This window comes from Micromonospora sp. S-DT3-3-22, assembly GCF_015354745.1.
GTDB classification, from domain to species: Bacteria; Actinomycetota; Actinomycetes; order Mycobacteriales; family Micromonosporaceae; genus Micromonospora; species Micromonospora wenchangensis.
The window spans coordinates 1-57,671 of the sequence record NZ_JACGMO010000008.1 but is presented as its reverse complement, the minus strand read 5'-3'; the positions used below and the strand labels follow the sequence as shown (position 1 = coordinate 57,671).

46 protein-coding genes and 2 pseudogenes are annotated in these 57,671 nt (G+C 72.9%); 26 read left to right on the top strand and 22 right to left on the bottom strand.

Annotated features, from left to right (window positions below; translation table 11 throughout):
• Positions 1-68: 68 nt before the first annotated feature.
• Positions 69-182 (bottom strand): annotated as a pseudogene (locus H1A17_RS03815) (cellulose binding domain-containing protein); the annotation flags it as partial.
• A 51-nt stretch (positions 183-233) separates the two neighbouring features.
• Between H1A17_RS03815 and H1A17_RS03810 the strand changes: the two are divergent.
• The gene (locus tag H1A17_RS03810) at positions 234-1,448 is read left to right on the top strand and encodes a cellulose binding domain-containing protein (RefSeq protein ID WP_194821069.1); all 1,215 of its coding nucleotides are present in this window, start codon (positions 234-236) and stop codon (positions 1,446-1,448) included.
• 22 nt (positions 1,449-1,470) lie between these two features.
• Here H1A17_RS03810 and H1A17_RS03805 read toward each other — a convergent pair whose 3' ends face one another.
• The 3 genes from H1A17_RS03805 to H1A17_RS03795 form a co-directional block, all read right to left on the bottom strand.
• Positions 1,471-3,828, bottom strand: coding sequence for a low temperature requirement protein A (locus H1A17_RS03805; RefSeq protein ID WP_194821068.1), 2,358 nt, complete (start codon positions 3,826-3,828; stop codon positions 1,471-1,473).
• A 262-nt stretch (positions 3,829-4,090) separates the two neighbouring features.
• Positions 4,091-5,512, bottom strand: coding sequence for a ricin-type beta-trefoil lectin domain protein (locus H1A17_RS03800; protein ID WP_194821067.1), 1,422 nt, complete (start codon positions 5,510-5,512; stop codon positions 4,091-4,093).
• A gap of 273 nt (positions 5,513-5,785) precedes the next feature.
• A complete protein-coding gene (locus H1A17_RS03795; RefSeq protein ID WP_145922247.1) occupies positions 5,786-6,844 on the bottom strand; it encodes a polysaccharide deacetylase family protein in 1,059 nt (352 codons plus the stop codon).
• A 260-nt stretch (positions 6,845-7,104) separates the two neighbouring features.
• On the opposite strand from H1A17_RS03795, the gene H1A17_RS03790 reads away from it, so the two are divergent.
• Positions 7,105-7,800, top strand: a complete 696-nt coding sequence (locus H1A17_RS03790; RefSeq protein ID WP_194821066.1) for a histidine phosphatase family protein — start codon at positions 7,105-7,107, stop codon at positions 7,798-7,800.
• A gap of 5 nt (positions 7,801-7,805) precedes the next feature.
• Here the strand turns inward: H1A17_RS03790 and H1A17_RS03785 are convergent, their stop codons facing one another.
• The 4 genes from H1A17_RS03785 to H1A17_RS03770 form a co-directional block, all read right to left on the bottom strand.
• Positions 7,806-9,959 (bottom strand): peptidase domain-containing ABC transporter, encoded by a 2,154-nt coding sequence (locus H1A17_RS03785; RefSeq protein WP_168222589.1) that lies wholly within the window; start codon positions 9,957-9,959, stop codon positions 7,806-7,808.
• On the bottom strand, positions 9,956-10,948 hold the full coding sequence (locus H1A17_RS03780; RefSeq protein ID WP_194821065.1) for a TIGR04500 family putative peptide maturation system protein: 993 nt from the start codon (positions 10,946-10,948) through the stop codon (positions 9,956-9,958). Before H1A17_RS03780 ends, H1A17_RS03785 begins: the two co-directional genes overlap by 4 nt.
• Positions 10,945-11,955, bottom strand: coding sequence for a RimK family alpha-L-glutamate ligase (locus tag H1A17_RS03775; RefSeq protein WP_145922243.1), 1,011 nt, complete (start codon positions 11,953-11,955; stop codon positions 10,945-10,947). The genes H1A17_RS03780 and H1A17_RS03775 overlap by 4 nt, the downstream gene beginning before the upstream one ends.
• Positions 11,956-12,023: 68 nt before the next feature.
• Positions 12,024-12,194, bottom strand: coding sequence for a putative ATP-grasp target RiPP (locus H1A17_RS03770; protein ID WP_168222588.1), 171 nt, complete (start codon positions 12,192-12,194; stop codon positions 12,024-12,026).
• 133 nt (positions 12,195-12,327) lie between these two features.
• Between H1A17_RS03770 and H1A17_RS35465 the strand changes: the two genes are divergently transcribed.
• The 5 genes from H1A17_RS35465 (at position 12,328) to H1A17_RS03745 (ending at position 18,713) form a co-directional block, all read left to right on the top strand.
• Complete coding sequence (locus H1A17_RS35465; protein ID WP_194821064.1) at positions 12,328-13,722, top strand: helix-turn-helix transcriptional regulator; 1,395 nt, start codon at positions 12,328-12,330, stop codon at positions 13,720-13,722.
• A 341-nt stretch (positions 13,723-14,063) separates the two neighbouring features.
• Positions 14,064-15,545, top strand: coding sequence for an endo-1,4-beta-xylanase (locus H1A17_RS03760; protein WP_194821063.1), 1,482 nt, complete (start codon positions 14,064-14,066; stop codon positions 15,543-15,545).
• A 147-nt stretch (positions 15,546-15,692) separates the two neighbouring features.
• Positions 15,693-17,234 (top strand): cellulose binding domain-containing protein, encoded by a 1,542-nt coding sequence (locus H1A17_RS03755; RefSeq protein ID WP_145922240.1) that lies wholly within the window; start codon positions 15,693-15,695, stop codon positions 17,232-17,234.
• A gap of 370 nt (positions 17,235-17,604) precedes the next feature.
• On the top strand, positions 17,605-18,378 hold the full coding sequence (locus H1A17_RS03750) for a hypothetical protein (RefSeq protein WP_145922239.1): 774 nt from the start codon (positions 17,605-17,607) through the stop codon (positions 18,376-18,378).
• A gap of 188 nt (positions 18,379-18,566) precedes the next feature.
• Complete coding sequence (locus tag H1A17_RS03745; RefSeq protein ID WP_168222586.1) at positions 18,567-18,713, top strand: hypothetical protein; 147 nt, start codon at positions 18,567-18,569, stop codon at positions 18,711-18,713.
• Here H1A17_RS03745 and H1A17_RS03740 read toward each other — a convergent pair.
• On the bottom strand, positions 18,703-19,281 hold the full coding sequence (locus tag H1A17_RS03740) for a helix-turn-helix transcriptional regulator (protein WP_145922238.1): 579 nt from the start codon (positions 19,279-19,281) through the stop codon (positions 18,703-18,705). The genes H1A17_RS03745 and H1A17_RS03740 overlap by 11 nt on opposite strands.
• Positions 19,282-19,328: 47 nt before the next feature.
• On the opposite strand from H1A17_RS03740, the gene H1A17_RS03735 reads away from it, so the two are divergent.
• Positions 19,329-20,114 (top strand): trans-aconitate 2-methyltransferase, encoded by a 786-nt coding sequence (locus H1A17_RS03735; RefSeq protein WP_145922237.1) that lies wholly within the window; start codon positions 19,329-19,331, stop codon positions 20,112-20,114.
• Positions 20,115-20,209: 95 nt separating this feature from the next.
• Here the strand turns inward: H1A17_RS03735 and H1A17_RS03730 are convergent, their stop codons facing one another.
• Positions 20,210-20,524, bottom strand: a complete 315-nt coding sequence (locus H1A17_RS03730; RefSeq protein ID WP_145922236.1) for a hypothetical protein — start codon at positions 20,522-20,524, stop codon at positions 20,210-20,212.
• Positions 20,525-21,146: 622 nt separating this feature from the next.
• Here H1A17_RS03730 and H1A17_RS03725 point away from each other — a divergent pair.
• The 6 genes from H1A17_RS03725 to trpS all read left to right on the top strand — a co-directional run bounded on the left by H1A17_RS03725 (position 21,147) and on the right by trpS (position 28,272).
• A complete protein-coding gene (locus H1A17_RS03725; protein WP_145922235.1) occupies positions 21,147-23,015 on the top strand; it encodes a RiPP maturation radical SAM C-methyltransferase in 1,869 nt (622 codons plus the stop codon).
• Positions 23,012-24,382, top strand: a complete 1,371-nt coding sequence (locus H1A17_RS03720; RefSeq protein ID WP_194821062.1) for a DUF5825 family protein — start codon at positions 23,012-23,014, stop codon at positions 24,380-24,382. The genes H1A17_RS03725 and H1A17_RS03720 overlap by 4 nt, the downstream gene beginning before the upstream one ends.
• A 48-nt stretch (positions 24,383-24,430) precedes the next feature.
• Positions 24,431-24,778: a MoaD/ThiS family protein gene (locus H1A17_RS03715; RefSeq protein ID WP_194821061.1), complete on the top strand. Its 348-nt coding sequence runs from the start codon at positions 24,431-24,433 to the stop codon at positions 24,776-24,778.
• The gene (locus tag H1A17_RS03710) at positions 24,775-25,989 is read left to right on the top strand and encodes a cytochrome P450 (protein WP_145922232.1); all 1,215 of its coding nucleotides are present in this window, start codon (positions 24,775-24,777) and stop codon (positions 25,987-25,989) included. Before H1A17_RS03715 ends, H1A17_RS03710 begins: the two co-directional genes overlap by 4 nt.
• Entirely contained in the window at positions 25,986-26,999 is a 1,014-nt protein-coding gene (locus H1A17_RS03705; protein ID WP_145922231.1) for a 2-dehydropantoate 2-reductase, read from the top strand. Before H1A17_RS03710 ends, H1A17_RS03705 begins: the two co-directional genes overlap by 4 nt.
• 157 nt (positions 27,000-27,156) lie before the next feature.
• Positions 27,157-28,272, top strand: a complete 1,116-nt coding sequence (gene trpS / locus H1A17_RS03700; protein ID WP_145922230.1) for a tryptophan--tRNA ligase — start codon at positions 27,157-27,159, stop codon at positions 28,270-28,272.
• A gap of 96 nt (positions 28,273-28,368) precedes the next feature.
• Here trpS and H1A17_RS03695 read toward each other — a convergent pair whose 3' ends face one another.
• Positions 28,369-29,220 (bottom strand): SAM-dependent methyltransferase, encoded by an 852-nt coding sequence (locus H1A17_RS03695; protein WP_228542883.1) that lies wholly within the window; start codon positions 29,218-29,220, stop codon positions 28,369-28,371.
• Between the two features lie 533 nt (positions 29,221-29,753).
• Between H1A17_RS03695 and H1A17_RS03690 the strand changes: the two genes are divergently transcribed.
• The 5 genes from H1A17_RS03690 (at position 29,754) to H1A17_RS03670 (ending at position 36,261) form a co-directional block, all read left to right on the top strand.
• Entirely contained in the window at positions 29,754-30,818 is a 1,065-nt protein-coding gene (locus tag H1A17_RS03690) for an SMP-30/gluconolactonase/LRE family protein (protein ID WP_194821060.1), read from the top strand.
• Positions 30,819-30,849: 31 nt separating this feature from the next.
• Positions 30,850-32,565, top strand: a complete 1,716-nt coding sequence (locus tag H1A17_RS03685; protein WP_145922228.1) for a PQQ-dependent sugar dehydrogenase — start codon at positions 30,850-30,852, stop codon at positions 32,563-32,565.
• Between the two features lie 279 nt (positions 32,566-32,844).
• Complete coding sequence (locus tag H1A17_RS03680) at positions 32,845-33,957, top strand: ricin-type beta-trefoil lectin domain protein (RefSeq protein WP_194821059.1); 1,113 nt, start codon at positions 32,845-32,847, stop codon at positions 33,955-33,957.
• A 139-nt stretch (positions 33,958-34,096) separates the two neighbouring features.
• Positions 34,097-35,356, top strand: a complete 1,260-nt coding sequence (locus tag H1A17_RS03675) for a cellulose binding domain-containing protein (RefSeq protein WP_309236691.1) — start codon at positions 34,097-34,099, stop codon at positions 35,354-35,356.
• A gap of 179 nt (positions 35,357-35,535) precedes the next feature.
• A complete protein-coding gene (locus H1A17_RS03670) occupies positions 35,536-36,261 on the top strand; it encodes a response regulator transcription factor (protein ID WP_145923092.1) in 726 nt (241 codons plus the stop codon).
• On the opposite strand, the gene H1A17_RS03665 is transcribed toward H1A17_RS03670, so the two are convergent.
• From H1A17_RS03665 to H1A17_RS03650, 4 genes are all read right to left on the bottom strand, one after another.
• A complete protein-coding gene (locus H1A17_RS03665; protein WP_145922226.1) occupies positions 36,180-37,055 on the bottom strand; it encodes a polyphosphate polymerase domain-containing protein in 876 nt (291 codons plus the stop codon). The two genes, H1A17_RS03670 and H1A17_RS03665, sit on opposite strands and share 82 nt — an antisense overlap.
• Positions 37,052-37,645: a DUF4956 domain-containing protein gene (locus tag H1A17_RS03660; RefSeq protein WP_145922225.1), complete on the bottom strand. Its 594-nt coding sequence runs from the start codon at positions 37,643-37,645 to the stop codon at positions 37,052-37,054. Before H1A17_RS03660 ends, H1A17_RS03665 begins: the two co-directional genes overlap by 4 nt.
• A 160-nt stretch (positions 37,646-37,805) precedes the next feature.
• Positions 37,806-39,200 (bottom strand): carbohydrate-binding domain-containing protein, encoded by a 1,395-nt coding sequence (locus tag H1A17_RS03655; RefSeq protein WP_194821058.1) that lies wholly within the window; start codon positions 39,198-39,200, stop codon positions 37,806-37,808.
• Between the two features lie 276 nt (positions 39,201-39,476).
• Positions 39,477-40,457 (bottom strand): NAD(P)-dependent alcohol dehydrogenase, encoded by a 981-nt coding sequence (locus H1A17_RS03650; protein ID WP_194821057.1) that lies wholly within the window; start codon positions 40,455-40,457, stop codon positions 39,477-39,479.
• A gap of 113 nt (positions 40,458-40,570) precedes the next feature.
• Here H1A17_RS03650 and H1A17_RS03645 point away from each other — a divergent pair, with 113 nt between their 5' ends.
• Together H1A17_RS03645 and rph are read left to right on the top strand one after the other, a co-directional pair.
• On the top strand, positions 40,571-41,278 hold the full coding sequence (locus tag H1A17_RS03645) for a TetR/AcrR family transcriptional regulator (RefSeq protein WP_145922222.1): 708 nt from the start codon (positions 40,571-40,573) through the stop codon (positions 41,276-41,278).
• A 375-nt stretch (positions 41,279-41,653) separates the two neighbouring features.
• Positions 41,654-44,269: a rifamycin-inactivating phosphotransferase gene (gene rph / locus H1A17_RS03640; RefSeq protein WP_194821056.1), complete on the top strand. Its 2,616-nt coding sequence runs from the start codon at positions 41,654-41,656 to the stop codon at positions 44,267-44,269.
• A gap of 57 nt (positions 44,270-44,326) precedes the next feature.
• Here rph and H1A17_RS03635 read toward each other — a convergent pair whose 3' ends face one another.
• From H1A17_RS03635 to H1A17_RS03620, 4 genes are all read right to left on the bottom strand, one after another.
• Positions 44,327-44,557 carry a ferredoxin gene (locus H1A17_RS03635; protein ID WP_145922220.1) on the bottom strand — a complete coding sequence of 77 codons (231 nt, stop codon included), beginning with the start codon at positions 44,555-44,557 and terminating at the stop codon, positions 44,327-44,329.
• Positions 44,554-45,780 carry a cytochrome P450 gene (locus tag H1A17_RS03630; protein WP_145922219.1) on the bottom strand — a complete coding sequence of 409 codons (1,227 nt, stop codon included), beginning with the start codon at positions 45,778-45,780 and terminating at the stop codon, positions 44,554-44,556. Before H1A17_RS03630 ends, H1A17_RS03635 begins: the two co-directional genes overlap by 4 nt.
• Positions 45,781-45,955: 175 nt before the next feature.
• Positions 45,956-46,822: a hypothetical protein gene (locus H1A17_RS03625; RefSeq protein ID WP_145922218.1), complete on the bottom strand. Its 867-nt coding sequence runs from the start codon at positions 46,820-46,822 to the stop codon at positions 45,956-45,958.
• A 108-nt stretch (positions 46,823-46,930) separates the two neighbouring features.
• Positions 46,931-49,438 (bottom strand): S8/S53 family peptidase, encoded by a 2,508-nt coding sequence (locus tag H1A17_RS03620; protein ID WP_194821055.1) that lies wholly within the window; start codon positions 49,436-49,438, stop codon positions 46,931-46,933.
• A 129-nt stretch (positions 49,439-49,567) separates the two neighbouring features.
• Here H1A17_RS03620 and H1A17_RS03615 point away from each other — a divergent pair, with 129 nt between their 5' ends.
• Positions 49,568-51,364, top strand: coding sequence for a sigma-70 family RNA polymerase sigma factor (locus H1A17_RS03615; RefSeq protein WP_194821054.1), 1,797 nt, complete (start codon positions 49,568-49,570; stop codon positions 51,362-51,364).
• Here the strand turns inward: H1A17_RS03615 and H1A17_RS03610 are convergent.
• The gene (locus H1A17_RS03610; RefSeq protein WP_145922215.1) at positions 51,361-51,948 is read right to left on the bottom strand and encodes a TetR/AcrR family transcriptional regulator; all 588 of its coding nucleotides are present in this window, start codon (positions 51,946-51,948) and stop codon (positions 51,361-51,363) included. The genes H1A17_RS03615 and H1A17_RS03610 overlap by 4 nt on opposite strands.
• Before the next feature lie 105 nt (positions 51,949-52,053).
• Here H1A17_RS03610 and H1A17_RS03605 point away from each other — a divergent pair, with 105 nt between their 5' ends.
• Genes H1A17_RS03605 through H1A17_RS03595 form a run of 3 tightly spaced genes read left to right on the top strand, consistent with a single transcriptional unit; the run spans position 52,054 to position 53,896 of the window.
• Positions 52,054-52,983, top strand: coding sequence for an SDR family NAD(P)-dependent oxidoreductase (locus H1A17_RS03605; RefSeq protein WP_145922214.1), 930 nt, complete (start codon positions 52,054-52,056; stop codon positions 52,981-52,983).
• A 50-nt stretch (positions 52,984-53,033) separates the two neighbouring features.
• On the top strand, positions 53,034-53,396 hold the full coding sequence (locus tag H1A17_RS03600; protein WP_145922213.1) for a metalloregulator ArsR/SmtB family transcription factor: 363 nt from the start codon (positions 53,034-53,036) through the stop codon (positions 53,394-53,396).
• Positions 53,393-53,896: an SRPBCC family protein gene (locus H1A17_RS03595; RefSeq protein ID WP_194821052.1), complete on the top strand. Its 504-nt coding sequence runs from the start codon at positions 53,393-53,395 to the stop codon at positions 53,894-53,896. The genes H1A17_RS03600 and H1A17_RS03595 overlap by 4 nt, the downstream gene beginning before the upstream one ends.
• A 49-nt stretch (positions 53,897-53,945) precedes the next feature.
• Here H1A17_RS03595 and argS read toward each other — a convergent pair.
• Positions 53,946-55,657 (bottom strand): annotated as a pseudogene (gene argS / locus H1A17_RS03590) (arginine--tRNA ligase).
• A 439-nt stretch (positions 55,658-56,096) separates the two neighbouring features.
• On the bottom strand, positions 56,097-56,531 hold the full coding sequence (locus tag H1A17_RS03585) for a PRC-barrel domain-containing protein (protein WP_145923091.1): 435 nt from the start codon (positions 56,529-56,531) through the stop codon (positions 56,097-56,099).
• A 227-nt stretch (positions 56,532-56,758) separates the two neighbouring features.
• On the opposite strand from H1A17_RS03585, the gene H1A17_RS03580 reads away from it, so the two are divergent.
• Positions 56,759-57,097 carry an SCO4848 family membrane protein gene (locus tag H1A17_RS03580; RefSeq protein WP_309236690.1) on the top strand — a complete coding sequence of 113 codons (339 nt, stop codon included), beginning with the start codon at positions 56,759-56,761 and terminating at the stop codon, positions 57,095-57,097.
• The last annotated feature ends 574 nt before the right edge of the window (positions 57,098-57,671 follow it).

Below are 57,671 nucleotides of genomic sequence, written 5' to 3'. Positions count from 1 at the left end.
TCCGGGCGCAGGCGTCCGGGAGCGTCGCGGGCGGGCCACCCCGGGCCCGCCCGCGACCGGTACGGCGGCTACCTGGTGCAGGTGACGCCGTTGAGGGTGAACGCCGTCGGTGCGGCGGCGTTGCCGGTGTGGTTGGCCTGGAAGCCGATGCTGACCGAGGCGCCGGGGGCGATGGTCGCACCGGATGATGCAAGTCGTTGACAAGCATCGATGTATTGCCGCACGGTGGAGGCATGTCAGGGGTCCGTTCGTCCGCGCTGCGCCGCCGGGTGCGGCCCGGCCTGCTCGCCGCCGTCGTCTCGTCGATCGCCGTGCTCGGCACGGGATCGATCGCCGTGCCGGCCGCCCTCGCCGGCACCACGACGCCCCCCGGACCGGCCGCCGGTGGACACCCCGCGGTCGCGCCCGCGCCGGTCGGTGCCGCGGTGCCCCTGACGGGAGCGGCGGCGACCGCGCCGCCCACCACCCCGCCGGGCACCCCGAACACCTCGCCCTTCCCGCCGGGCGTGCCCACGAACGTCGTCGCCAGCCAGGTCCGGACGGGTTCGGTCACCCTCACCTGGACGGCCGCGACCCCCGGCTGCTGCGCCATCGCCGGCTACGACATCACGTACTACAGCCCCTTCGACGACGTCGTCATGTCGGCCAGCGTCGGCAACGTCACCACCACCACGATCACCAGCTACATCAGCGCGGGCCGGCAGTACCTGTTCCGGATCTCCGCCCGGGACGTCGTCGGGCACCGCTCCCTGTCGTCGGAGCCGGTGACCGTGGTCACCCCGGTCACCGACACCGGGCCGGACACCACCCCGCCGAGCGCGCCGCAGAACCTGACCCTCGGCGACGTGACCGACTCGACCGCCACGCTCTCCTGGTCGCCGTCGACCGACGACGTCGGGGTACGCGGCTACAACGTCTACCGCTTCGACGGCTGGTACACCTCGGTCCTGGTCGCCACCGTGCCGACGACGACGTACACGGTCGCGCTCCCGCCGCCGCCGTCGCCGCCGCTGCGCTACCAGTTCTACGTGCGTGCCCGGGACGCGGCCGGCAACGTCTCGATCGCCTCCAACACGGTCACCGCGCCGACGACGACCACCCCGCCGACGACACCCATGCCGCCGCCGCCCACCTGTCGGGTGACCTACCAGAACCAGTCCGAGTGGCAGGGCGGGTTCGTCACCGTCGTGACGGTCCAGAACACCGCCACCGCGCCGGTGGACGGCTGGACGCTCACCTTCAGCTTCCGGGGAGACCAGCGGATCACCTCCGGGTGGAACGCGACGACCAGCCAGAGCGGGGCCACGGTGACGGCCCGCAACGTCGACTGGAACCGCGTCGTCGCGGCGAACGGCTCGGTGAGCTTCGGCATCCAGGGCAGCTGGAACGCCAGCAACGCGCCGCCGACCAGCTTCGCGCTCAACGGCGGCCCCTGCACCGTCGGCTGAGCCGCGTACCGGCGGACCCGGGTCAGGTCCGGGCGGGCCGCCGGGTCCGTGGGTCGCCCTCCTGCACCGTCTCGACGACCGCGAAGACGACGCCGACGACGGTCAGCAGCACCAGTGAGACGACGGACGGCAGCGCGACGGTCAACGGCGCCAGCACGGTGACCATGCCCGCGCCGATGAGCCGGTGGCGGCTGACGGTCCGGAAGATCCGCAGCCAGAACATCTGGTTGCCGAGCAGGTACAACGCCACCCCGAGGAACAGCGTGTAGTGGCCCAGCAGGGCGCCGTGCCGGTCCTGGGACGCGGCCAGGGTCTGGTGCAGGCCGTAGGCGACCAGGACGATCCCGGCCACCATCGGCAGGTGCAGATAGGTGTACGCGTCCCGCGCGGCGCGGACCCGACGGTCCCCCTCGTAGGCCCCGAGTGCGATCCGGGCCGCGTCGATGCCGGTGAAGTAGCTCCACCAGATCGTGCCGAGGGCCACCACGGACGCGACGACGACGATCAGCGTGGGAGCGGAGATCGGTTCGTCGTCGATGGAGACGCCGACGGAGAGGACCGCCTCGCCGAAGGCGATCAGGATGACCAGGGCGTGCCGGTCGGCCCAGTGCCGGACCAGCCTGATCCGCCACAGCCGCCCGCCGGCCCAGTAACCGGCGACGTACTGCACGAGCAGGGCGGCCACCCAGAGCAGCGTCATGGCGGGGTGCCGGGTCACCGACTCGGGGGCGACCAGCTCGACTGCGGCGATCGTCAGCAGGATGACGATGGTGGCCGCCGTGGCGACGAACCGGGTTCTGGTGCCCCGCAGGTCGGCGTTCTCCCGGACGAGCTGCCGGAAGATCAACGCCTGCATGAGCTGGATGGCGATGTAACACCCGATGACCAGCAGCGGGCCGGGCAGGCTGTCCGGCAGGGGGACGAAGGCCTGCGGGATCGCCAGCCCGATCAGCAGCACCGCCGTCATGATGCCCGCCGTGCTCAGCCGTACCACCGTGCTGTCGTGCCGGACCGCGTTGGCCAGCCAGGTGTACGACGTCCAGGCCCACCAGAGCAGCGCCAGCAGGATCATGCCCTGGGCCAGGCCGAGCAGGGTCGGGAAACGGTTCATCACGGCGGTGACCTCGATGAAGGCGTACACGAACACGAGGTCGACGAAGAGTTCCCGGGGGTCGACCGTCCCGACCTGGATCTTCTCCGACTCGACCGACTCGTGGAGTTGCCGGTGCCGCTGCCGGAAGGCGGTGTTGTCCAGCACCACCATCGCGCAGGTGGCGACGACCAGCACCACCAGCGCCTGCACCTCGGAGATCCGACCGGCCACCGTCAGCAGCACCGTCAGCAGCGCCACCCCCGTCAGCGGACCCCGACCCAGCAGCCGGACCGCCCGCCACTCCACGGCGACGAGCGCCCCCAGGTAGAGCAGCACGCCGCCGTACAGGACGGCGATGCCGCCCGACGGCCACGGATGGGTGCTCCTCGGGGTGGCGTGCGTGTTGAGGTGCTTGAGCCCCAGCGCGAAGAAGATCAACCCGCCGATCATGGGCAGGTGCAGCCCGCTGTAGACGTCGCGCCCGACCCGGGCGCGGTTCCTGCCGGCGCTGGCCTTCAGGGCCCGTTCGATGATCACCTTGGCCAGGTCGAAGTAGCTCCACCACAGCGCGAAGACCACGGTGATGCCCAGCACGGCCCCGACGGCCAACTGGGAGGTCACCGGGCGGTCCACCCCGAGCCCTTCGCTGGCGCCGATCGAGATGATCGTCTCGCCGAGCGCGATGAGCACGATCAGGGCGTGCCGTTCGGCCAGGTGCCACGGCGAGACGACCCGCCAGCCACCCCTGCTGGCCACCACGAGGATGAGAGAGTCGATCAGGAGGGCGCTCGCGAACAGCACCACCTGCACCAGTGCGGCGTCGACGGTCGTCGGCAGCAGGGGCGGCACCAGGGCGGAGGCGAGCAGCACCAGCCCGCCGGCGACGAAGATCAACCAGGCGGCGACCGCCGACCGCCGTCCGCCCTCCCCCCGGTGGCGGACGAACGTGAGGACGACCATGGTGGTCGCCCGGATCGACAGATATCCACAGATCAGCACCAGCGGGCCGGGTAGACCGCCCTGCCGGTCGGTGAACGCCTCGGGTATCGCGACCCCGATCACCAGCAGGGCGGCGGAGATGCCGAGCATGATCGGGGGCATGACCCCCCGGTCGAGGTGCACCACGTTGCCGAGCCAGACGCACGGCGTCCAGCAGTGCCAGATGAGCAGGATCACGAGCGCGCCCTGGACCAGCCCGAGGGGGCTGAAGTGCTCGCCCATCAGCGTGGTGACGGCCAGGAACGCGAACACGAAGAGCAGATCGACGAAGAGCTCGACCCAGCTCACATCGCCGATGGCCCCGGGGTCACGGGCCACCAGACGCCGACCCCCGGCTGTCGGGTGTGGCGCGGGATCATCCCTCCGCACCCGATAAGCCTCGCAAACCGGACACGGATTGTCCCGCCAACCCCGATTAGCAGAGTGAACGACCGAATCTGAGCAGAAATCACCAACGGGGCGGACGCCAACCGGGGCGTGCCGGTGCCTCCCCCCGTACGGGAGGCACCGGCACGGTAAACGGTCACCCCGGTCGGGGCCGGCCGGACCGTCAGGTCAGCGGCGTCAGCGTGAACCGCTGGTTGGTCTGACCGTGACAGTCGTAGAGCTGGACCTGCGCCCCGTTGGCCGTGCTCCAGACGTCCAGGCACCGCCCGGACTGCACGCTGCTGATGGTGCCGTTGGCGTTGACGTTCCACTGCTGGTTGGTCTGGCTGTGGCAGCCGTAGATCTGGACCGCCGCACCGTTACCGGAGCCGGCCGCGTCCAGGCACATGTCGCCGTACACCCGGAGTTGCTTGCCGGAGGTGTACGTCCACGACTGGTTGGCCTGCCGGTTGCAGTCCCAGAGCTGCACCCGGGTGCCGTTGGCGCGGGAGGCGTTGGGCACGTCGAGGCACCGGTTGGACTGCGCGCCGACGATCAGGCTGGCGGTGCCGGGCGGGTTGCCGGTGGGCGAGCTGGTCGGCGTCTGGGACGGGGTCGGGGGTGGGGTGTCCGACGGGGTCGGCGGCGGGGTGGTCGGCGTCGACGGCAGCAGCGGGCAGGTGCTGCGGTAGCTGACCACGCCGTTGTTGTCCGCCAGCGGGCAGAGGAACTGGCTGTACCGGGCGTCGTTGTCGACGAACATCTTGAGGAACGGCAGCATGGTCCGGATCAGCACCGGGTTCGACCGGCCGACCATGAACCCGTGGTCGGCCCCCGCGACCTCCAGGTAGGCGCTCTCCGTCGTGGCCGGGAGGCTGTTGTAGAGGCCGGTGGCGTAGGACGGGGTGACCACCGTGTCGGCCTGCCCGGCGAAGACCATCGTGGGCACCCGGTCGTTGGCCAGGTTCGACGACGGCGAGTACGGCGCGATGCCGACCGCCGCCTTCAACGACGAACGTCGCAGGGCCGCGCTCAGCGCCCCACCGCCGCCCATGGAGTGACCGGAGACCGCCAGCCGGTTGGGGTCGATCCGGTCCCGTACCGGGCTCTGCTGCACCAGGTAGTCGAGCGCGGCGAGCAGTTGGGTGCCCCGGGCCGTGTCGAAGTCGTTGCGGCTGTTGGTCTCGATGCCGATCACGACGAAGCCGTGGGAGGCCAGCCACGGGCCCATCCAGGCCAGCTCGGCGGAGAACAGCGCGTTGTAGCCCGGCGAGATCGCGACCGCGCCGAAGGTGCCCTGGCTGGTGTCGGTCGGGTAGTAGATCCGGCCGCCGTTGAAGCCGTACCCGGTCGGGACGGCGACCGAGGTGTTGGCGAACGGGCCGTTCACGGACGCGACGCTGCTCCGGGTCGGGTCAGGACCCCGCTGGTACGGGTTGTCGGCGGCCGACGCCGTCCCGGTCGCCACCGTCATGGTGAACAGCCCGACGAGGGCGGCGGCGATCCCGGCCGCGGCGAGCGTGACCAGCCTTCCCCGCCGGCGGGGGGAGACCCGGGCGGGGCGGGGCTGCTCCGGGGGCGGGGAGTGCGGTGCGTGTCCTCGCACTGTCGGTACCTCCTGGTGGTGGGTGGTGGGTGACCCGTAGCATGCTGTTAACGTTCACGTTCATCGATGGATTTCAGGTTGGCAGGTAATCCCGGGGTTTTCAACCGGTAGTTTCGAGCAGGTGACCCGATAGTTTCGGAGCCCGCCTTGACGGGCGCGGCGACGCGGCGGCCCTCCCCGCACGCCACGGAGGCGTCCGGGGAGGGCCGGTGGTCGGGACGGGTCGAGGGGCTGTGCGGCCCCGGGGTCGATGGCTCGACAGCCGCCCGTCGGTCAGCCCGTGGTGCAGGAGCGGATCTGGGGGCGGGCGCTGCTGTTGCCGTTCATCATCGTGGTGAAGCCGAAGGTGTTGCCGCTGCCGTTGGACCGCATCGTCATCACGTAGCCGGAACTGTCCCAGCTGGGGGTGCCGTTCCAGGTGGTGTTGACCCGCTGCGGCGCGGTCAGCGCCACCACCACCGTCCAGTTGCCGCCGCCCTGGACCGTCACGGAGGTGTTGTACCGGTCGCCCCACACGTTGGGGTACGTCGCCGTCGCGGTACACCCGCCACCGGCCGGCGGAGTGGTCGGCGTGCCGGTGGGCGGGGTGGTCGGGGTGCCGGTCGGCGGGGTGCCGTCCGGGGCCACCGCCCGGCCGGTGCTCGGCGAGATCATGCCCGGGCAGAGGCCACGGCTGTTCAGGTTGGCCACGATCTGCGGGATCGCGTCGCGGGTGTTCTGGATGCCGTCGTGCATCAGGATCACCTGGCCGTCCTGGAGACGGCCGGCGTTGGAGACGATCTGGCTGACGCTCGCGCCGTTCCAGTCCTGGGAGTCGACGTCCCAGATCACCTGGCGCAGGCCGAGCGACGAGGCGACCGACTGGAGGGTCGAGTTGGTCTCCCCATAGGGCGGGCGGAACAACTGCGGCCGTACGCCGGTCGCCGACTGGATCGCCGAGTTGGTCTGGGAGAGGTCCGACTGCATCTGGCTCTGGCTCATCGAGGTCATGTGCGCGTGGTTCCAGCTGTGGTTGCCGATCCACATGCCGGCGTCGACCTGGGCCCGCGCGGCGGACTGGTTGCCCTGCACGTTCTGCCCGACGTTGAACATGGTCGCCCGGACGTTGTTGGCACGCAGCACGGACAGCAGCGCGCCGGTGCTGCCGGTCGGGCCGTCGTCGAAGGTGAGACCGACGTAGCCGTTGCAGGCGGCGGCGCTGGACGGGGTGGCGGAGACCGCGACGCCGACGGCGCCCAGCGCCACGGTGGTGGCGAGCACCGCCAACCGGACGGTCAGGCGGGAGGCTCGGGAGCGGGACGGGCGGCCGGGGCTGCCGGTGCTGGAGATCATGCGCAGGTCCTCCTGGGGGCGGTGATACCTGGGGGCGCGGGGTTCTATCGAGATGCGTTGATGTCGCTGTGAATCGGAGTATTGCAGCGGCATTTCGAACGCGTCAACGACTTTCGGAAACTTTCGGAAACACGTGCGTCCGGGGCATCGGAGCTGGCGGCCCGCCGTGTGCCGCCGTCGCTACGGACCCGCCCCGCCGCCGCGCGTCGCTCCGCGCCGGCCGCTGCCGGACAGTGGGCACCCTGGACGACAGTGGAGCCATGGACACCGTCGCGGAGCTGACCATCGTCCGGCACGGGCAGAGCGTCGCCAACGTCGCGTTCGCCGAGGCCCACGCGCGGGGCGTCGCCACGCGCGGCCTCACCGGGCGCGACGCCGACGTCCCGCTGTCCCCGTCAGGCTGGCGACAGGCCACCCGGCTCGGCCGCTGGCTCGCGGCACAGCCCGCCGACCGGCGTCCCGACCAGGTGGTCTGCTCCCCGTACCGGCGGGCCCGGCAGACCTGGACCCGGGTGGCGGACACCGCCGCCGCCCTCGGCGTCACCCCGGCCCCGGTCGACCTCGACCGGCGGCTGGTCGACCGGCTCATGGGCGAGCTGGAACTCCTGACCCCGCTCATGATCGCCGAACGGTTCCCCGCCGAGGCGGCCCGGCTCGCCGCCGACGGCCTCTACGCCTACCGGCCACCCGGCGGCGAGACGTTCGACGACGTCGCCGCCCGTGTCCGCGCCGCCCTGGCCGATCTGCACCGCCGGCACGCCGGCCGCCGGGTGTGGGTGGTGGCCCACGACGCCGTGGTCGTCGCCGCCCGGCACGTCCTGGAAGGGCTGCCGTTCGCCGACCTCGACGCGATCCTCGCCACCACCCCCGTCGCCAACACCTCGCTCACCCGCTACGTGCCCACCCACGGCCGCCTCGACCTCGTCGCGTTCGCCGCCGTCCCGCACGCGCCGTGACCGGCTCAGCGGACCGGGTCGGGCCACGACCGGACGGCACCGGGCACCCCGGCCAGCCGGGCGAACGGCCCACCGGCGGCCAGCAGCACCCCGGGCGGTCCGCACTCCACCAACCTGCCCCGGTCGAGCACCAGCACCAGGTCGGCGTCCGCGACCGTCGACAGCCGGTGCGCGATGACCAGCCGGGTCACCGGCAGCGTCCGCAGGCCCGCCTCGACGGCCGCCTCGGTCACCGTGTCCAGCGCGCTGGTCGCCTCGTCCAGGATGAGCAGGGCCGGGTCGGCCAGCAACGCGCGGGCGAGCGCGACCCGCTGGCGTTGCCCGCCGGACAGGCCGACGCCACCGTCGCCGAGGTGGGTGTGCAGCCCCATCGGCAGGGCCGCCACGTCGTCGTGCAGCGCGGCCAGCCGTACCGCCCGGTCGACGGCCGCGTCGGACGCGTCCGGGCAGGACAGCGTCAACGCCTCGCGCAGGGTGCCCGCGCCGAGGTAGGTCTCCTGGAGGACCACCCCGATCTGCCGGCGCACCGAGGACAGGTCCAGCGTGGCGAGGTCGTGGCCGTCGACGTGGATGCGTCCCTCGGCCGGGGCGTACAGGCCGGTCAGCAGGCCGACCAGGGTGCTCTTGCCGCTGCCGGAGCCGCCCACCACCGCCACCTTGCTGCCGGGCCGGATCACGGCGGTGACGTCGCGCAGCGCCCAGGGCGACCGCCGGTCGTACCGGAAACCCACCCCGGTGAGGGTGACCAGCCCGGTGAGCCGGGGCGCGGGCGCACCCGGGATGGGCTGCTCGACCGGGGCGTCCACGATGTCGGCCAGCCGGTCCATGGTGGGGGCGAGCAGGGTGAACGACGGCAGCCGCTGGGCCAGCGCGACCGCCGGGGTGATCGCGGCGACCGCGAGCGCGGACAGGCCGGCGGCCCGCCCCGGCGAGTCGGCCTGCCGGACCGCGACCAGCAGCATCAGCACCGGGCACGCCATCGACCCGGCGGCGAGCAGCGCGTCCGAGACCGCCGCCAGCCGGGCCAGCCGGTGCGCCGCCGACACCCCCCGGTCGAACGACTCCTGCCAGCGCCCCCGCACCCGCTGCTGGGCCCCGGCGACCCGGATCGCCGCCATGCCCTGCACCGCCTCGGAGAGCCGGGCCGCCTCCTCACCGGAGGCGAGCAGTTCCTCCCGTTGCAGCGCGCCGGAGCGGCGGCCGACCCACAGCGCGATGCCCGCCTGGACCGCGATCACGGCGGCGGCCACCAGCCCCAGCACCGGCGCCAGCACGGTCACCACGGTCAGGTAGCCGACCACCAGCAGCCCGTCCAGGGCGGTGGCGACCAGCGCCGACGCCAGCAGGTCCCGGACGCCGGCCACCGCCCGGACCCGGTCGACCAGGTCGCCTGCCGACCGGCGGTGGAAGTACCGGTAGACCACCTCGAACAGCCGGTGCACCGTCTCGGTGCCGAGCCGGCTGCCGATGCGCCGTTGCAGGCTGGTCACGGTCAGCCCCCGGGCCAGGGACAACGTCCCGGTGAGCAGGGCCAGCGCGGCGACGGCGGCGAGCCAGGTCACCGCCGGGGGCGCGGCGGCGTCGATGAGCGCGGCGGTCGCCCACGGTACGGCCAGGCCGGTCGCGGTGAGCAGCACCGAGGTCGCCGCCAGCAGCGCGAGCAGCCCGGTGTGCCGGCGCAGCACCGGCACCAGCAGGTCGCGTACCGGTGACGGTGCCGGGGGCGCCGGCGGGGCGGGACCGTCGGCTGCGGCCAGCAGCACCACCCCGGTGGTGCCGGTGGAGAACTGGGCGGGGGAGAGCCGGCGGCGGCCCACGGCCGGGTCGACCACGTCGACGCCCCGGCGGCCGATCCGCTCCACCACCAGGTAGTGGTCGCCGTTCCAGTGGGCCAGCAGCGGCGTCGGCAGCTCCCGCAACCGGGTGGCGTCCCGACGCAGCGCGGGCAGGACGATCGCCCGGCAGCGCAGCCCGTGCTGCTGCGCCTCGTCGCGCAGGTCGCGCAGGCTCAGGCCGTCCCGGCCGACGTCGAGCCGGGCCCGCAGGTACGACACGGGGACCGCCCGGCCGTAGGCGGCGAGCAGCATGGCGAGCGCGCTGGGCCCACAGTCGGTGGCGGCGACCTGGAGCACCACCGGCACCCGTCGCCGGCCGGTCACCGGACCCGGGTCGTCCGGTCCCGGGGCAGCCAGAACCACTCGATGTCGGTGGTTGCCCGCCGCTGCGCCAGCCACTCGTCGAACATGGCCCGCTCGACCAGCGCCCGGATGTCGTCGTCGAGGACGGCCGGTTCCCGGTCGACCACCACCGCCGTCACCTCCGCTCCGGCGATCGTGGTCGACACCGGCCCGGCGGCGTCGCGCAGTTCGGGCGGGGCCACGGCCGCGACCGTCCGCAGGGTGCCGGCGGCCCGGCCGGCGCGGACGGCGTCGGCCACCGCCGCGAGCGCCGCCGCGCGGTCGGCGGGGGGTGTCCCTTCGGCGGTCCAGGCGATCAGGAGCCGGTCGAACCTGGACCGGTGCGCGGCGAACCACTCCGGCAGCCGGTCACCCGCCACCCGGGCGCGGAGCCGGGCGACCGCCACGGTGTGGGCGATCAGGTCGGCGAAGTCCTCGGCGGTGAGCCCCCGCTCGGCGAGCCACCGTGCGGTCGACTCGGCGTCGAGCAGCCCCTTGGCCCGGCGGTACGCGTCGGCCGCCGCCTGGAGTTCGCCGTCGTCGACCTCGGCCGGGTGCTGCTCCAGTTCCTCGGCGACCAGGCCGGTGTCGGCCAGCCGGGCGAGCACGTCGTGGTCGTACCAGAGGAAGTCGAGGGCGGTGAGCGCCTCACCCACCCGCAGCGTCCGGGTGCCGACCCGGGCGAGGTGATGGTCGGAGTGCCGGACCGCCCCGCGCAGCGGCCACGGCAGTGCCGGCGTCGGACTGTACGCCACGGAGACCGTGCCGGCGGGTTCGCGCAGCAGCACGTCGAAGGCGACCGACCCGTCGGCCGCCTCCTCGTCGCGTACCACCGCCGGATCGGCGGCGGGCCAGCGTTCCCGCAGCGGGGTGAGGCGTCGTCGGGCCTCGGGCAGGCCGGCGCGGTCGGTGGTCAGCTCCCGTACCAGGGTGACGGCGGCGTCGAGCAGGGCCGGGTCCAGGGTGGTCATGTGGTGGCTCCGGGGGTGGGGGTGGGCGCGGTGAGCAGGTCGACCACGGCGGCGGTGATGGGCAGCCCGGTCTCCTCCTCGACCCACAGGTACTGGCCGCTGGGGTTGATCTCGATGTAGACGTACCGGTCGTCGGGGGTGACGATCAGGTCGAGGGCGCTGTAGCGCAGGCCGAGCGCGCGGGTCAGCGCCACGCACCGGGCGGCGACGTCGTCGGGCAGGTCGTAGCGGCTCAGCGGGGTGTTCCGGTCGTCCTGGCGACGCCAGTCGTGCCGGGCGTGGTTCGACCGCTGGGAGTCGATGGCGGCGGTGAACACCCGGTCCCCGACGACGGTGACCCGTAGCTCGACCCGTTTGGGGACCCGCGCCTGCGCGATGAGGGGGCAGTGGCGTACCCCGTCGACGTGGCCGACGTCGCGGTGGGTGACCGGCTCGGTGAACCGCAGCAGATCGTCGCGGAGGCTGTTCAGCCCGACCTGCTTGGTGATCATCCGACCGCCGGTGTGGTCGAACAGGTCGAGAACCTCGCGGGGGTCGTTGCCGACGGCGGTGGCCGGCACGTCGAAGCCGAGGCGCAGGGCGAGCTGGAGTTGGCGGATCTTCTGCTGGGCCCGCAGCACCACCGGCCGGGGGGCGGGCAGCGCCGGCACGTCGAGGGTCTCCCAGACGTCGCCGACGAACTGCCGGCTCTCCTCGACCACGAAACCGGCGTGGGGTTCGGCGAGGTGGCGCGGGGCGACCGGGACGCCGGGGCGGCGGAACCAGACGGCGGTCACCGCGTCGAGGTCGACCGCCCGGCCGCCGGTGTCGCCCCGACCGGGGCCGTCCGGGTCGGCGTGCCGGATCAGGGTACGGGCCAGCCGCCCGTCCCGGATGGTCACCGACAGCGACGCGTGGGACGGCACGTCGGCCGGGTCGAAGCGGACCCAGGCGGCACCGCGCCGGCCCAACTCCACCTCGGCCGCGTCGGCGTGCACGTCGTCGGGGGCGGTCAGGATGAGGATCATGGGTACTCCGGGCGGGGGCCCGCCGACGGTCCGGCCACCGGTGGGCCGGATCGCCGACGGTGACGGGATCAGAAGTCGGTGTCGGTGTCCGGTCGTCCCCCGCCGGGGATGTCGTCGATGGTCTTCGACGAGCCGGCGTTGGGGCGCGGCAGGCCACCGAGCATCCGGGCGAGCTGTTCGTCCGCCAGTTCCACCCCGTCGGCGGGAATGGTGTCGATCTGTACGGTCCTGCGCTTCATGGTGCTACCTCGTATCCGTTCGCGAACGCCCACCGGCCGGGTGGACCGGCAGGTGCATGCAGTCTCGGTGGGCCGGGGTGACCTGGGCACCAGGGAAATCCCCAGGGTTGGCCCCGGGTTCTACGCTCAGCCGGTGTCCACCGAGATCACGGCCGAGCGCCTGCTGTCGGCGGCCGACCGTGCCGACCCGGACGAGGCCGCGCGCCTGCTGTTCCGGGCCTTCCTCACGCTGTCCCGGACCACCGACAGCGACCAGTTGCTCCCGCTGCTGACCCGGGTGCGGAAGGCCGACGAGGCGAGCGGCTCGGCGCGTACCGCACTGATCTACCGGACCCTGGCGGGTACGGCGGCCACCCGGGCCGGCCTCGCCGAGGGCCCGGAGCACCTCGACGCCGCCGTACGGATCTTCGACGAGCACGCCTTCGGCGACGACCCGGTGCTGGTGGAGTGCGCGTTGACCGCCGTGATGACGTTGATGCGTCCGCACGAGGCGCGCCGGTTCGCCCCGCTGCTCGCCGCGCTGGACCTGCCGCCGGCCGACCGGGCCCGGCTGCTCGCCCTGGTCGGGGTCGGTGACTGCTGGGCCGGCAACCTGGTCCGGGGCCAGGCCGAGCTGAGGGAGGCGGCCCGACTGGCCGCGCAGTGCGGCACCCCCGACGTGCAGGCCGAGGCGACCTCCTGGCTGGCCAAGTGCGACGCGTTGCGTGGTGACCTGGACGATGCCGCCGTCCACCTGGACCAGGCCCGGGAGTTGGCCGCGCAGGTCGGTTCGGCCTGGGTGGCCCGCCACCTGCCCGAGTGCACGGCCGCGCTGGCGTTCGTCCGGGGTGACCGGGAGACCTGGGCCGGGCTGCTCGAACTCGTGGTGGCCAGGGACGTCGGGGTGACCGCCGGCCTCCAGTACGAGCACCGCTGGGAGTTGGCCACCCACCACGCCCTCGCCGGCCGGTCCCGGCTGGCCGGTGACCTGCTCGCCGGGGTCGACGACCCGCCGGCCTCCTGGCCGGGAGGACCGGTGCTGCCGGCGTGGCGGGCCTGGATCCTCGATCCGGGCACGGCCACCACGGCGACCCTGACGGCGGCGGTGGACCTGCTGACCCGCCCGGTCGAGCAGTTGCTCGCCGCCCGGGTCGCCTGGCTGCTCGGCGTGCACCACGGGCGGGCCGGCCGGCGGGGCGAGGCGGCCCGGCTGCTGGAGCAGGCGTGCGCGGGGTACGCCCGGACGGGTGCCGCCGGGATGCTCACGCTGGTGATGCGGGACCTCCGCTCACTCGGTACGACCCCGCCGGGTGCCGCGCCGCCGCCGGTCGCCGCCCCGCCGTTCCCGGTGCCGGCCGGGGGGCCGACGCTGACCGAGGCCGAGGCCCGGGTCGCCACCGCGATCGCCAACGGGCTCAGCAACCGGGAGGCGGCGCAGCGGCTCTTCGTCTCGGTGAAGACGATCGAGTTCCACCTGGGCAACATCTTCCGCAAGCTCGGCGTCCGTAACCGTACGGAGTTGGCGGCCCGGCGGGCGGGTACCCGCTGAGGGTGCCGCCTGCGGGTGGCCGGGCCGTCGCGGAGGGTCCACGACCGCCGGTCCGGGGCCGGCACCTGTCGCAGATCGAATCCATTCGATATAGCATCACGGCAGGGCAGCGTCACCCCGCACGGGCGTAGGACGCGGAGTGTTCGCCATCCACCGGGCGGACCGGGCAGCCGGCCGGTGGTCATCGATGAGGCGCGACCGGGCGACCCCGGCCGGCCTCCCTGTGACGTGCTGGTCCCGCCGCAGGCGCGGTGTTCCGGTCGTCGATCCCACCAGCGGTCGACCGGTCGCGTGCCCGCCACGGCGAGGACCGGACGGAACACCGAGGAGGAAAAGCACAGATGAACGACGTACCCGCTCGACCGCGACGCCGTACCAGGAGGGCCACCCGGCTGTTCCTGGGCGGCGCCTGCGCCCTGGCGATCACCGTGTCCTCGATGGCCGTGGCGACCCTGGCCCACGCCGACCTCAGCGGACCGCCCGGGACGACGCTGAAGGCCGCCGCCGAGCGCAGCGGCCGGTACTTCGGTGCCGCGATGGGGTCGGACCGGCTCAACGACTCCGGCTTCCTGAACATCGCCGCCCGCGAGTTCGACATGATGACGGCCGTCAACGAGATGAAGCCGGACGCGACCGAACCCAACCCCGGGCAGTTCGACTTCAGCAGGGGTGACGCGATCTACAACTGGGCCACCCAGCGCGGCATGCGGTTCCGGGGCCACACCCTGGCCTGGCACGCCCAGCAGCCGAGGTTCTGGGGCAGCCTGAGCGGCAGCGCGCTGCGGCAGGCGATGATCAGCCACATCAACGGCGTGATGGCCCACTACAAGGGCAAGCTCTACGCCTGGGACGTGGTGAACGAGGCGTACGCCGAGAACGGCACCCGCCGCTCCTCCAACCTCCAGTCCACCGGCAACGACTGGATCGAGGTGGCGTTCCGCACCGCGCGGGCCGCCGACCCGTCGGTGAAGCTCTGCTACAACGACTACAACATCGAGAACTGGACGTACGCCAAGACGCAGGGCGTCTACAACATGATCAAGGACTTCAAGGCGCGCGGCGTGCCGATCGACTGCGTCGGCCTGCAGACCCACTTCACCGGCGGCAGCTCGCTGCCGGGCAACTTCCAGCAGACGCTGTCCAGCTTCGCCGCCCTCGGGGTGGACGTGGCGCTGACCGAGGCCGACGTCACCAACGCCTCGACCAGCCAGTACCAGGGCCTGACCCAGGCGTGCATGAACGTCCCGCGCTGCGTCGGCATCACCACCTGGGGCATCCGGGACAGCGACTCCTGGCGGGGCAACGAGAACCCGCTGCTGTTCGACCGCAACAGCAACCCCAAGGCGGCGTACACCGCCGTCCTCAACGCGCTGAACGCGGCCTCCACCACGGTGCCGGGGACGACGACCCCGCCGCCCACCACCCCGCCGACGACGCCACCGACCACCCCGCCCACCACGCCACCGACCACCCCGCCGACCAGCGCTCCGCCGACCACGCCGCCGCCCACCGGGCAGCCGGGCGGCTGCATCGCGACGTACCGCACGGTCAGCAGCTGGAACGGCGGCTTCCAGGGTGAGGTCACCGTGGCCAACACCGGCTCCACCGCCATCACCGGCTGGACCGTGCAGCTGACGCTGGCCGGCGGGCAGACCATCGCCAACGTCTGGAACGGCAGCAGCACCGGCACCAGCGGCACGGTCAGCATCCGCAACGCCGCCTACAACGGCTCGGTGAACCCGAACGCCTCGACCACCTTCGGGTTCCTGGTCAACGGCAGCAGCAGCACCGCACCCGGCAACATCTCCTGCACCGGCTCCTGACGGCGGGCCACCCCGCCCGTCCCGACGCCGGCCGGGCCCGCAGCCACAGGCTCCGGGCCACGGTCGGCGTCGGGACGGCACCGGCGGTCGATTCTTGCCGATGCTTCTGCCTGTTCCCGGGTCGGCGGAATCACTTGACTCATGGTCATGACGCAAACCTGGAACGCGACCCGCCGCTCGGTGGTCGCCGGCGTGCTGCTCGGCGCCACGGTGGTGGTCGGTCCGCTGACGGCACCCTCCAACGCCGCCCCCAGTCAGCCGTTCGGCGCGTCGGCGACCGCGCCGACGGCCGGGAACGACCGCTCCCTCCTCGACCTGATCCCGGCGCAGGCCCGGGACCGGATGCTCGCCCAGGCCCCGCTGGTCGACGCGGCCAACGTCGTGCGCACCGCCGTCGAGGCCGGCGCGCCGCGTGGCTACGCCGGCATCGGCCTGGTGGACGACCACGTCACCCTCTGGTGGAAGGGCGCCCTGCCCGGTGACGTCGCGGCGGCGGTGGCGACCGCACGCCGTACCGCCCCGGTGGAGGTCGTCGGGGCCACCTACACCCGCAGCGAGTTGAAGAAGGCGGCGGCGAAGCTCGCCCCCGTCGTCGACGCCGACCCGAACGACGCGGCCCACGCCGTCCGGCTGCGTACCGACGGCTCCGGGATCGAGGTCGCCGTCGACCCGAAGGCCGGCGCGAAGCAGCCGAAGCTGCCGGCGACCGGGGTCAGCACCCGCACCGTCGTCCGGGAGCGGATGGTCGAGCGGTCCCGGTACAACGACGCCGCGCCGTACGACGGCGGGATCGGCATCGGGCTGACCACCTACGGCTGCACCGCCGGCTTCGGCGTCCGCAACCACACCACCAACGCGGGCTACCTGCTCACCGCGGAACACTGCGGCCCCATCGGCCAGCCCTGGCACGTCGCCTGGAACACGAACACCAACACCGGGACGCTCGTCGGCTACTCGGTCGCCAGCAACGACGACCACGACACCATGCTGGTCTCGACCTCCTCGCCGGGCAGCCACATCTATGTCGGCGGGCAGAACGACGAGGTACGCGCCCAGGTGACCGGCTGGACCGAGGTCTTCCCCGGGCAGATGCTCTGCCAGTCGGGGTACACCTCGGCCGGTGAGCTCGGCGGGCCGGTCTGCAACCTGCGGGTCGAGTTCCACTACGACGACATCGAGGACCTGGTCGAGGCCACCCAGCTCGACGGCGACGAGGCGGCCCGGGGCGGCGACAGCGGCGGACCGGTCTACTTCGTCAACCCCAACGGCACCGTCCTCGCGGCGGGCACCACCACCCGGTCGGCCGGTCCCGGCTTCGGCTTCCAGGACTTCGCCACCGCCCGGGACGACTACGGCGACATCCGGCCGGCGACCGCCCTCGCGAGCACCTGCCGCGTGTCGTACGTGGTGACCAACTCGTGGGGCACCGGCTTCAACGCCAGCGTCACCGTCTACAACGACGGCCCGGCCGTCAACGGCTGGTCGCTCGGCTGGACCTTCCCCGGCAGCCAGCTGATCCAAGGGCACTGGAACGGCGTCTTCCAGCAGACCGGCGCGTCGGTCACGGTGGGCAACGAGAGTCACAACGCCAACATCCCGACCAACGGCGCGGTCAGCTTCGGCTTCACCGCCAACGGTTCCCCCGCCGTCCCGGTGCCCTTCACGCTCAACGGCACCACCTGCAACTGACCGGCCCGGCTGCGGTGGGACGCCGCAGCGGGTGAGCACCTGAGGGCCCCGCCGGGCTGACCGGCGGGGCCCTCGTCCCGTGCCGCCGGAGGCCGGCCGGTCCGCCCCGCCGCGTGAGCTGTGCTGATAGTTGTCGATATTGCTAGGGCGGGGTGGGCGTGCTGGAATGGCTCACAGCACCGCAGCACGGGGGCAACCGCGCTGGGGAACCGGTGTACGCGGGAGCAGCGCAGCGCCGGCAGCACGCCGCCTCGGCCGGCGCGTGCCGTACGCCGGGCCATCGCCACGACGACGGGCAGTCGACCCGCCGGCCGGCAGTTCCACCCGGCCCCGCCCACCCGGCAGCGATCACCCCCCATGGAGGACGACCATGCGCAGTTCCCTCGCGGTTCTCACCGCGGCCCTGATCCTCGGCGTCACCGCCGGCAGCGTCCCGGCCGGTGTCTCGGACGCCGCCCCGCGCTCGTGCCACCGTGACCTGTTGTTCTGCGAGGACTTCGAGCGGCTGCCGCCCGGGGGGCCCGGCACGCTGAAGTGGGGCGTCGACACCCGCCACGGCACGCTCACCGTCGAGCGCGCCCGGCACGGCAACCAGGTGCTGCACGTCCGGACCGTCGACAACGGCCGGGCCTTCCTGCGCGTCGACGACTTCGCCGCGCCGGGCAACCGCTTCTACGGGCGGATGCGGCTGCGCGTCGACGCCTTCCCCACCGCCCCGGACTGGGCGCACTTCACGCTGGTGGAGGCGACCGGAAGCGGCAGTTCCGAGGTCGTCCGCCCGGTCGGCGGCCAGTACGCGCCCACCGTCCCCGGCACCTTCTGGGGGGTGGGCGCGGACGGGGGCCCGACCGGCGACTGGACCAACTGGCGGGAGTCCGCCCCGGTCACCGAGGACACCTGGCAGTGCTTCGAGTGGAAGCTCGACCCGACGGACAACCGCGTCGCGGTGTGGATCGACGGGGTGGCGAACCCGGAGCTGACCGCCTCCACCACCGACCACGGCGGCAACGACGTCCCGTTCGTCCTGCCGGCGGTCGACACCGTGAAGATCGGCTGGCAGCTCTACCAGGGCGGCACGACGCCTGGTGAGTTCAACCTCTGGATCGACGACATCGCGCTGTCCACCAAGCGGCTCGGCTGCTGACGGCCGGTCGCGGCGACCGTCGACGGCGGATCGGACGGTCGGACCGGCCGGGGGCCGAACGGTCCCCGGCCGGCACCGTCCGATCCGGAGGGTCGGGGGTCCGGTTCCGGGCCGGGAGCGGGTTTCCCGACCGGGGCGGTGGGGGTAGAGACGGCACCGTCCGTCAGCCCACCGTCGAGGAGAGTGTCATGTCGGTACAGGTGTTCCTCTATGTCGTCGCGGTCATCCTGCTCGTGCTGGCCGCGCTGCCCATTCCCAGCCGTGGCGTCTCGCTCGCCCTGCTCGGGGCGGCGTGCGCCCTGTTGGCCTACGCCTGGCCGGTGATCACCGGTTGACCGGCGGCGGGTGGTGGTGCGGGCCCAGGTGACTGCGCTCGCCCTCGTGGTCGAGGATGCAGAGGATCTCGGCCGGGCCGTCGTGCGCGCCGAACGCGTGCGGGACCAGGGTGGAGAACTCGGCGGCCTCGTTGGTGCCGACGAGGATCGTCCGTTCGCCGAGGCGCAGGACGATCGTGCCGGACAGCACGGTGAACCAGTCCCGCCCCGGATGCACCCGCAGGTCGGTCGGGACGTCCCGGGTGATCCGTAGCTTGGCGACCGTCTGGTTGCTGTCCCGGGACAGCAACCAGGTGGTGACGCCCCGGTTCTCGTCGCAGTGCGGGCGGATCACCACGTCGTCGTCGGCGTCGGACTCGACCAGCCGGTCGAGTGTGATGCCGAGCACCCGCGCGATGGTGGCGACCTGGTCGAGGGCGATCCGGCGGTGCCCGGTCTCGATCCGGCTGAGCGTGGAGGGGCTGATCAGGCAGCGTCGGGCCAGCTCCTCCAGCGACCAGCCGCGCGCCAGCCGCAGGCTGCGTACGCGCTGGCGGACCAGGTCCTCCAGATCCCTGTCTTGCCTCATACGCAAGATGCTATGCCGTACGGGCATGGTCCGGCTACCGTCGCCGGATGGCACACGACCACCTGATCGAGCTGCTCGACCTGGACGCCGAGGTCCTGCACGACTACTTCCGCGACGTGATCGGCTGGGTCGGCCGGGAGGCCGTCGGGCAGCCCCACGTCGTCGACCTGGGGGCCGGCAGCGGCACGGCCTCCCTCGCCCTCGCCCGGGAACTGCCCGACGCCACGGTCACCGCGGTCGACCTCTCCCCGGAGATGCTGGCCCACCTGCGTTCCCGGGCCGACGCCGCCGGCCTGGGCGACCGGATCCGGACCGTGCAGGCCGACCTCGACCAGCCCTGGCCCGACCTCGGGCCGACCGGGGTGATCTGGGCCGCCGCGTCGATGCACCACCTGGCCGATCCGGCGACCGCGCTCGCCTCGGCGTTCGACGCGTTGCGGCCGGACGGGCTGCTGGTGGTCGCCGAGGTGGACGCGTTCCCCCGCTTTCTCACCGGCACGCCGGGCGAGCAGGTGGAGCGGCGGGTGCACGACGAGGCGGCGAAGCGCCGGCACGAGGCGGGCCTGCACATGCACGAGAACTGGGGGGAGCGGATGACGCAGGCCGGATTCCGCTCGGTGACCGAGCGGCGTTTCGACATCGACCTGCGGCCCCCGTTGCCCGCCGCCGCCGCCCGCTACGCGCAGGTTTCGCTGGGCCGGATGCGGCACGGGCTGGCCGACCGGCTCTCCCCGCCCGACCTCGCCGCCCTCGACGGGGCCGTGGCGGGGCTGCCGGGCCGGGACGACCTCAGTGTCCGTACCGAGCGGACGGTCTGGCTGGCCCGCCGCTGACCACCGGCCGCGTGCCGCCGGGCCCGCGCCGGGCCGGCAGTGGACCGGCGCGGGCCCGCTGCCGGACCGGCGCGGGCCTGTAGCGGCCGGGCGGGTCAGGCGCAGCCGCGGTACTGCAACGCGGCGTCCTTCATGTACGCCCAGAGCGGCAGGCCGTTCCAGTAGTCGTAGGTAAGCGTCCAGCCGTTGGCGGTGTTGCCGGTCGGGCCGGTGACGACCTGCCCGTAGCGGCGGGTGCCGTACAGGGTCGACTCGTTGGGCGCGGTGTACATGCCCGCGTAGTCCCAGACCACGGTGAAGCTGCTCGTCGTGCAGGCCGCCTGTGCCGCCCCGGCCGGGGCCAGGGCCGTCAGGGTCGTCGCCGCCACGCAGGCCGCGAGCGTACGCAGCAGATGTCGCCGAACGGTCATCGTGTCCTCCGCCGGATCGTCGGGGATGGATCTGTCACTGGGAGGCTAGACCATCGGGCCGGAGTCGGGGAGTCGATCACGGACGTCCTCCCGCACGAACGGGTCGCGCTGTCCCCGCCGCGATCGCCCCGCTCTGGCGATCAATTGTGCCGAGGGCGGTTGACTATTCAACATCTGCGGTGGCAGAAATTGTCGCAGCGTGCGGAACTTTTGCATTCTCCATTATCGAGAATGTCGGGGCCGAGAATCCCACGAATCCTTGCTGGATGACAACTGCGCTTGACCGTAATGAATTCCGGAGTTAACGTGTGTTAAGGCTGGAGGTCGTACGACAGGCCTGACGTCATGCAGGTCCGGAAGTGCGACCGGTCCGGTGATGTGCGTCGGCCACCCCGCCCGGGACGGCGCGGAAAGCCGGGCGGCAGCCACCGGAAAATGATCTGAACGCCTCCCCGTGGCTCCCTCGCGGCCCGGGCCGGCGCACTGCGGCAGAGCACCGCCATCTGGTCGGTGAACCACCGCGGAAAAGATCGGGAAGCGGTCCCCGAATTGCGGTGCCGCGCGCCCCGCGAAAACGACCGCACATTTATCGACCGCGACGGAAGAAGCTGGGTGGAATACCGTGAAGCTCCTGATGGTCGCCATGCCCTGGCAGGGTCTCGACACCCCGTCCAGCGCACTGGGAATCCTGGGGCAGTGTGTCCGGAGGCACGCCGCCGACTGGGAGATCGACGAACTGTACGCCAACCTCCGGTGGGCCGAGCACCTGCTCGTCGAGAGCGGCGGCACCCTCACCCCGACCGACTACGGCAACGTGGCGGACCAGGTGTTCCACGGCGTCGGCGACTGGGTCTTCACCCCGGCGCTGTACGACGTCGACAGCTACCGGGTCGCCGAGTTCGCCGAGTTCCTCCGGCAGCGCGGCGTGGACGCGGACGCCCCCGTCGCGATGCAGCGGCACGCCCGTGGGTTCGTCCGACGGCTCGCCGAACAGATCGCCGCCGACCCGCCTGACCTGGTCGGCTTCACCAGCACCTTCATGCAGAACGTGCCCTCCCTGGCGTTGGCGCGGGAGCTGAAGCGACTCGTGCCGGGCATCCGCACGGCGATGGGCGGCAGCAACTGCGACGGGCTCCAGGGCCCGGCCCTGCACCGCAACTTCCCCCAACTCGACTTCGTGCTCAGCGGCGAGGGCGAACGCTCCCTGCCCATGCTGCTCGACCGGGTCGCCTCGGGTGCCGACCTCGCGGACGTTCCGGGGCTCAGCTGGCGGCACGAGGGGCGGACGGTGGTGAATCCGCCGGCCCGAGGGGCGCTGCCGTTCGCGATGGTGCCCGCGCCCAACTACGACAGCTACTTCCGGGCCCTGGCGGAGACGTCGTTCGCGCCCCAGGTCCGGCCGATGGTGGTCCTGGAGACCTCGCGGGGCTGCTGGTGGGGAGAGGTCCACCAGTGCACGTTCTGCGGGCTGAACGGCTCGAACATCGACTTCCGCAGCAAGGCCCCCGACCGCATCGCCGACGAGGTGGTGGAACTGGCGCAGCGGTACCGGGTCCTGGACCTCGTCATGGTCGACAACATCCTGGACATGAAGTACCTGAACACGGCCATCCCGGCGATGGCCGCCCTCGACTGCGACCTGCGGGTGCACTACGAGATCAAGTCCAACATGACCCGGGACCAGTTGCGCAGCCTGAAACAGGCGAACGTCACCTACGTGCAGCCCGGCATCGAGAGCCTGAGCAGCCACGTGCTGCGCCTGATGGACAAGGGCGTCAGCGCCGCGCACAACGTCCGGATGCTGCGCGACGGCCACGACCTCGGCCTCAACGTCACCTGGAACATCCTCTACGGCTTCCCCGGCGAGACCGAGGACGACTACCGCCGGCTGCTGGGCACGTTCGCCACGCTGGAACACCTGCAACCGCCGACCGGGGCCTGGCGGATCGCGCTGGAACGCTTCAGCCCCTATTTCGAGGACCCGACCCAGGGGTTCATGTACCGCCGGCCGGCCGAGATCTACGACTTCATCTACCAGGTCCCGCGCGACGAGCTGTACGACCTGGTCTACCTCTTCGACACCCGCGACCAGGGCATCGTCGGCCCGATCGAGGACGAGCTGAAGCAGGGCGTCGAACGCTGGGCGCAGGCGTACCGGGGTGGCGACCTGTCCTACTGGGTCGACGACCGGGGCCGGGTGACCATCGAGGACCGCCGGGCCAGCTGGCCCACGGAGACGATCGAGCTGGACGACGTCCACAGCAACGTCTACCTCGGCATGTTCCAGGTCGCCGGCCGGGCGGGCATCGCCCGTCGGCTCGCCGACGGTGGGCACGCCGTCACCGCCGACGCGCTCGACCGGATGCTCCGCTGGTTCGTCGACCGTGGCCTGGCCTTCGAGGACGAGGAACGGTACGTCGCCGTCGCGCTCGACGTCGACCCGTACCGCCGGAAGCTGATCGACGGCAGGGAGGTGGTGGCGTCCCGATGAGCACGTCACTGACGATCGACGACCTGCGGGCCCCCGGCGGGCCCGCCCCGGCGGCCGGCCGGCCGGCCACCCTCACCCTCGACCCGGCGGAACTGCCCACCAGCGGGGAGTTCGCGGAGCTGCTGACCCGGGTCCCCGTCGGCGGGGTACGGCTGGCCGAACCCGTCGACCTGTCCACGCTGCCCGACCGGACCGCCACCCGGATCGTCGCGTTGCTGCGCGAGTGTTCCTCGATCGGCGTACCGGTCACCTGGTCGCTGGTCCTGGACGCGCAGCGGCGGCACCTCGTGCGGCACCTCGACCACCTGCCCACCCCCGTGCGGGCGACGGTGCGCGGCAGCGGGACCACGGTGGTCGACGGCTGGCGCTCCACCCGGACGTTCGGCCTGCTCCACTTCCGTCGGGGCCCGGGGTTCCTGGCCGTCGTCGACCAGCGTCACCGGCCCGTGCGCCGGCTGGTCCTGGACGACCCCACCTGCGTCGACGTGTTCCTCCGGGCGCTGCCGGGGTGCCCGTGGGCCGAGCTGACCGCCGGGCCGGCCGAGGCCGCCGCCGCCGGCCGGCTGGTGGACGACGGGCTGCTGCTGCGCCTCGGCGACCACTGCGTGACGCTGCCGGTGCACATGCGTTCGTGGCCGCTGGGCGCGGCCCTGCTGGGCGGCACCCTGGCCTCGGCCGGCAAGAAGCGCGACGAGACCCCCGACCCGGCCGACGCGGACCCCGCCCCGGCGGGGCCGGGCGACCTGCCCCGGGTGGTCCGGTTCGCCCCCGCCGCCGCCCGCCGTTTCGTCGCCGACGCCGTACGGGAGTACCGGAGGTGTCTGGACAGCCGGGACGCCGACGGCGTGCCCCACCACCCGCCCCGCGCGTCGGCGCTGCTGTTCGGGCAGGTGGACGACACCGGGATCAGCATCACCGACATCGAGTTCGTGCCGAACGTCCGGGGGCGCGACGAGAGCGTCATCGCCGAGTTCGAGGAGCGGATCGCCCCCCGCTTCGGCGAGGTCTACCGGGACACCGAACGCGGGTTCTGGTGCGCCGACGAGGGGGTGCTGCGGGCCATCAAACAGCACTCCGTGAACGGCCGGGAACTGCTCGGCTCGGTGCACTCCCACCCGAACTGGCACGAGATCGGCCCACCGCACGAACGCCGGCAGCGGCTCAGCGAGCAACCCACCGGCATGGACGAGTACCTGTTCCGCCAGTCGGGCTGGCCGGTGAACGTGATCTGGTACGTCCGGGCGGGCGGTGACCGGCTGATCCACCGGGTGGCGGGGTGGCGGCCCGGACCGCAGGGGTGCGAGCCCCTGGACGTACGCCTGCCGTCGGCGCTGCGTACCGAGATCGAGATCGAGTTTCCAGCCTGACCGCCGCGCCGGTGACGTCAGGAATTCTGTCCAGGAGGGAACCCAGTCATGCCCGAACCTGCCCACGGCACCGGCGTACCGTCGCCGGCGCCCGTCGTGACCGTCAAGGTCCCGGCGGCCTTCCACGCGCTGACCGGGGGTCGGCGGCTGTTCTCCGTCGAGGGCGACAGCATCCACGAGGTGCTCGTCCGGCTCGACCGCGCCGCCCCGGGACTGCTCGACAAGATCGTGGACGGGGACCAGCGGGTCAAGCGCTACGTCAACGTCTACCTCAACGACGACGACATCAGGGGTCTCGACGGTCTGGAGACGAAGGTCGGCCGGGACGACCTGGTCTGGATCATCCCGGCGGTGGCCGGCGGCAGCGGCGAGCCGGGAGGTCGGGGGTCACGATGACGGAGGTGCTGCCCACGACGTACTTCACCGATCCGGGGGACTCGCCCCACGCGGCGACGACGGAACTGCGCTCCCGGTGCCCGGTGCACCGGATGGACGTCCCGCCCGGTGCCGAGGCGTACGCCGTCCTCGCGAACCGGGTCGTCGAGGAGGCGTTCGGCGACCCGCGCCTGTCCAAGCAGATCGAGAACCTGCCCGCCCACTACCGGGACAAGGCGGCGACCAACAGCCTGCTGGTCGTCGGCAACCTGGGCTTCGCCGACCCGCCGAAGCACACCCGGCTCAAGAAGCCGATCAGCCGCGCGTTCCTGCCCGCCGTGGTCGCCCGGCTCCGGCCGCGCGTCCAGGCCGTCGTCGACGACCTCATCGACGCGTTCCCCGACGGCGGCGAGATCGATCTGGTGACCGCGTTCGCGCTGCCGCTGCCGCTCATCGTCATCTGCGAGTACCTGGGTATCCCGGTGCAGGACCGGCCGCTGTTCCAGCGGTGGAGCTACGTGCTCAGCCAGGACCCGTTGCAGCACGCGGAGACCGAGCTGAAGGCGGCGAGCGACGAGTTCGCCGACTACTTCACCGCCCTGGTGGCGCAGCGCCGGGCGAACCTCGGCACCGACCTGCTGAGTGAACTCGTCCGGGCCCGGGACGACGACGCGCTCACCGACCGGGAGCTGTTGTCGACGATCCTGCTGCTGATCATCGCCGGGCACAAGACGGTCGCGAACATGGTCGGCAACGGCACGCTGCTGCTGTTGCGGCACCCCGACCAACTCGCGATGCTGCGCGCCGACCCGGGCGGAATCCCCGGGGCGATCGAGGAGATCCTGCGCTACGAGGGGTCGGCGGCCTGGGCCTCGCTGCGGGTCGCCACCCGGGACATGTGCCTGGGCGGGGTGGACATCCCCCGGGGCAGCTTCGTGCACCTCTCGCTCTCCGCCGCCGGTCACGATCCCGAGGTGTACGACGACCCGGAACGGTTCGACGTCACCCGTTCGCCGAACCGGCACCTGTCCTTCGGTCACGGCACGCACTTCTGCATCGGGGCCCCGCTGGCCCGGCTCCAGGGCGAGATCGCGTTCTCCACCCTGCTGCGCCGCCTGCCGGACCTCGCCCTCGCGGTGCCCGCCGAAAAGGTCGTCTGGCTGGCGGACAGCTCGCTGAGCCGGGGCCTGGAGGCGCTTCCCCTGCGCGTCGGAAGGCGGCTGCCCCGATGACGGCCCGACCGCAGGTGGATGCCGGGGCGGGCCGTACCGACGCCGGGCCGACGGGCGGGGACGGCACGCCGGCCGGCGCGGGCATCGCCGTGGTCGGGGCCGGCGGCGTGGGCGGGCACCTCGGTGGCCGCCTCGCCGCCGCCGGGCACGACGTCCGGTTCCTCGCCCGGGGTACGACCCTCGCCACGCTGCGCCGCACGGGGCTGCGGGTCACCGGTGCCGCGGGGGACTGGGTGGCCCCGGCGCTGCGGGCGTCGGACGACCCGCACGACCTCGGCCCCGTCGACTACGTGCTGCTCTGCGTCAAGACCCCGCAGCTGCCCTCCGCCCTGGACGCGCTGGCCCCGCTCGTCGGTACGGACACCGCGGTGGTCACCGTGCAGAACGGGGTCGAGGCGCCGGAGCAGGTGGCGGCCCGGATCGGCCGTGCCCGGGTGCTGCCCGGCCTGGCCCGGGTGGTCGCCACCCCCGTCGCGCCGGGCGAGGTGCGCTACCACGGTCCGCCGGGGGCGCTGGGCTTCGCGGAGTGGGACGGCGGCGCGTCCGACCGGGTGACCCGACTGCGCGCGCTGCTGCGCGGGGCAGGGGTGGACGTGCTGGAACCGGGCGACATCTGGGCCGCGCTGTGGGCGAAGTTCCTGTTGGTGGTGCCGGTCGGCAGCCTCGGCGCGGCCACCGGCGGGGCGACGGTCGGTGAACTCCGTTCCCGCCCCGGCACCCGCCGGATGCTGGTCACGGGCATGCGCGAGATATACGAGACCGGAATTGCGCTCGGAATCGCGTTGCCGCCGGACGCGCTGGATACGGCGGTGGCGCTGATGGACCGGCAACCGGCGGACAGCACCACCTCCCTGCAAAGGGACATCCTCGCCGGGAGACTGTCGGAGTTCGATGCCTGGACGGGTGCCGTCGTCCGACTGGCCGGGCGGGCCGGGCATCCGGTGCCGCTGCACGGGATGCTGCACGAACTGCTCGCCACGCGCATATCCCGGACCGTCGGCGACGGGTGAGGACCGTCGTCCGCCCCGTGCGGGGTAACGGCCGAGGTCAGTTCGCCCGGTGTGCTCCGACGCCCGGGTCCGCCGTTTCGGATCGGGCTCCCTTTGCCGTTCCCCGAAGCGCGGACCGTGCAATCATGGCGTCGAGACCGACCCTTCAGGAGATCCTGTGAATACCGCCGTACCCCAGACCGAAGACGCCGGTGCCGCCGCCTCAGCCGGGCCGACCGATGCGCTCGGGACGTCCGCCGCGCAGGCCCGCAGCGCCGTGCTGGAGGAGCTGATCCGCAAGGACCCGGGGCAGTTCCGGGTGCTCACCGGTGACCGTCCCACGGGCCGCCTGCACCTCGGTCACTTCTTCGGCACACTGCACAACCGGGTCCGGCTCCAGGAACTCGGGGTGGAGCTGTTCGTGGTCATCGCTGACTACCAGGTCCTCACCGACCGCGACGTGGCGGACAATCTGCTCCAGCACGTCGAGGAACTGGTCCTGGACTACCTGGCCATCGGGGTGGACCCGGCCCGCAGCACGATCTTCACGCACGGTGCGGTCCCGGCACTCAACCAGTTGATGCTGCCGTTTCTCAGCCTCGTCTCGGTGTCGGAACTCAACCGCAATCCCACCGTCAAGGACGAGATTTCGCACTCGCGGCAGTCCGCCGTCAGCGGGTTGATGTTCACCTATCCCGTCCACCAGGCCGCCGACATCCTGTTCTGCAAGGCGAATCTGGTTCCGGTCGGCCAGGACCAGCTTCCGCACCTCGAACTCACCCGGACTATCGCCCGTCGTTTCAACGACCGGTACGGTGCCGGTTCGGCGGTGTTCCCCCAGCCCGACGCGTTGTTGTCGAGCGCCCCGCTGCTGCTCGGCACGGACGGCACCAAGATGAGCAAGAGCCGGAACAACGCCATCACGCTCGCCGCCACCGTCGACGAGACCGCCCGGCTGGTCAAGGGGGCGAAGACGGACTCGGAGCGGCACATCAGCTACGACCCGGCCACCCGCCCGGAGGTGTCGTCGCTGCTGCTGCTGGCGGCCCTGTGCCAGGGGCGCAGCCCGGAGCAGGTGGCCGCCGACATCGGGTCGGCGGGGGCCGCGGCGCTCAAGAAGGTCGTCACCGAGTCGGTCAACGAGTACCTGGCCCCGATCCGGGCCCGCCGGGCCGAGTACGGGCAGGACCGGGCCCACCTGCGGGCCATCCTGGGCGAGGGCAACGAGCGGGCGCGGGCGGTCGCCGACGCCACCCTGGCCGAGGTCCGGGCGGCGATGAACACCTGCTACTGACGCCGGCCGTGCCGGTGGCGCGCCCGGGGAGCCTGCCGCCGGCCGGGCCGGCCCCCGGGTGGGGACCGGTCAGGTCGCCGACGGCAGCGCCCGTGCTCAGGCCTTGCGGGCCACCCCGCCGACGATGGTGTGGTAGGTGGCGGTCTGCCTGGTGTCCTCCTCGCCGTCCGGGTGCCACTCGGCCAGCGGGACCAGCCCGGGCGGGACCAGCTCCAGGTCGCCGAAGAAGCCGAGGATCTCGTCCCGGGTGCGCCACCGGCCGGTGCCGAGCGTCTCGTTGAAGACCTTCTCCACCGCCCGCGCCTTCGCCGAGACCTCCGGCTGGGCCGCACCCGGGTCGTAGAAGTGCGAGATGGCCAGGTAGCTGCCGGAGGGGAGGGCGTCGATCAGCCGGCGGGCCACCCCGGCGGGATCGTCGTCGTCGTGCAGGTGGTGCAGGATCGCCAGGAGCAGCAGCCCGACCGGCTGGTCGAAGTCGATCAGCTTGCGTTCGCGCAGCTCCGCCAGCAGCTCGTCCGGCTGCCGGACGTCGGCGCCGACCACGGTGGTGGTCCGGGCGTCCGCGAGCAGGGCCCGCCCGTGGGCGAGGGCCATCGGGTCGTTGTCCACGTAGACCACCCGGGCGTCCGGGTCGACCTGGTGGGCGATCTCGTGCACGTTGCCCCGGGTGGGTAGGCCGGAGCCGAGGTCGAGGAACTGGCGGATGCCGGCTTCGGCGGCCAGGTAGCGGACCGACCGGCGCAGGAAGGCCCGGCAGGCCCGCCCGGCCTCCGGACCGTCCGGGGTGACCTGCATCGCCATCTGGGCGGCGTGCCGGTCGACCGCGAAGTTGTCCTTGCCGCCGAGGTAGTAGTCGTACACCCGGGCGATGCTGGGCCGGGTGGTGTCGACGCCCGGCGGCGCCGCCTTGTCGCTCGTCAACGCTTCGATCCCTCCGAACAGGGCCATGGTCGGTGAATACTGGCGGGGAGACCACGACACCCATGGCTGCCGAACCGGTGCCGGCCACGACGTGGCCGGATCTGCCCTGAGGGTAGATGAGCGCGCTCCCAACGTCGATTCCGCCTCTGTCGGTAATGCGGCAGGTGGGTGCGAATCGGGACCGTCGGTGCGTTCCGTGGCCCGTTCGGGCTCCACAGTCGACCTGTCCATGATGGGCGGCGGCGGAACGTCGTGCCGGCGGCGGCGACGGGTCATCCCGGACCGGCCGGACGGACCCGGGGTCATCCATCGACCAGCCCCGATCAGCATGTGGACTCCGTCGGCGGTCGGCGTCCGGGTGGTGTCCGGTAATCCGACTACATTGACCAGCATCTTAGTGAGAAATCCGGATCATTGCCGGGATCGGCGGATCGTCACCCATGCGGTGCGGTGGTTCCTAATTTATGCTGCCCCATGATGCATCGATACCGGTAGATCAGTTCCGGTGCCACCCCGCGACCGCCGACGACGGCGGGTCCGTTCGCCGATCGGAGTTCCCGATGGTCCTGCACCCGGCCGCCACCGCGCTGGCCAGCCTCCTGCTCGCCCTGCCCGCCGCCGTCCCGGCGGGCCCCGACACCGCGCCCGCGCCGTCCCTGCGGGCCGCACCGTCGGCCGGGCAGCCCGCCACCCTGGCCGGCCCGCCCGGTGCGCCACCCGGCGTCTGCCCGTCCGGCACCGGCTACGGCCCGCCGTTGCCGTCGACCTCGGTCACGGCCACGAAGATCCGTGGCGGCTTCGCGTTCCTGGAGGGGCCCGTCTGGATCGCCGACCGGGGCTACCTGCTCTTCTCCGACATGGCCGCGCCGACCGGGTCGGAGAACGTCCAACCGTCGACGATCCGGCGGTTCACCCCGCCGGCCACCTTCGACACGTTCCTCGGCAACGCCGGCAGCAACGGGCTCGCGCTCACCCCCGACGGTCAGCAACTCGTCGCCGCCACGCACGACCAGCGCAGCGTCTCGACGTACCGGCTCGACACCCTGGCCCGGGGGGTCGTCGCCGGCAACTACCAGGGCCGGGCGTTCAACTCGCCGAACGACGTGGCGGTCCGCTCCGACGGCGTCGTCTACTTCACCGACCCCAACTTCCAGCGGGGCAACCGCCCCGACCAGATGAGCGGGCGGACCAGCGTCTTCCGTGTGTCCAACGGCCAGGTCTCGCTGGTCGACGACACGCTGCGCCAGCCCAACGGCATCGCGCTCTCCCCGGACGGCGGCACCCTCTACGTCGGTGCCTACGGCGAGAACAAGATCTACAAGTACGTCGTCCAGCCCGACGGCAGCACCGGCGCCCGCAGCGTGTTCGTCAACTACGTCGGCGGCCCGGACGGCGGCACGATCGACTGCGCCGGCAACGTGTACTGGGCTTCGGGCGGTGACGGGCTCGTGCACGTCTACTCGCCCACGGGCAGTCAGCTCGGCACGATCCGGTCCGGCTCCAGCGGCACCACCAACGTGGCGTTCGGCGGGTCCGACCGGCGCACCCTCTACGTCACCTCGGGCCGGACGAACGACTCCGGCCTGTACAGCGTGCGGCTCAACGTGCCCGGCTACCCGTACTGACCCACCAGGCTTCCAGAAAGGGACCTATCGCGTGCGAATCAGTCTTCGTCATCCCCGCCGCCTCGCCGGCCTCGCGCTGCTGACCAGCGCCTGTACCGTCCTGGCCGGCGCGCCCGTCACCGCCGGCCCGCCGACCGCGCCGGCCGGGAGGGCGGTCGCCCGGGCCGCCGCCGACACCCGGCCGCCCACCCCGCCGACCAACCTGCGCAGCACCCGGCTGACCTGCCAGTCCGTCACGCTCGCCTGGTCCGCCGCCCGGGACGACGTCGGCGTCGCGTACTACGACGTCTACCACGACGGCCAACTGGTCACCTCGGTCGCCGGCGGCACGCTCACCGCCACCCTCACCGTCGCGCAGGGCGTCACCTGGGGGTGGTACGTCAACGCCCGGGACGCCGCCGGCAACGTGTCGCAGGCCAGTGCCACGCTCACCGTGACGCCGCCGTTCTGCCAGTCGGACACCCAGCGGCCCACCACCCCGACCAACCTCGCCGCCACCGCCAACGGCACCGACGTGACCCTGACCTGGACGGCGTCCACCGACAACGTGGCGGTCACCCGGTACGACGTCCTGCGCGGCGGGGTGACGGTCGGCTCGGTCACCGGCACGGCCGCCAACCCGCCGGCGACCTCGTTCACCGACACCGGGCTGACCGCCGGCACCGAGTACCGGTACACGGTCGTCGCCCGGGACGCGCAGGGCAACGCCTCGACGGCGAGCAGCGCGGTGACCGTGCGCACCGGGTCGGCCTGCACCAGCGCGGTCTGCGGCACGACGGTGGTCACCACCGAACGGGACCTGCCGTGGGGGCTGGTGCAACTGCCCGACGGCACGGTGCTCTACGGCCGGCGCGACCTGTTCGACGTGGTCGCGATGAACCCGGACGGCAGCAACAAGCGCAGCATCGGCACGGTGCCCAACGTGGCCGGCACCAACGGCGAGGGCGGGGTGCTCGGGCTGGCCGTGTCGTCGAGCTTCACCACGGACCGGTGGCTGTACATCTACCACACCACCACGACCGACAACCGGATCGTCCGCATCCGCTACGACGGCACGTTGCAGACGGGCACGGTGCAGGTGCTGGTCACCGGCATCCCGCGCAACAAATACCACAACGGCGGGCGGCTGCGTTTCGGCCCCGACGGGATGCTCTACGCCGCCACCGGCGACGGGCAGAGCCCGGACCGCGCCCAGGACGTCAACGACCTGGGCGGCAAGGTGCTGCGCATCCGCCCCGACGGCACCGTGCCGTCGGACAACCCGTTCGGCAACGCCGTGTGGAGCTACGGGCACCGCAACCCGCAGGGGCTGGCGTTCGACTCCCGGGGCCGGCTCTTCGAGCAGGAGTTCGGTAACAACGTCATGGACGAGACCAACATCATCGTCCGGGGCGGCAACTACGGGTGGCCGGCCTGCGAGGGCACGGTAGGGGCCTGCTCCGACCCGAGCTTCGTCGCCCCCGTACGCACCTATCCGGTGGCCGAGGCGTCGTGCAGCGGCCTGGCCATCGTGCGGGACGTGCTCTACCTCGGCTGCCTGCGGGGCAACCGGATGTACCGGGCGGTGATCAGCGGGAACACCCTCACCGACGTGCAGCAGTTCTTCGTCGGCACGTACAGCCGGCTGCGCACCGTCGAGCCGACCCTCGACGGGAACCTGTGGCTGACCACGAGCACCGGCGGTGACAAGGACAGCATCCCCAACAACAGCAACGAGCGGATCCTCAAGGTGACCCTGGGCCGGTAGCCCGGTTCCCCGGCACCCGCCCCCGGCCCAGCCGGGGGCGGGTGCCGGGTGTGGACCAGGTCGGCGACAAGAATTTACAATGGTCGTTGTTAACGCTCACAAACCGTCCCAGTGCCGAGGGCGTGGTGGTGCCGAAGCGGCGACCGGCGTGACGGTGGGTCCGGGTGGCCGCAGGCCGCCGTACCCGCCGGCCGGCCCGCCCGGACGTGTCGCCAGACCACCATGGCGGCCGACCGGCCACGTTCCCGGCCAGCTCCACCGAACCAGGGGAGAAAGTCCATGCGAACGAGGGCACGATGGCTCGCGGCGCTCGCCGTACTCGGCGTCATGACCGCCGGGGTGGTGACACCGACCGGCCCCGCCCACGCCGAATCCAACGGCGGGGTACGGGTGATGCCGCTCGGCGACTCCATCACCGAGGGCACCCAGGTGCCGGGCGGCTACCGGATCGGGCTCTGGCAGCGCCTGGCCGCCGGCCGGTACACGATCGACTTCACCGGGTCGCAGTTCAACGGGCCGGGCAGCCTCGGTGACCACGACCACGAGGGGCACCCCGGCTGGCGCATCGACCAGATCGACGCCAACATCGTCGGCTGGCTGAACAGCCAACGGCCGCAGACCGTGCTGCTGCACATCGGCACCAACGACATCCTCCAGAACTACAACGTGGGCACCGCGCCGAACCGGCTCTCCACCCTGATCGACCGGATCACCACCACCGTGCCCACCGCCGAGGTGTTCGTCGCGCAGCTCATCCCGCTGTCCAACAGCAACCAGGAGGCCGCCGTCCGGACCTTCAACGCGGCGATCCCCGGCATCGTGTCGAGCAAGGTGAACGCCGGCAAGCGGGTCCACCTGGTCGACATGCACAGCGCACTCACCACCGCCGACCTGATCGACGGTATCCACCCCACCTCCGGCGGGTACGACAAGATGGCCGCCCGCTGGTACAGCGCGTTGCAGTCGGTGCCCGGCAGCATCGGCAACCCGGGCAACAGCGGCGGACAGACCACCACCATCGTGGGCACCCCGTCGGGCCGGTGCGTCGACGTGCCCGGTTCCGCCACCACCAACGGGCTCCAGGTGCAGCTCTGGGACTGCCACGGCGGCACCAACCAGCAGTGGACGTACACCTCCGGCCGGGCGTTGACCGCGCTCGGCAGCAAGTGCCTGGACGCCGCCGGCTACGGCACCACCCCGGGCACCCAGGTCACCACGTACGACTGCCACGGCGGAACGAACCAGCAGTGGAACGTCAACGCCAACGGCACCATCACCGGCGTGCAGTCCGGCCTCTGCCTCGACGCCAACGGCGGGGCCACCGCCAACGGCACGAAGCTCGTCCTGTGGACCTGCAACGGCCAGGCCAACCAGCAGTGGAGCCGGCGGTGACCCGCGCCGACCTGCCCGAGGCAAGGAGAATCCAGAAGTGAGCCTGTCAACAGCGCAAGACCCGGCCCGGGGGGCCGCACACCGGACACGGTCCGTAGGCCGGAGCCGGGCCGTCCGCTGGCTGACCGCCGGGCTCGCGGTGGTTCTCGGGCTGGCGGTGTCGGCCACGCCCCGGGACGCGGCTGCGGCTGACAACCCGTACCAGCGGGGTCCCGATCCGACCCCGGCTAGCGTCGCCGCCACCCGGGGGCCGTTCGCCACCACGCAGGCGACCGTGCCGGCGGGCAACGGCTTCAACGGCGGGTTCGTCTACTACCCGACCGACACCAGCCTGGGCACCTGGGGTGCGGTGGCGATCGTGCCCGGGTACTCGGCCCTGTTCGCCAACGAGGAGGCCTGGATGGGCCCCTGGCTGGCGTCCTTCGGGTTCGTGGTGCTCGGGATCGAGACCAACAGCCGCACCGACGGCGCCGACGCGCGGGCCACCCAGTTGCTCGCGGCGCTGGACTACCTCACCCGGACCAGCCCGGTGCGCACCCGGGTGGACCCGAACCGGCTCAGCGTGATGGGCCACTCCGCGGGTGGGGCCGGCACCCTGCTGGCCGCGCTGCGGCGGCCGTCGCTGAAGACCGCGGTCGGCCTCGCCCCCGGTACGCCGGGCAACAACCTGAACATGTCCACCACCCAGGTCCCGACCCTGCTCCTGTCGGGTCAGAACGACGGCACCGTCACCCCGTCCTACGTGCAGGGCATCTACAACACGCTGCCGGCCGGGGTGGAGCACGCCTGGGCGGAGCTGGCCGGCAACGACCACCTGTCGTTCACCCGGTCGAACCCGACCGAGATGCGGCTGCTGATCCCCTGGCTCAAGATCTTCCTGGACAACGACACCCGCTACACGCAGTTCCTCTGCCCGCTGGCGGACAGCACCGGCGTCTCCCGCTACAGCTCCACCTGCCCCCTGGTGCCCCCGGGCGGCCCGACGACGCCCCCCACCACCACCCCGCCCCCCACCACTCCGCCCCCCACGACCCCACCGCCGACCACCCCACCGCCCACCACCCCACCGCCCACCACCCCACCGCCGACGACCCCGCCCGCCGGCACCGCCTGCACCGCGACGTACCGCACGGTCGGCTCGTGGTCCGGTGGCTTCCAGGGCGAGGTCACGGTGACCGCCGGCAGCACCGCCGTCAACGGCTGGACCGCCCGCTGGCAGCTGGGCGGTGGCCAGAGCATCAGCCAGGTCTGGAACGGCACGCTGAGCACCAGCGGCACGACCGCGACCGTGCGCAACGTCGCCTACAACGGCACGCTCGCCCCCGGCACCTCGACGACCTTCGGCTTCCTCGGCACCGGCACGCCGACCAGCCCGTCGCCGACCTGCACCAGCCCCTGACCGCCACCGCCGCCCACCCGACGCCACGTCGGGTGGGCGGCCCGGCGGCCGGTGACCCCGCCGACGGCACCGCCGCCGGGGAGGCGATCGTCGGCGGCCGGGATTTTGACAGCCGATCCACAGCCGACTGCGAGGCCACTGTCCATCATGTCCCGTACGAACGGTACGTGATCTCTCCGATGCCCCGGGTGCTCGTCGTGGACGACGATCCCGCGCTGCGCGTCCTGCTCTCGGCGACGTTGGGGATGCACGACTTCGAGGTCCGGGTGGCCGCCGGCGGCCGGGAGGCGCTGGTCGTGGCGGCCGACTTCGACCCGCACCTGGTGGTGCTCGACGTGATGCTGCCGGACGTGGACGGCATCCAGGTGGCACGGAGCCTGCGCGCCGGTCCCGGCCCGGGGGTGCCGGTGCTGTTCCTCACCGCCCGCGACGAGGTGGCCGACCGCATCGCCGGGCTGGCCGCCGGGGCCGACGACTACGTCACCAAGCCGTTCAGCCTGGAGGAACTGGTGCTCCGGGTGCGGGCGGTCCTGCGGCGGTGCCGGGCCGACCAGGATGCGCGCGACGGCGGGCTGCTGCGCTTCGCCGACCTGGAACTGGACGAGGACGCGCACGAGGTGCACCGGGGCGGGCACCTGGTGCCGCTGTCGCCCACCGAGTTCAACCTGCTGCGGTTCCTGCTCGTCAACGCGGGCCGGGTGGTCAGCAAGGCGCAGATCCTCGACGGGGTGTGGCACTACCGCTTCGGCGGCGACGGCCGGATCGTCGAGTCGTACGTCCACTGCCTGCGGAGGAAGATCGACCGCTGGGACCCGCCGCTGATTCACACCGTCCGGGGCGTCGGATACGCGTTACGGCTGCCACCGGGGCCTGCGGCGGGGTCCCCTCCGACGCCGACCGGGTGAGGCGTCCCCTGCCCCGCCGCCCCGGGGGACACGGCGTGGAAGTGCCGGCGCAGGGTGCGCCGCCAGCGTCCGGCGGGCAGGGCGGGGTCGAGCGCGGCCAGTCCGGTCGCGTACTTGGAGATGGCCACCGGGCGGTGACCCTGCCGCCAGAGCAGCCGGTCGACGTGGGAGGCGGTGGAGCCGGTCTTGGTCTCGATGATCGCCAGGTCGGGCAGCGCCAGCCGGCGGCCGCGATGGTCCTCCCAGCGCAGCGCGACGTCGATTGTCGCCCGGCTGGCGGTCGCCGGCAGGTAGAGCGTGCTGCGCAGGTAGCTGGTGGTGAGGGTCGGCACGAAGGCCAGGGCGGGGTCGGTGCGCAGCGCCGCGAGCACCCCGTCGACGAACGTCCGGCCGGGGGTGAGGGTGCCGCTGTCGTCGGGGCGGTAGGGCAGCCGCTCCTTGACCGTGCCGCCCCGGGTGCCCTCCGTCTTCACCTCCAGCCAGCACAGGCCGGAGTCGAGGTAGGTCCGCGTCCTGATCTTGAAGCGGCGGCGGCGTCGACGGGCGGTGAGCCGGAAGCTGACCAGGTCGGCGGTGTCGAAGTAGATCGACTCGTAGCGGAAGGCGCGCCTGCCGTCGATCTCCAGCACCTGGTCGGTGTGGTCGAGCCGGGCGAGCAGGTGCGGCAGCTCGGCGAGCGGCAGGAGGTACTTGCGGTCGAACCGGGTCTGTAGCGCGGCGCGCTCGGTCAGGTCCGCGAGCCCGATCGGCGTGAGCTGGGCCAGCGCCCCGGTGGGCGGGTCGGCGGCGGTCACCGTACGGCACCCGCGTCGACCGGCCGCCGCCCGCCGGTGGCGGTGGCCCTCGGCCGCGAGTAGCGGACGTCCACCACCGTGGTGTCGTTGACCAGGTCGACCCGCTCGACGTTGACGTTGTGCACCCGTGCGCCGAGCAGCTGCTCCAGGTGTGCGGTGAGGGCGACCGAGTCGGTGACCGCGCTGTCCAGCACGATGATGTGCCGCCGGTACCGGCGCAGCAGCCGGGGATGGTCCCCGACGAACATCACGGCGAGGATCAGCGCCGTCAGCGCGCCGACCATCCAGACCGAGGTGCCGGAGAGCGGGCCGAGGATGCCGAGCGCGAGCGCCGAGAAGTAGTACGCCACCTCGTGCTGGTCGAGTTCCGTGGAGCGGAGCCGAATGATCGACAGCACTCCGAAGAGTCCCAGCCCGAGCCCGGCGCCGACGGTGCTGCTGCTGAGTGAGCTGGCCACGGCGAAGACGCCGACGTTGACGCCGAGGTAGGCCACCACCAGATCCCGCCGTCGGTGGCGCGGGAAGTACAGCGCGAAGACGAGCAGGACCACGGCGACCAGGTCCATTCCGGCCAGGACCAAGCGCGACATATTTGCTCCTTGGGGTGTCCGCCGGCCGTTGCCGTGTCCGGCGTCCGGCGGTGGGGCATCGGATCTGGCAGTGGTGCGGCGGCGGGGCCGACGGCGGACACCGTCGACCCCGCCGGCGCGGTCCGGGACCGGCCGGTCCCGGACCGCAGGGCCCGGGGGCTCAGAAGCGCCCGTACCGGCCGGCGGTGACGCCGGTCAGCACCCGGGTGGCCCCGGTGATGCTGCCGCCGGTGTAGAGACCGCCGACGTTGGTGCCGGTCACGCTGCCGCCGGTGTAGATGTCGTACCGCTGGCCGTTGGTGATCCGGTTGGACGAGAAGACGACCTCCCGGACGGTGGCCGAGGTCCGGTACGAGCCCAGCACCGTGCTGCCGGACACCACGTGCACGATGGTGTTGGCGGCCAGGTTGGCGTTGAACCGGGGAGCCACCCAGCCCTGGCCGGTGTTCGGCACCGCCTGGAACACGGCCAGCGAGGTCAGCGCCGCGCCCACCACCGTGCCGCCGGTGAAGGCGATCGGGCCGTCGGCGTCGATCGCGCCCTCGCCCCCGCCCCGGGTGCTGGAGCCCCGGGCCACCACGGTGCCCCCGGCGAAGGTGAGCGACCCGTTGGAGTCGAAGCCGTCCGTGCCGCCGGTGGCCACCACCGTGCCGCCGGTGACCTTGATGAACGCGATCGCGGACGGCTCCATGTGACCGAGGCCCTCCTCGGCGGCGTTGACCGCGTCGTCGCTGGCCACGACAGTGATGTTGCCGCCGCTGATGGTGGTCCGGAGCCCTTCCAACGCCTCGTAGGACCGGGTGACGTTGATGGTTCCGCCGGAGATGTTCAGGTCGTTCTCACCCTTGATGGCGTCGTCGGCGACCGAGGCCGTGATCGTGCCGTTGGTGATGGTGAGCACGCCCTTGCCGGCCTCGGTGTCGTTGGACTTGAGCCCGTCGCCGCCGGACGAGGTCACGGCGATCGTGCCGCCGTTGACGGTGAGCGAGTCCTTGCCCCGGATCGCGTCGTCGACCGCGTTGACGGTGATGGTGCCGGACTGGATGACCAGGTCGTCCTTGCTGACGATGCCGTCGGCGTAGTTGGCGCGTACGGTCAGCGCGCCGGTGCCGCCGATGGTCAGGTCGGCGGCGCTGAACAGGGCGGCGTCCGGCTCGCCGGCGTTGGTGTACGTCGCCGCGTCGGTGAGGTTGTTGCTGGTGCCGGCGGCCAGCGTGAGGGTGACCGCGCTGGCGTTCGTCACGTACAGCGGCGAGGAGGTGGCGTTGGTGATCGAGGCGCCGGCGAGGATGAGTTCCACGGTGCCGGTGACGGCGGTGTCGACCCTGACGTAGCCGTTGTTCAGGGTGCCCCTGATCTCGTAGGAGCCGGGCGCGGTGATGGTGACGGCGCTGCCGGCGACGGTGACGTTGCTGCCGGTGACGCTCGCGCTGGAGCCGTTGAGGGTGATGGTGGCGGTCGCGGCGGCGGCGACGGCGGCGACGGCGAGCGGGCCGGCTAGCAGGGTGGCGGTGAGGCCGGCCAGGACGGCGGTACGGCGTGCGGTGGCTGTCATGGGGGTCCTGTTCCTCGGTGCGGGCGGAGGGGTGCGCTGGGCCCGGGCGCGGTGCGGACGCCTCGACGGCCGGCCGTCGGCAAGGTGAACGGCGGGTGAACGAGGCTTGGCATCGACGATGCTAAATGAGATTCGTCGCTCACCGACAGTGCCGGAGCGGGAAATCGAAGCGCTTTCACGATTGCCAGCTGATTGACAGGTGACACTGACGAAACTCTGAGCCGGGCGCACTTGACCGGGGAATCGGGGACCGGGCCGGATCGACCGCGGCGGCGGTCAGAGGGTGACGACCACCTTCGCGCGGGCGTGTTCACCTTCGAGGTAGGCGATGGCGCGGGGCACCTCGGACAACGGATACGTCCGGTCGATGGCCGGGGTGAGCTGGCCGGCCTCGGCGTACGCGCGCAGCGCGTCGAGGTGTTCCCGGCCGGGGGTCGCCGTCAGGACGACGATGCGCTGTCGGACGAAGGGGGCCAGCAGTCGCCCCCGGGCGAGGAGCCGGACCGGCCCGAGCAGGCTGCCGCCCCGGTACACCCCGCCGCCGGAGAGCACCAGCGTCCCGGTCGGGGTCAGGGCCCGCCGCAGCGCGCTGAGGGAACGGTTGCCGACCAGGTCGAACACCACGTCGTGCCGGCCGCCCCGGGTGAAGTCCGCCCGGGTGTAGTCGACGACGTGGTCGCAGCCGAGGGAGCGGACCAGGTCGACGTTGCGGGTGCTGCACACCCCGGTGACCGTCGCGCCGAGCGCCCTGGCGAGCTGGACGGCCAGGGTGCCGACGCCGCCGGAGGCGCCGTTGACCAGCACCCGCTGGCCGGGCGCGACCCGGGCCGCGTCGCGCAGCCCCTGTAGCGCGGTGACCCCGGCCAGCGGCAGGGCCGCCGCCTGCGGCGCGGTCAGGTTCGCCGGCCTCGGCGCGACCAGGGTGGCGGGCACGCACACGTACTCGGCGAACGCGCCGTTGGCGTCGCCGAGGTCGCCGAAGACGGCGTCGCCCGGACGCCGGTCCCGCACGTCGACGCCGACGGCCTCGACCCGGCCGGCGAAGTCACGCCCCCGGATCCGGGCCCGGGGCCGCGCCGGGCCCAGGGCCAGCCGCGCCATCCGTGGGTCGCCCCGCATCACGTGCCAGTCGTACGCGTTGAGCGCGGCGGCCTCGACTCGGACGAGCACCTCGTCGGCGGCGGGCACCGGCACGTCGACGTCGGCGAGGGTCAACGTCTCCGGCGGCCCGTACCGGTCCTGCACGATCGCCTTCATGGCTCCTCCTCAAGAGTGTACGGCGTACACCGCCGTGTCTCCACGGTAGGTGTACGCCGTACACCTGTCAATGCGGTTATGGTTTCCCTCGCCGACCGAGGACGGGAACCGAGATGGCCGAGCAGGCTGAGACGCTGCGCCGGACGCCGCTGAACAGGGACCGCATCCTGCGCGCCGCCGTCACGCTGGCCGACGGGGCCGGGATCGAGTCGCTCAGCATGCGCAACCTCGCCCAGGAGTTGGGCGTCGTGCCGATGGCCCTCTACAAGCACGTGGCCAACAAGGACGAACTGCTCGACGGCATGATCGACGTGGTGGTCGGCGAGATCGAGCCGCTCACCCCGGGCGTCGGCTGGCAACCCGCGATCCGTCGGCGGGTCCTCTCGGCCCGGCGGGTGCTGCGCCGGCACCCCTGGGCGTCGCTGGCCATCGAGTCGCGGAGCATGGCGACGCCGGCCGTCCTCGACTACCTCGACTCGATGATCGGGGCGCTGCGGGCCGGCGGGCTCTCCGCCGACCTCACCCACCACGTCATGCACGCCCTGGGCAGCCGCATCCTGGGCTTCAGCCAGGAACTGTTCGACGCCTCCCGGCAGGCCGGCCGGACCGGACCGACCGCCCCGACGCCCCCCGCGCCCCTGCCGCCGGAGGTCGCGGCCCGGTTCCCGCACGTCGCGGAGATCGCCACCGCCGCCGCGCACGACACCGGCTCCGTCGTCGGGGCGGGCTGCGACGACCAGTTCGAGTTCGAGTTCGCGCTGGACCTGCTGCTGGACGGCATCGAACGGCTGCGCGCGCAGGGCTGGACGTCGGCGCACTGACCGGCTGAGGTCGACACCCCGGTCACCGGCGTGTCGCGTCGCATCGCGCCCCGAGACCGATCGCCCCGGCCCCCGATATCGACAGGCGACCTGGTGGAAACGTTTTCGCCGGGCGCGTTCACCATTTCCGCGCGCGCACCATTTCCTGCTCTCCCAACATATAGCGGACGGGGGGACTTGCCGCAAGACCCGGGTCACCCCGCAGAATCGTCAGCCGTGGTCGCCACCTGCGGAAATGCATCACGACGATGCGCCGGCGGCCTCATCACCAGCGGAAGGCGAAATGATGTCCACGTACCCGACGACATATTCGGGGCCGGTGACCCGCCCTGCCGCCGTCCTGCGGCCGGGCCCGACCGTCCCGGGGTTCTTCCGATGAGCGGGCGGTACGTACGGGGGCTGCGGGAGGTCGACCCGACGCAGCGGAACCTGGTCGGCGGCAAGGGCGCCCACCTCGGTGGGCTGACCCGGCTCGACGGGATCCGGGTGCCGGCGGGCTTCTGCGTGACGACGGACGCCTTCCGGCGGGTCACCGCGCTGGCGCCGGGACTCGACGGGCAACTCGATCGACTGGCCCGGCTGGCCCCCACCGACCGGGCGGCGATCGGCACCCTCAGCGCGCAGCTCCGCCGGACCATCGAGGACGTCACCGTTCCCGACGACGTCGCGACGGAGATCACCCGTGCCCTCGAAGCGCTCGGCGAGCACGGCGGCTACGCCGTCCGGTCCAGCGCGACGGCGGAGGACCTGCCGACCGCCTCCTTCGCGGGGCAGCAGGACAGCTACCTCAACGTGGTCGGCCCGACCGCGGTCCTGCGGCAGATCAGCCGGTGCTGGGGTTCGCTGTTCACCGCACGGGCCGTCACCTACCGCCAGCGCAACGGCATCGACCACCGCAGGGTCGCGATGGCGGTGGTCGTCCAGCGGATGGTCCCCGCCGGGGCGGCGGGCGTCCTGTTCACCGCCGATCCCGTCACCGGCAACCGGCGGGTCTCCTTCGTGGAGGCCGGGTTCGGCCTCGGCGAGGCCCTGATCTCCGGGCTGGTCGACGCGGACGTCTTCCGGGTCCGCGACGACCGCGTCGTCGCCCGGACGATCGCCGCCAAACGCCACGCCGTGCGGACCACGACGACCGGCGGGACGCGGGTGGTGGCGATCGACCCGCAGCGGCAGGACCAGCCGGCGCTGACCGACCCGCAGGTCGTCCGGCTGGTGCGGTTGGGTCGGCGGATCGAGGCGCACTTCGGCCAGCCGCAGGACGTGGAGTGGTGCCTGGTCGACGACGACTTCCAGATCGTCCAGACCCGACCGGTCACCACGCTGTTCCCCGTCCCGGTGGCCGACGACACCGGCAACCACGTCTACGTCTCCGTGGGCCACCAGCAGATGATGACCGACCCGATGAAGCCCCTCGGGTACTCGATGTACCAGCTGATCGCCGCCCGGCCCATGTACGAGGCCGCCGGCCGGTTGTTCGCCGACGTGACGCCCGAGCTGGCGTCGCCGACCGGCCGCGTCGGCCTACTGGCGGCCCTGGGCAGATCCGACCCGCTGATCGGGGACGCGTTGCGGACCGTCGTCGAGCGCGGTGACTTCGTCGCAGAGGTGCCGGACGGGAGGCCCGCCGGGCCGCCGGCCGGGTCGGCGGCCCCGCCCGTCGAGACCGATCCCGCGCTGGTCACCGAGTTGATCGCCCAGATCGACGACGCCAACGCGGCCCTCCGCCGCGAGATCCGGACGAAGTCCGGGCCGGCGCTGCTCGACTTCATCCGGACCGACTTCCCCCGGCTGACCCGGATGATGATCGATCCGAGGAGCATCCCGGTCATCATGGCCGGGATGGAGGCGGTCTGGTGGCTCAACGAGCACCTTCAGGAGTGGCTCGGTGAGCGGAACGCCGCCGACCCGCTCACCCAGGCCGTCCCGCACAACGTCACCTCGGAGATGGGCCTGGCCCTGCTGGACGTCGCCGACGCGATCCGGCCGTACCCGGAGGTCGTGGCCTTCCTGCACCGGGTCGCCGAGGGCGACGACCCGGGCGACGACCTGCTGGTCGGGTTGCGACGGTACGCCGGTGGCCCACAGGCGTGCGCGGCCATCGGGTCCTGGCTCGACCGGTACGGCATGCGGGGAATCGGCGAGATCGACATCACCCGGCCCCGCTGGCGGGAACGTCCCGCCATGCTGGTGCCGCTGATCCTTGGCAACATCAGGAACTTCGCGCCGGGGGCCGGCGGGCGGCACTTCGCGCAGGGCCTGCGGACGGCGCGGGACAAGGAACGGGAGGTGCTGCAACGGCTGCGGGCCCTGCCCGACGGCGGCGCGGACAAGGCCGAACGGACCAAACGGATGATCGACCGGGCCCGGATGTTCGTCGGCTACCGGGAGTACCCGAAGTACGGCATGGTCACCCGCACCTTCGCCTACAAGCAGGCCCTGCTGGGCGAGGCGGACCGGCTGGTGGCGGCCGGTGTGCTGCGCGACCGGGAGGACATCTGGTACCTCACGCTCCCCGAACTCGACGAGGTCGTCCGTACCCACCGGGTCGACGACGGGCTCGTCCGCCGACGGATGGCGGAGCACCTGTCGTACCGGGCGCTCACCCCGCCCCGGGTGCTCACCTCGGAGGGCGAGATCGTCGCCGGGGCGTACCGGCGGGACGACGTGCCGGCCGGCGCGCTGGTCGGCCTGGCGGTCTCCGCCGGGACCGTCGAGGGTCGGGCCCGGGTCGTCCGGGACGTGGCACGGGCCGATCTCGCGCCGGGCGACATCCTCGTCACCATGTACACCGATCCCAGTTGGACGCCGCTGTTCGTCGCCGCCACCGCCCTGGTGACGGAGGTCGGCGGCCTGATGACGCACGGCGCGGTGATCGCCCGGGAGTACGGCCTGCCGGCCGTCGTCGGGGTCGTCGACGCCACCCGGTTGATCCGCGACGGGCAGCGCATCCGCGTGCACGGCACCGACGGGTACGTCGAACTCCTGCCCTGAGCGCCGCGTCCCGGCGGGCGTCGGACGGGGTGGCACCCCGCCCGACGCCCGCCGGGGTCAGTCGATCCGGATCGCGCCGGCCGGGCAGAGGTCGGCGGCCCGCCGGACGCGGTCCCGCAGCGCGACCCCCGGCGTCGGGTCGCGCAGCAGCACCAGCCCGTCGGTGTCGTCCTGGTCGAAGACCTCGGGGGCGGTCAGCACGCAGTTGCCGGCCCCGCAGCAGCGGTCCCGGTCGACGGCCACCCGCGACGTCGTCTCCCCGGACGCCTGCCGCCCTCCCGGCGTCACCAGGTCACCGGGAGGGCGTCGAGGCCGAACACGACCGAGTTGTCCCGGGTGCTCAGCTCCTGCGGGTCGACGGCCACCCGCAGGTCGGGGAAGCGGCGGGCCAGCTCCACCAGCGCGACGCGCAGTTCGGCGCGGGCGAGGGGCTGCCCGATGCACTGGTGCATCCCGAACCCGAAGGCCAGGTGCTGGTGGGCCTGCCGGTACGGGTCGAACCCGTCGGGGTCGTCGAAGACCCCGGGGTCCCGGTTGGCCAGGGAGAGCAGGGCGATGGCGCCCTCACCGGCGCGGATCAGCCGGTCGCCGATCTCGACGTCCTCGGTGGCCACCCGGAACAGCCCGGTCCGGACGATGCTGAGGTAGCGCAGCAGCTCGTCGACCAGCCCCGGGGCGACGTCGGGCCGCTCGCGCAGGATCGCCCACTGTTCCCGGTGGCGGGTCAGCAGCAGGACGCTCAGCCCGAGCATGTTGGCGGTGGTCTCGTGACCGGCGATGAGCAGCAGCAGGGCCATCCCGCCGAGTTCGTCGACGCCGAGTTCGCCCGGCTCGACGCGTTCCCGGATCAACCGGCTGAGCAGGTCGTCCGCGTCGTCGGGGCGGGCCCGCTTGGCGTCGATCAGCGACCGGAGGTAGTCCCGTAGCTCCTGGGCGGCATTCTGGAGCTGCTCGACGGGCACCTGACGGTTGAGCAGCAGCCGGCTGCGGGACTGGAAGAAGTCGTGGTCGGCGTAGGGGACGCCGAGCAGGTGACAGATCACCTTGGACGGCAGGGGCAGGGCGAACGTCGACACCAGGTCGGCCGGGGAACCGGCGGCGGCCAGGTCGGCCAGGGCCTCGGCGACGGTCTGGTGGATCAGCGGCTCGATCCGGCGGACATTCTTGATCATGAATTCGGCGGTGAGCATCCGGCGCAGCCGCAGGTGCGCCTCACCGTCCATCCGGATGAACGCCCCCTGGGAGTCCGACGTCACCTCGGGGGGCAGCGGGCGGAGCAGGGGGAAGCCGGGGCGGAGCAGATCGGAGCTGAACGCCGGGTGGCGCAGCAGCTGACGTACCTCGGTGTGCCGGGTGACCAGCCAGGCGGTGGCGCCGGTGGGAAGCTGCACCCGGGTCACCGCCCGGTCGGCGAGGGGCTGCCGTTCGGCGTCGTCGATCAGGGCGAACGGGCTGCGGACCGGGTTGACCGGCGGCCAGTGGGGCAGTTCGGTTTCCGTGGTCTGTGTCATGTGGACACTCCTGCCATGACTGTGAGTAGTCGCACCGATTCGTGACGTTACCCATCGGTGGAGGTCGACACAACCCTGAGCCGGCGTTCACCCCGCCCGACGGCGACCGGCCCCACGGCCCGCACCGACGGATCGGCACGGGCCGCGGGTGGCCGTCGCCCGACGGCCGGACCGCTCAGTTCGCGCAGACTGCGTACGCGCGCACCTTCCACGTGCCGCTGAAACCGTCCCCGTCCTCGGCGGCGCTGACGGTCACCGTGGTCGACGAGGTGGGCCGCATCCCGGTCAGGCGTACCTGCCCCTCACCGCCGACGATCTCGCCGCCCACCCCGTGCACCCGCTTGCCCGCCGGGCAGGTCGCGGTGGCCGACCGGGTGGCCGTCGAACTGGCCACGCTGTCCACGATCACCCGCTGGTCACCGGCGAGCGGGTCGACGCAGACCACCGAGACGTCCAGCGACCAGTTGCCGGCGAACGCGTTGCCGGCCTCGACGCCCGCCACCGTCACGCTGCTCTGGTTGACCCGCAGATCCTCCAGCAGCACGTCGCTCGCCCCCGAACCGAGGGCCAGCGCCGCGCCCCCACCACCGATCGCCCGCTTCCCCACCGGGCAGAACACCTCCAGGAACTTCGGGTTCACCGAGTTGATCACCGAGTGTCCGGTCACCACCTCCAGACCCGCGGGCGGCGTGGCGCACAGCGCGGTGGCGGTGACCGCCCAGTTCCCGGCCACACCGTCCGGGTCCTCGCGCCCGGTCACCGAGTACAGGCCGGCGTCGGCCAGCGGCTGCACGATGTCCATGCCCACCTGGCCGAGGCCCGACCCGGTGATCGCCCCACCGCCGCCGATGACCGTGGTGCCGGCCGGGCAGACCGCGCTCTGCGACTTGGCGACGCTGTTGCTCGGTCCGACCGTCGTCCGGATCGACAGGCCGGGCACCGCCGCCACCGGCCCGCTGAGCGCGAGCTGACCGAGCACGACCGTGCTCAGCAGCGCACCGCCCAGGGCGACCGTCCGACGCGTCCACGTTTGTCCACGCATGATGTTCTCTCCTTGAGTGCGTACGGTCCGGGAACCGGCCGGTCCCCGGTCAGGTTCGGATCGGGGGCGGGAGCCGGGTGGTGCCCGGCCCCCGCCGGTACGGGTCGGTCAGCCGACGAGGTGCTGGATGCGGACCGGCACGGAGTCCGTGCCGACCAGTCCCGTCGCGTCGAAGACCTCCAGCCACACCGACCAGGTGGTGGTGGCGGTCCCGCTGGTCAACTGGGCCAGCGCCGCGGTGAACGAGGCGCAGTTCTTCGGCGTTCCCTTGTCGTCGACCGGCTCGCCGGTGGGCACCCCGCCGCCCTGGCACAGCACCTGCTTGACGCCACCGTCGCCGTACGCGGTCCACCGGAAGCGGGTCCCCGCGACCGTGCCGTCCTCGGCGTCGGTGCCGGTCCCGGCGAACGCGACGGACTTCGGCCCGGCCTCGACCGTGGTCAGGTCCAGCGCCGTGGCCGGCTTGGTGATCGTGGCGGTCGGCCGGGACTGCCCGGCCGGGGCCGAGGTGACCGAGAAGGCGCGCTGCACGCTGGACCCGGCCGTCGCGAACGTCACCGTGTACGCCCCCGGCGTGACCGCGTTCGCCGGCAGCACCGCCTGGTGGCCGGTCTTCTCCAGGACGACCGTGTCGCCCCGGCGCACCGTCCAGGTCACCTGGGCGTCGGGCACCGGCCCGAACTCGTCCGGGTCGTTCGAGGTGCCGAGCAGCCCGACCGACTGCCCCGCGACGAGGGTCAGCCCCGCCGGCGGCGAGATGATGGCCACCTTCGTCGGGCTGTCCACCACCGTGACCGTCACCGCCGCCGAGCCGGTACGCCCCAGACTGTCGGTGGCGCTGGCGGTGACGACGTGAGTGCCGGCGGACAGCGACGGCACGAACGTCTGCGACCCGGTCGCCAGCTCACCGTCGATGCTGCTGCTCCAGGTGAGCGGCAGCTCCTTGCCCAGGAAGTCGGTCGCGGTGCCCCACAGGTCGACCGACTGGCCCACCGCGAACTTCTGCTTGGTCTTCGGGGTGCTGATGCTCACCGCCGGCTTGCCGACGGTCACGCCCAACGCCCCGGCGACGGCGGCCAGCGCGTCGATCCGGCGCTGGCTGCCGGTCACCTTGCCGCCCAGCCCGCCGACGTGTGCGGTGTCGTTGAGGATCTTCCGGACCTGCTCGGAGGTCAGCGTCGGGTCGGCGGCCATCACCAGGGCGGCCACCCCGCCCACGAACGGCGCGGCGACACTCGTGCCGCAGGTGGTCTTCGTGGTGTTGACCGCCGGCGTACCCGGGTCGGTCAGCCCCGGCACACACATCGGACCGTAGATCTCCACCGACGTGGTGAGGTCCTTGGTGCCCCAGTTCGACCCGCCGGACACGGTCGCGTCCTGGTTCATCCCACCCACGCACATCACGTGGGTGCTCTCGCAGGGCACCCAGAGGGTGTCGCCGTCGACGTTCGTGCCGTTGTTCCCGGCGGCGGCGACGATCAGCGCCCCGGTGTCCCGGACGTGCTTCATCCGCCGGTCGGTCCAGGTGCGGGCGTGGCTGACGCCGAGGTTCACGTCCCGGGTGAAGCTGAGGTTGACCACGTCCGGGTGGGTCGCCTCGGCGGCCTTCTCCAGCCGCCGCAGGACCGTCCAGTAGTCGATGCCGTTGCGGACGGCGACCAGTTCCTGCACCACCGGCCCGGCCGGTCCGGCGGTGCCGTAGTCGTTGTCGACCCGGCCCATCCCGGCGAGCACCACGTCGGTGGCGTGCCACGGGCAGGGCGTGCCGCCGGTGCAGTCGTTGGTGTTGGTCTCGCCCCACTCCGCCTTGTGCAGGGTGACCTTGCTCGGGAAGTCGGCGTTGAACTGGAACCCGCCGTCCTGCACCAGGTACTTCACCTGCTTGGTCAGTCGGCCCTTGCTGTCCAGCAGCTGCCAGGCCGGCGCGACCCCGACGTCCAGCGCGCCACCGGCCCGCATGAACGACCAGTCGAAGACGTTCTTGCCGATGTCCGGGGCCTCGAAGACCTGCCCGTCGGCGATTCCGGACGGCTCCACCAGCCAGTCGAGGACCAGTTCGGTGCCCGTCCGCCACTCGGCGGCGGCCAGCGCGAGCAGGCGCAACGCCCGCTCGTCGCCGACCCGGTAACCGCCGGACTGCCGCGGCTCGGCGGCGAGCAGGTCGGCGACCAGCCCGGCCGGGTCGGCCTTGCCGACGTCCACCCGGACCAGATGGTCCTGCCCCTCGGCGTCCGGGGCGAACGAGTCGAGCACCTGGCCACCCCAGCGGGCCAGGAAGGCGTCCAGTTCGGCCTGGTCGGCGGTCCGCACCATCACCTCGTCGAGGACCAGGCCGGCGGGTGAGCCGTCCGGCCCGGCCACCACGCCGACCTCCCGGTCGGTGCCGGTCCGACCGACCGGGTCGAGCCGTAGCCGGGGCGCGGCCAGGCCCGGGTCGACCCGGAAGGCCAGCGGCTCGGCGTTGGTGGCGTCGACCCGCCCGGTCGGGCCGCCCGGTGCCGGGGCGGCGCTGGCGTCCGTGCCGGCGACGAGTCCGGCGGCGAGCGCCGCCACCACTACGGTGGTCAGGTACCGGCGTGTGCCGGTCCGGTGGGTCGCGGAGCGTGTCGTGTTCATGGGTGTCTCCCGGTGTCGGCGGTGCGATGACACCGGTAGGAGCGCGCCGGGGTCGGCATGCCAACAGAAAGTTCCCGGGGAATTTTTTCTTCGCTGTACTGGACCCGTCGACGAGCGGTGGGAGCACGGATGGACGTGATGGCGCAGGACGACCGGACGCTCGTCGAGGCGCTCCGGCGGGGTGACCGGACCGGCCTGGAGGGCATCTACCGGCGCTACGCCGACCGCCTCTACACGTACGCCCGGACGATGCTGCACGAGCCGGAGGCCGCCGCGGACGCCGTCCACGACGCGTTCCTCACCGCCGGCCAGCGCATCGACCAGCTCCGCGACCCGGACCGGCTGCGTTCCTGGCTGTACGCGATCGTGCGCAGCGAATGCCTGCGGCAGTTGCGGGAGCGGGCCCGGTCCGCGCCCCTGGCGGAGGCGGCCGAACCGGTGGCCGACACCGGCGACCCGGCCGCCGCCGTCAACGCCGACCAGGTACGCGCCCTGGTGCACCTGGCGGTCGACGCGCTCAACCCCGGCGACCGCGAGGTGGTGCACCTGGCGATCCGCCACGACCTCTCCTCCGTCGACATCGGTACGGCGTTGGGGGTGCCCGCGAACCACGCGCACGCCCGGTTGTCCCGGGCCAGGTCACAGCTCGAACGGGCGCTCGGCACGCTGCTCGTCGCCCGCAGCGGGGCACGGGACTGCCCGGCCCTGGCCGAGCTGCTCGGCGACTGGCAGGGCCGGCTCACCCCGGTCCTGCGCAAACGGCTCGCCCGGCACATCGACGACTGCGCCCGGTGCGGGCTGCTGCGGCGCGAACAGTGCAACCCGGCGGCGCTGCTGACCGCGTACACCGCGCCGGGGTTCCTGGTGGTGGCCGAGACGGTGTGGTCGCGCCTGGCCGAGGCGGGTCCCACCGCCGTGCAGGCCACTGCGGAGTTGCCGGCCGGCACCGGTCCGGCGGCCGCCGACCCGCCCGGGTCCGCCGCCGGGGTCGACGCCCCCGACGCAGCCCACGGCCCCGCCGGGTCGACCCCTCCGGCCGTTCCCGACCCCACCGGTCCGTCGTCACCGGCTGATCCGTCGTCCCCCACGGCGTCGCCCGATGATCCGGCGTCCCCGGCCGATTCGGCGTCGACGGCTGAGCCGGCGTCGACGGTCGGGCCCGGCGGCCTCGCCGGTCGGTCGGATGCCGCCGGGCAGGGCGGGTCGGGCCCGGCCCGCGTCGCGGTGGCCCCGGCCGGCGCGGCGGCGACACACACCGCGACCCGGACGGTGGGCGTCGCGGCCCGGGACCGCGACCGGCGGCGTCGGCGGCGGGTGGCCGTGACCGCCGGGTTGCTGCTGCTCCTGGTGGTGGCCGGGACCTGGGCGGTGTCGACGGCCCGGCCGGACGCCGAGCAGGTGTCGGTGACGTCCGGCGTCCCCACCGGCGCGGCGGCGGTCACGTCGTCCGCCGTCGCCACCGCGGCGCCGTCGGCCCGGACGACCCCGGGGCCGGACGCGACAGGTGCCGGTGGCCCGGCCGCGCCCGGCGGTGCACCGACCGACGCCGCGACGAGCGCCGTCCCGGGTCCGACGCCGGCACCCTCCCGGCCGCCGGCTGCTCCCCGCCCGACGACGGGCGCGCAGCTCGCCGCTCCCTTCACGGTGTCGGCCGACGCGCACGTCCGCTGCGGCGCGGACGCCTGGAGCCTGGTCGTCCGGGCCACCGGCAGCGGTGCGGTGGGCAGCGCGCAGGTGCGGTACACCCCCGCCGGGGGCGTCCCGACGAGCCGGACGATGACGGTGGACGGATCGTCCGCCCGGGTGACCGTGGGTCAGCTCCGGGCGTCCGCCGTGACCTGGACGGTACGGGTGACCGCCGTCGACGGCCGGACCGCGCAGAGCCCGTCGTCCACCGTGGCCGATCCGTGCGTCCGGCCGGGCTAGGCGGGCGGGGGTGACCCCTGGTCGGGTGCGCGGACGCCGGCGAGCAGCACGGCCAGGTACAGCTCGACCCGGTCGTCGGGCGCGTCGGCGATCCGGGCGGCGAACGCGGTGCCGCAGACCAGGTGCTGCAAATCGTCCAGGGTGAGGCCGGGGCGTAGCTGACCGGCCCGGACCGCCCGCTCCAGCACGGTCGCGGCCAGGGCGGCCAACTCCGCCCGGCGGGTCGTGGTCGGTGCGGTGGCGTCCTCGTCCGGGCTGGTCGAGAGCACTTCGGCGAGGGTCGGCTCGGTGAGCTGGCCGAGCAGGATGCTGCGCAGCAGCCGTTGCAGTCCCGCCCACGGGTCGTCCTCGCGGCTCGCCGCCTGCGCCTGGTCGAGCAGGGTGGCGAAGGCGTCGGCGGCGAGCGCCTCCAGCAGTGCGCGTCGGGTCGGGAAGTGCCGGTAGACGGTGCCGACCCCGACCCCGGCCCGCCGGGCGATGTCGTTGAGCTGTAACGACAGGTCGCCCTCCGCCACCAGCGCGCGGGCGGTGGCCAGCACCCGGTCGCGGTTGCGCGCGGCGTCCGCGCGCAGTGTCGTCGTCACCGCGCCAGCCTAACGCAGCGGATTGCTCATCCGATCGGATTGACAATCCGCTTACTCCGGGCTTGAATCGGATAGGTAATCCACTCCTCTGTCGGAAGGCACACCATGGACCGCGCACCCGGCTGGACCGCCGCCGATCTCACCGACCAGTCCGGCCGGACCTTCGTCGTCACCGGTGCCAGCAGCGGCCTCGGCGCGGTGATCACCCGCCACCTGGCCGCCCGGGGCGGTCGGGTGGTGATGGCCGTCCGGGACACCGCCAAGGGCGCCCGGGTCCGGGCCGACCTGCTGCGCGCCCACCCCGTCGCCGACCTCGTCGTCCGCCGGTTGGACCTGCTCGACCTGGACTCCGTCCACGCCTTCGTCGAGGGCCTCGGCCGCGACGTCGACACGGTGGACGCGCTGGTCAACAACGCCGGCATCGGCACCGTCCCCCGGCGGTTGAGCCCACAGGGGGTGGAGAGCCAGTTCGCCACCAACCACCTCGGGCACTTCGCCCTCACCGGACGGCTGCTGCCCGCGCTGACCGTCGGCCGGAACCCGGTCGTGGTCACCGTCGCCTCGGGTCTCTACCCGCTCGGGCGGCTCGACCTGACCGACCTGGCCGCCGAACGCCGCTACTCCGCCGCCGGCGCCTACGCCACCTCGAAGCTCGCCAACGTGCTGTTCGGGCTGGAACTCGACCGCCGGCTGCGGGCCACCGGCTCGCCGGTCCGCAGCCTGCTCACCCACCCCGGGATGACCAGGACCGACCTCTCCCGGGACCTGCCGCCGCTCGCCCGCCGGATCGAGACCGTGCTCATGGGCCCGCTGCGCCGCCCCCTCGACGAGGCCGCCGCGCCCATGCTCTTCGCCGCCACCGTCCCGACCGCGCCCACCGGCCGGCACATCGGCCCCGGCCGGCTCCTCCGCCGCGCCGAGCCCACCTTCGCCCCGCTGCGCGGCACCGCCACCGACCGGCGACTCGCCGCCGACCTGTGGGCCCGCTCCGAGGAACTCACCGGCGTACGCCCGTTGCCCGCCCCGCTGCGGTGACCACCGCCGGCCGCCCGACAAAAGCGTAACCCATGGGTTACGCTTTGCCGGTGGACGAGGTGGCGGCGGCGATATCCGATCCGGTCCGTCGCCACATCCTCGAGCTGCTGCGCGACGGCGACCTCCCCGCCGGGGAGATCGCCGACCGGTTCCCGATCAGCAGGCCGGCGGTCAGCCGTCACCTGCGGGTGCTGCGGGAGAGCGGCCTGGTCCGCAGCGAGCTGGTCGGCCGGCAACGGCGCTACCGGCTCGACGCCGACCGGTTCACCGAGCTCGTCGACTGGCTCGCCCGGTTCCGCCGCCCACGCGGCTGGGCGCAGCACCTCGACGCGCTCGAAACGGAGGTCCACCGCACCCGCCGGGAGCGCCGCGCGCGCGACACGACGGACCGAGCCAGAGGAGAGACCGCGTGACCGGCACCCCCACCGGACGGCTGTTCCGTACCGCCGCCGGCACCGACCTGGTGCTGGTACGCACCTTCCGCGCACCCGTCACGGACGTCTGGGCCAGCGTCACCGAACCCGAACGCACCGCCCGCTGGTTCGGCCCCTGGGAGGGCGACGCCGGCCCCGGCCGGACGATCCGGTTGCAGATGGTGTTCGAGGACGACGCCCCGTGGACCGAGCTGAGGATCGAGGCCTGCGAGCCGCCCCGGCACCTGGCCGTGTCGTCGGCCGACGGGTCGGGCGGCTGGCGGATCGAGCTGCTGCTCACCGAGGCGGCCGGCCGCACCGAGCTGCGGTTCACCCACCACCTCGACAGCGAGGAGCACGTCGGCGAGATCGGCCCCGGCTGGGAGTACTACCTCGACCTGCTGGTGGCCGCCGGGACGGACGCCCCGAAGGCCGGGTTCGACGACTACTACCCGGCGATGAAGCCGTACTACGAGGGGCTGCGCGGTCCGGCCGGCTGAGCCCGCCGGGGCCGCGTCCGGTCGACCCGGCGCGGCCCCGGCGTGGCGCTCACATCCGGTCGGGCGTCCGGATGCCGAGCAGGTCCAGTCCCTGCCGCAGGGTCCGTCCCGTCAGGTCGGTCAGCAGCAGCCGGCTCGCCCGCAGCTCCCCGTCCGCCCGCAGCACCGGGCACCGCTCGTAGAACGTGCTGAACCGGGTGGCCAGCCGGTGCAGGTAGCCGGCGAGGTGGTGGAACTGCGCCGTCCGGGCCACCTCGTGCACGACGGCGGCGAACCCGAGCAGCTCGAACGCCAACGCCCGCTCCGCCGGGGTGCCGAGCACCACCCCGGCCGCCGGCCCCGGCACCGCCCCGGCCCGCCGCAGCACCGACCGGGTCCGGGTGTACGCGTACTGGAGGTAGGGGGCGGTGTTGCAGTCCAGGGCGAGCATCCGCTCCCAGTCGAGCACGTAGTCGCGGGTCCGGTCGGTGGACAGGTCGGCGTACTTGACCGCGCCGATGCCGACGGCCCGGCCGATCTCGGCCGCCTCCGCCTCGTCCAGGTCGGGGTTGCGGGTGCGGGCCAGCGCGGTCGCCCGGGTGACCGCCTCCGTCAGCAGATCGACCAGCTTCACCGAGCCGCCGGCCCGGCTGCGCAGCATCCGGCCGTCCGGGCCGAGGACGGAGCCGAAGCCGAGGTGCTCGGCCCGGACCGGAGGACGCAGCCAACCCGCCTGCCCGGCCACCGCGAACACCATCGCGAAGTGCTGCCGCTGCGGCAGGCCCACCACGTAGAGCAGCCGGGTCGCGCCCAGCTCGTCGACGCGCGACCGCAGCGCCGCCAGGTCCGTCGCCGGATACCCGTACCCACCGTCGCCCTTGCGCACGATCAACGGCAGCGCGACGCCGTCGCGCCCGACGAACCCGGGCGGGAAGACACAGGTCGCCCCGGCGCTGTCGGTCAGCAACCCGAGCCGGTCGAGGTCGGTCACCACCGCGCCGAGCCGGTCGTTGTACGCGCTCTCGCCCCGGAAGTCCTCCTCGGTCAGGGTGACGTCGAGCAGCTCGTACACGGTCAGGAAGTACCGCTGGGACTGCCCGACCAGCAACCGCCACAGCCGGCGGGTCTCCGGGTCGCCGCCCTGCAACGCGACCACCCGCTGCCGGGCGCGTTCCCGGAACGCCGGGTCGGCGTCGAACTTCGACCGGGCCGCCCGGTAGAACCCGTCCAGGTCGCCGATGGACAGCTCCTGCGCCGCCTCACCGAGGTCCACCAGGTGCGCGATCAGCATCCCGAACGGGGTGCCCCAGTCGCCCAGGTGGTTGACCCGCACGACGCGGTGCCCGAGCCAGCCCAGCACCCGGACGGCCGCGTCGCCGATGACCGTCGAGCGCAGGTGCCCGACGTGCATCTCCTTCGCCACGTTCGGGCCCGAGTAGTCGACGATCACGGTCTCCGGGTCGCCGGTCACCGGCACCCCGAGCCGCTCGTCGCCGGCCAGCGCGGCGACCATCCCGGCCAGCGCCCGTCGGCGAGGGTCAGGTTGACGAAGCCGGGGCCGGAGACCTCCGCCACCGCGCAGACGTCGTCGAGGTCCGCGCGGTCCAGCACCGCCTGGGCGATCTCGCGCGGCGGCCGGCCGAGCCGCCGGGCCAGCGCCAGCGCCGCGTCGGACTGGAAGTCCGCCCGCGGCGAGCGCCGCACGGTGGGTGCGACCGGTTCACCGGCCACGGCGGCGAACGCCGGCGTCAGCCGGTCGGTGAGCAACCTTTCAAGATCCATTGATACGCCGATCTGCTCGGATCCGTCAGCCAGGCGGATCCCCGGACGGGGGAGCCTGCGGACGGACCGAGGACAGCGGAGGTGACCGGCGGCTCGATCCGCCGGTCGCAGGGGAATGGGTCAGCGCGGGCGGGCGACGGGTCGCCGGCGTCGCTCCGCACCGACCACGACGTCGTACGACGTCCGGGTGTGCTGAGCGGTCGCGCTGGTCATGCCGGCAGCCTACCGGACCGGCGGCGTGGCCGGTCCGCCCTGCCGGACGTGGCCGGTCCGCCCCCGGTCGGTCCGCCCCCGGTCGGTCCGCCCTGCCGGACGCGTCCGGTCCCGGCATGGTCGGTTCGTCCTGCCGGACGTGTCCGGTCCCGGCCTGCCGGCCGCAGCGTCCCGGCCCCGACGCTCCGCCCCGCGTGCCCGTCGGGGCGGACCGGGGTTCCCGCCGTCAGCCCCGGTGGTAGCTCTGCGCGTAGTAGTCGCCGACCTGTTCGCGGTAGTCCGGCCGGACGTCGTCCTCCGGATCGAACGCCGGGGAGTCCCTGACCTGCTCACGGCTCCGGTCGACGTGCACCACCCGGTCCCCGTGGTCGACCCGGGCGACCGTGCCGACCGGCAGCAGGACCTTCCGCCCGAAGATCCACGGCCCGGTGTCCACCACCAGCCAGCGGGCACCCGCGTCCTCGCTCGCCTCGTCGATCGCGCCGATCCGCCCGTCGGTCGCCTCCACCCGGTATCCGGTCAGGTCGAGCGGGGTCCCCGGGCCGGGCGCGTCCGGCCCGTCGTGCGACTCCCGGTCGGGCCGCTCACCCGGCTCGGTCTGGTCGTATCCGCCGGCCAGCGCCGCCGGGTCGCGCCATGCCCACGGGTTGAACGGCTGCATCCGGGCCACCTCCACCTCGTCGTCGACACCCGACAGGTGCCCCAACCCCCAGCAGCGGAAACACCGCGCCGCCAGCTCCGGCCCGCCCCGCCCCGCCTCGCCCGCCGCCGCCGCCCGAGCGCGTTGATCAAGAAGTTTGCGTCACGGACGTCCCCGAGGATGACCGGAACCTCTTGATCAACACGCCTCGGCGGCGGGGGCGCCGTTTCGGGGGGCGGGTGGCGGGGGTGGGCGGGCCGACAGGGGGCGGGGCGCTGGGATACTCGTCGACCATGGTGTTGTCGCGGGGTTGGTCGTTGTTCCTGGTCGGCGTCGGAGTGTGGGCCTGGGCGATCTGGCCGAGGTTCGGGGTCGCCATCTGGAACGACACGCGGGCCTGGTCGGGCGGGGCGGTCGGCGTGGGCGCTCCGACCGGATTCCTCTGGATCCACGCGGTGCTCATCGCGGCCTCGTTGGCCATCGGCTCCACGGCCGGTGTGCTCGGCATCCGGGGGTGGCGGGCGGCCCGCCGCCTGTCCCCGGCGGCGTCAGCGGGCGGCGCTGAGGCCGATGACCAGCGGATTTGACGATCAAACCTGAGGCCGCGTAACTTTCTCTCTGCCAGCGCGGAACGGGCAAACGGGATTAAAACCCCGGGGTTCGGATCCGATGTGTGGCACCGGGTCGTCGGGGGCACCATCTCCTGCACGACGCGGTCCGGGTGGGGCTCGACCGAACGCCGCAGGGCGGATTTGGTCGGGCGGAACCGACCGGGTAAGGTTGTCGACCGGCAGGGCACCGGGCGAGCATGCGGGAAACCGCAGCGGCCGGTTCTGCCAAATCCGATGATCAACCGCAGCGCTGGCCGCTGCGTGCGCTCATCGGGCGATGCCGCACGAAGCGTGACACACCGGGGCACACCGGTTGACACGGGGAAGACGGTGAGGTAGCGTAGTAAAAGTGCCCAGCGCGAGAGCGCGGGGCGCGGCGAACGAAATGCCCCGACTGGGTGGCCGTTGGTGCGGTGGTCTGGTTGGTGTGTGGTTGTTCTTTGAGAACTCAACAGGGTGCTTGTAAAGCCAGTGCCAATTGTTTTATACCCCGTGCCGGCTGAATCTTCGGGTTTGGTTGGTTTGGGATTCCTTTGGCAACATGTTTGTT

Bases quoted from the DNA above. Each gene is read 5' to 3' on its own strand.
- H1A17_RS03810 (WP_194821069.1), top strand. From the start codon at position 234: ATGTCAGGGGTCCGTTCGTCCGCGCTGCGCCGCCGGGTGCGGCCCGGC.
- H1A17_RS03795 (WP_145922247.1), bottom strand. From the start codon at position 6,844: ATGATCTCCAGCACCGGCAGCCCCGGCCGCCCGTCCCGCTCCCGAGCC.
- H1A17_RS03790 (WP_194821066.1), top strand. From the start codon at position 7,105: ATGGACACCGTCGCGGAGCTGACCATCGTCCGGCACGGGCAGAGCGTC.
- H1A17_RS03780 (WP_194821065.1), bottom strand. From the start codon at position 10,948: ATGACCACCCTGGACCCGGCCCTGCTCGACGCCGCCGTCACCCTGGTA.
- H1A17_RS03775 (WP_145922243.1), bottom strand. From the start codon at position 11,955: ATGATCCTCATCCTGACCGCCCCCGACGACGTGCACGCCGACGCGGCC.
- H1A17_RS03770 (WP_168222588.1), bottom strand. From the start codon at position 12,194: ATGAAGCGCAGGACCGTACAGATCGACACCATTCCCGCCGACGGGGTG.
- H1A17_RS03760 (WP_194821063.1), top strand. From the start codon at position 14,064: ATGAACGACGTACCCGCTCGACCGCGACGCCGTACCAGGAGGGCCACC.
- H1A17_RS03755 (WP_145922240.1), top strand. From the start codon at position 15,693: ATGACGCAAACCTGGAACGCGACCCGCCGCTCGGTGGTCGCCGGCGTG.
- H1A17_RS03750 (WP_145922239.1), top strand. From the start codon at position 17,605: ATGCGCAGTTCCCTCGCGGTTCTCACCGCGGCCCTGATCCTCGGCGTC.
- H1A17_RS03745 (WP_168222586.1), top strand. From the start codon at position 18,567: ATGTCGGTACAGGTGTTCCTCTATGTCGTCGCGGTCATCCTGCTCGTG.
- H1A17_RS03740 (WP_145922238.1), bottom strand. From the start codon at position 19,281: ATGAGGCAAGACAGGGATCTGGAGGACCTGGTCCGCCAGCGCGTACGC.
- H1A17_RS03735 (WP_145922237.1), top strand. From the start codon at position 19,329: ATGGCACACGACCACCTGATCGAGCTGCTCGACCTGGACGCCGAGGTC.
- H1A17_RS03730 (WP_145922236.1), bottom strand. From the start codon at position 20,524: ATGACCGTTCGGCGACATCTGCTGCGTACGCTCGCGGCCTGCGTGGCG.
- H1A17_RS03720 (WP_194821062.1), top strand. From the start codon at position 23,012: ATGAGCACGTCACTGACGATCGACGACCTGCGGGCCCCCGGCGGGCCC.
- H1A17_RS03715 (WP_194821061.1), top strand. From the start codon at position 24,431: ATGCCCGAACCTGCCCACGGCACCGGCGTACCGTCGCCGGCGCCCGTC.
- H1A17_RS03710 (WP_145922232.1), top strand. From the start codon at position 24,775: ATGACGGAGGTGCTGCCCACGACGTACTTCACCGATCCGGGGGACTCG.
- H1A17_RS03705 (WP_145922231.1), top strand. From the start codon at position 25,986: ATGACGGCCCGACCGCAGGTGGATGCCGGGGCGGGCCGTACCGACGCC.
- H1A17_RS03695 (WP_228542883.1), bottom strand. From the start codon at position 29,220: ATGGCCCTGTTCGGAGGGATCGAAGCGTTGACGAGCGACAAGGCGGCG.
- H1A17_RS03690 (WP_194821060.1), top strand. From the start codon at position 29,754: ATGGTCCTGCACCCGGCCGCCACCGCGCTGGCCAGCCTCCTGCTCGCC.
- H1A17_RS03680 (WP_194821059.1), top strand. From the start codon at position 32,845: ATGCGAACGAGGGCACGATGGCTCGCGGCGCTCGCCGTACTCGGCGTC.
- H1A17_RS03670 (WP_145923092.1), top strand. From the start codon at position 35,536: ATGCCCCGGGTGCTCGTCGTGGACGACGATCCCGCGCTGCGCGTCCTG.
- H1A17_RS03660 (WP_145922225.1), bottom strand. From the start codon at position 37,645: ATGTCGCGCTTGGTCCTGGCCGGAATGGACCTGGTCGCCGTGGTCCTG.
- H1A17_RS03655 (WP_194821058.1), bottom strand. From the start codon at position 39,200: ATGACAGCCACCGCACGCCGTACCGCCGTCCTGGCCGGCCTCACCGCC.
- H1A17_RS03650 (WP_194821057.1), bottom strand. From the start codon at position 40,457: ATGAAGGCGATCGTGCAGGACCGGTACGGGCCGCCGGAGACGTTGACC.
- H1A17_RS03645 (WP_145922222.1), top strand. From the start codon at position 40,571: ATGGCCGAGCAGGCTGAGACGCTGCGCCGGACGCCGCTGAACAGGGAC.
- rph (WP_194821056.1), top strand. From the start codon at position 41,654: ATGAGCGGGCGGTACGTACGGGGGCTGCGGGAGGTCGACCCGACGCAG.
- H1A17_RS03630 (WP_145922219.1), bottom strand. From the start codon at position 45,780: ATGACACAGACCACGGAAACCGAACTGCCCCACTGGCCGCCGGTCAAC.
- H1A17_RS03625 (WP_145922218.1), bottom strand. From the start codon at position 46,822: ATGCGTGGACAAACGTGGACGCGTCGGACGGTCGCCCTGGGCGGTGCG.
- H1A17_RS03620 (WP_194821055.1), bottom strand. From the start codon at position 49,438: ATGAACACGACACGCTCCGCGACCCACCGGACCGGCACACGCCGGTAC.
- H1A17_RS03615 (WP_194821054.1), top strand. From the start codon at position 49,568: ATGGACGTGATGGCGCAGGACGACCGGACGCTCGTCGAGGCGCTCCGG.
- H1A17_RS03605 (WP_145922214.1), top strand. From the start codon at position 52,054: ATGGACCGCGCACCCGGCTGGACCGCCGCCGATCTCACCGACCAGTCC.
- H1A17_RS03585 (WP_145923091.1), bottom strand. From the start codon at position 56,531: ATGCAGCCGTTCAACCCGTGGGCATGGCGCGACCCGGCGGCGCTGGCC.